53 protein-coding genes (1 of these 53 running past the window's edge) are annotated in these 55,676 nt (G+C 72.0%); 30 read left to right on the plus strand and 23 right to left on the minus strand.

What is annotated here, in order from left to right; all coding sequences use genetic code 11:
• Positions 1 to 144 precede the first annotated feature (144 nt).
• The 6 genes from AC0665_RS17010 to solA all read right to left on the minus strand — a co-directional run bounded on the left by AC0665_RS17010 (position 145) and on the right by solA (position 6,524).
• A complete protein-coding gene (locus AC0665_RS17010; protein ID WP_478705260.1) occupies positions 145 to 1,425 on the minus strand; it encodes an NAD(P)/FAD-dependent oxidoreductase in 1,281 nt (426 codons plus the stop codon).
• A 216-nt stretch (positions 1,426 to 1,641) separates the two neighbouring features.
• Positions 1,642 to 2,409 carry an amino acid ABC transporter ATP-binding protein gene (locus AC0665_RS17015; protein ID WP_468406071.1) on the minus strand — a complete coding sequence of 256 codons (768 nt, stop codon included), beginning with the start codon at positions 2,407 to 2,409 and terminating at the stop codon, positions 1,642 to 1,644.
• Complete coding sequence (locus AC0665_RS17020; protein WP_468406069.1) at positions 2,406 to 3,365, minus strand: amino acid ABC transporter permease; 960 nt, start codon at positions 3,363 to 3,365, stop codon at positions 2,406 to 2,408. Before AC0665_RS17020 ends, AC0665_RS17015 begins: the two co-directional genes overlap by 4 nt.
• Before the next feature lies 1 nt (position 3,366).
• On the minus strand, positions 3,367 to 4,323 hold the full coding sequence (locus tag AC0665_RS17025) for an ABC transporter substrate-binding protein (RefSeq protein ID WP_468406067.1): 957 nt from the start codon (positions 4,321 to 4,323) through the stop codon (positions 3,367 to 3,369).
• 264 nt (positions 4,324 to 4,587) lie between these two features.
• A complete protein-coding gene (locus AC0665_RS17030) occupies positions 4,588 to 5,268 on the minus strand; it encodes a haloacid dehalogenase type II (RefSeq protein WP_478610160.1) in 681 nt (226 codons plus the stop codon).
• 119 nt (positions 5,269 to 5,387) lie between these two features.
• A complete protein-coding gene (gene solA, locus AC0665_RS17035) occupies positions 5,388 to 6,524 on the minus strand; it encodes an N-methyl-L-tryptophan oxidase (RefSeq protein ID WP_478610159.1) in 1,137 nt (378 codons plus the stop codon).
• Between the two features lie 281 nt (positions 6,525 to 6,805).
• On the opposite strand from solA, the gene AC0665_RS17040 reads away from it, so the two are divergent.
• On the plus strand, positions 6,806 to 8,428 hold the full coding sequence (locus AC0665_RS17040; protein WP_478705261.1) for a PucR family transcriptional regulator: 1,623 nt from the start codon (positions 6,806 to 6,808) through the stop codon (positions 8,426 to 8,428).
• Positions 8,429 to 8,701: 273 nt separating this feature from the next.
• Here AC0665_RS17040 and AC0665_RS17045 read toward each other — a convergent pair whose 3' ends face one another.
• Together AC0665_RS17045 and AC0665_RS17050 are read right to left on the minus strand one after the other, a co-directional pair.
• Positions 8,702 to 9,277 (minus strand): DUF6193 family natural product biosynthesis protein, encoded by a 576-nt coding sequence (locus AC0665_RS17045; protein WP_478705486.1) that lies wholly within the window; start codon positions 9,275 to 9,277, stop codon positions 8,702 to 8,704.
• Positions 9,250 to 12,438, minus strand: coding sequence for an FG-GAP-like repeat-containing protein (locus AC0665_RS17050; protein WP_478705262.1), 3,189 nt, complete (start codon positions 12,436 to 12,438; stop codon positions 9,250 to 9,252). Before AC0665_RS17050 ends, AC0665_RS17045 begins: the two co-directional genes overlap by 28 nt.
• A gap of 335 nt (positions 12,439 to 12,773) precedes the next feature.
• Here AC0665_RS17050 and AC0665_RS17055 point away from each other — a divergent pair, with 335 nt between their 5' ends.
• Positions 12,774 to 14,123: a cytochrome P450 gene (locus AC0665_RS17055; protein ID WP_478705263.1), complete on the plus strand. Its 1,350-nt coding sequence runs from the start codon at positions 12,774 to 12,776 to the stop codon at positions 14,121 to 14,123.
• A gap of 196 nt (positions 14,124 to 14,319) precedes the next feature.
• On the opposite strand, the gene AC0665_RS17060 is transcribed toward AC0665_RS17055, so the two are convergent.
• Positions 14,320 to 15,498, minus strand: a complete 1,179-nt coding sequence (locus AC0665_RS17060) for an acyl-CoA dehydrogenase family protein (RefSeq protein ID WP_478610154.1) — start codon at positions 15,496 to 15,498, stop codon at positions 14,320 to 14,322.
• Positions 15,499 to 15,574: 76 nt separating this feature from the next.
• The gene (locus AC0665_RS17065) at positions 15,575 to 15,949 is read right to left on the minus strand and encodes a four-helix bundle copper-binding protein (RefSeq protein ID WP_366052405.1); all 375 of its coding nucleotides are present in this window, start codon (positions 15,947 to 15,949) and stop codon (positions 15,575 to 15,577) included.
• Positions 15,950 to 16,080: 131 nt separating this feature from the next.
• Here AC0665_RS17065 and AC0665_RS17070 point away from each other — a divergent pair, with 131 nt between their 5' ends.
• The 9 genes from AC0665_RS17070 (at position 16,081) to AC0665_RS17110 (ending at position 24,581) form a co-directional block, all read left to right on the plus strand.
• Positions 16,081 to 16,440, plus strand: coding sequence for a DUF6479 family protein (locus AC0665_RS17070; RefSeq protein WP_468638421.1), 360 nt, complete (start codon positions 16,081 to 16,083; stop codon positions 16,438 to 16,440).
• 163 nt (positions 16,441 to 16,603) lie between these two features.
• Positions 16,604 to 17,110 carry a SigE family RNA polymerase sigma factor gene (locus AC0665_RS17075; protein WP_366052403.1) on the plus strand — a complete coding sequence of 169 codons (507 nt, stop codon included), beginning with the start codon at positions 16,604 to 16,606 and terminating at the stop codon, positions 17,108 to 17,110.
• A gap of 11 nt (positions 17,111 to 17,121) precedes the next feature.
• Positions 17,122 to 17,637: a cellulase gene (locus AC0665_RS17080; RefSeq protein WP_468638420.1), complete on the plus strand. Its 516-nt coding sequence runs from the start codon at positions 17,122 to 17,124 to the stop codon at positions 17,635 to 17,637.
• A gap of 139 nt (positions 17,638 to 17,776) precedes the next feature.
• Entirely contained in the window at positions 17,777 to 19,051 is a 1,275-nt protein-coding gene (locus tag AC0665_RS17085) for a bifunctional glycosyltransferase family 2/GtrA family protein (protein ID WP_478610153.1), read from the plus strand.
• On the plus strand, positions 19,048 to 20,313 hold the full coding sequence (locus AC0665_RS17090) for a hypothetical protein (protein WP_478705264.1): 1,266 nt from the start codon (positions 19,048 to 19,050) through the stop codon (positions 20,311 to 20,313). Before AC0665_RS17085 ends, AC0665_RS17090 begins: the two co-directional genes overlap by 4 nt.
• A 128-nt stretch (positions 20,314 to 20,441) precedes the next feature.
• A complete protein-coding gene (locus tag AC0665_RS17095; protein ID WP_478705265.1) occupies positions 20,442 to 22,103 on the plus strand; it encodes a purine-cytosine permease family protein in 1,662 nt (553 codons plus the stop codon).
• Between the two features lie 158 nt (positions 22,104 to 22,261).
• The gene (locus tag AC0665_RS17100) at positions 22,262 to 22,717 is read left to right on the plus strand and encodes a hypothetical protein (protein WP_468638412.1); all 456 of its coding nucleotides are present in this window, start codon (positions 22,262 to 22,264) and stop codon (positions 22,715 to 22,717) included.
• 124 nt (positions 22,718 to 22,841) lie between these two features.
• Positions 22,842 to 23,327, plus strand: coding sequence for a cation:proton antiporter regulatory subunit (locus AC0665_RS17105; RefSeq protein ID WP_366052398.1), 486 nt, complete (start codon positions 22,842 to 22,844; stop codon positions 23,325 to 23,327).
• Positions 23,328 to 23,333: 6 nt separating this feature from the next.
• Complete coding sequence (locus AC0665_RS17110) at positions 23,334 to 24,581, plus strand: cation:proton antiporter (protein WP_478610150.1); 1,248 nt, start codon at positions 23,334 to 23,336, stop codon at positions 24,579 to 24,581.
• A gap of 44 nt (positions 24,582 to 24,625) precedes the next feature.
• On the opposite strand, the gene AC0665_RS17115 is transcribed toward AC0665_RS17110, so the two are convergent.
• Both AC0665_RS17115 and AC0665_RS17120 read right to left on the minus strand, forming a co-directional pair.
• Positions 24,626 to 25,207, minus strand: coding sequence for an Rv1733c family protein (locus AC0665_RS17115; protein WP_468406039.1), 582 nt, complete (start codon positions 25,205 to 25,207; stop codon positions 24,626 to 24,628).
• Between the two features lie 74 nt (positions 25,208 to 25,281).
• Positions 25,282 to 26,382, minus strand: a complete 1,101-nt coding sequence (locus AC0665_RS17120) for a winged helix DNA-binding domain-containing protein (RefSeq protein WP_478705266.1) — start codon at positions 26,380 to 26,382, stop codon at positions 25,282 to 25,284.
• A gap of 322 nt (positions 26,383 to 26,704) precedes the next feature.
• Between AC0665_RS17120 and AC0665_RS17125 the strand changes: the two genes are divergently transcribed.
• Together AC0665_RS17125 and AC0665_RS17130 are read left to right on the plus strand one after the other, a co-directional pair.
• Positions 26,705 to 27,934: an acyl-CoA dehydrogenase family protein gene (locus tag AC0665_RS17125; protein WP_468406037.1), complete on the plus strand. Its 1,230-nt coding sequence runs from the start codon at positions 26,705 to 26,707 to the stop codon at positions 27,932 to 27,934.
• A gap of 159 nt (positions 27,935 to 28,093) precedes the next feature.
• Positions 28,094 to 28,606: a DUF6174 domain-containing protein gene (locus AC0665_RS17130; protein ID WP_478705267.1), complete on the plus strand. Its 513-nt coding sequence runs from the start codon at positions 28,094 to 28,096 to the stop codon at positions 28,604 to 28,606.
• A 94-nt stretch (positions 28,607 to 28,700) separates the two neighbouring features.
• Here AC0665_RS17130 and AC0665_RS17135 read toward each other — a convergent pair whose 3' ends face one another.
• The 3 genes from AC0665_RS17135 to AC0665_RS17145 form a co-directional block, all read right to left on the minus strand.
• On the minus strand, positions 28,701 to 29,291 hold the full coding sequence (locus AC0665_RS17135; protein WP_478610146.1) for a hemerythrin domain-containing protein: 591 nt from the start codon (positions 29,289 to 29,291) through the stop codon (positions 28,701 to 28,703).
• Between the two features lie 11 nt (positions 29,292 to 29,302).
• Positions 29,303 to 30,502: a hypothetical protein gene (locus AC0665_RS17140; protein ID WP_478705268.1), complete on the minus strand. Its 1,200-nt coding sequence runs from the start codon at positions 30,500 to 30,502 to the stop codon at positions 29,303 to 29,305.
• A 134-nt stretch (positions 30,503 to 30,636) separates the two neighbouring features.
• Entirely contained in the window at positions 30,637 to 31,875 is a 1,239-nt protein-coding gene (locus AC0665_RS17145; protein WP_468406029.1) for a PP2C family protein-serine/threonine phosphatase, read from the minus strand.
• A 185-nt stretch (positions 31,876 to 32,060) separates the two neighbouring features.
• On the opposite strand from AC0665_RS17145, the gene AC0665_RS17150 reads away from it, so the two are divergent.
• Complete coding sequence (locus AC0665_RS17150; RefSeq protein ID WP_468406393.1) at positions 32,061 to 32,411, plus strand: hypothetical protein; 351 nt, start codon at positions 32,061 to 32,063, stop codon at positions 32,409 to 32,411.
• A gap of 17 nt (positions 32,412 to 32,428) precedes the next feature.
• Here AC0665_RS17150 and AC0665_RS17155 read toward each other — a convergent pair whose 3' ends face one another.
• A complete protein-coding gene (locus AC0665_RS17155) occupies positions 32,429 to 33,523 on the minus strand; it encodes a carboxylate-amine ligase (protein WP_468406027.1) in 1,095 nt (364 codons plus the stop codon).
• 274 nt (positions 33,524 to 33,797) lie between these two features.
• Here AC0665_RS17155 and AC0665_RS17160 point away from each other — a divergent pair, with 274 nt between their 5' ends.
• The 3 genes from AC0665_RS17160 to AC0665_RS17170 are packed head-to-tail and all read left to right on the plus strand — an operon-like array spanning position 33,798 to position 36,700.
• Positions 33,798 to 34,556: a hemerythrin domain-containing protein gene (locus AC0665_RS17160; RefSeq protein ID WP_478705269.1), complete on the plus strand. Its 759-nt coding sequence runs from the start codon at positions 33,798 to 33,800 to the stop codon at positions 34,554 to 34,556.
• A 15-nt stretch (positions 34,557 to 34,571) separates the two neighbouring features.
• A complete protein-coding gene (gene ctaD / locus AC0665_RS17165) occupies positions 34,572 to 36,323 on the plus strand; it encodes an aa3-type cytochrome oxidase subunit I (protein ID WP_468406023.1) in 1,752 nt (583 codons plus the stop codon).
• Positions 36,320 to 36,700 carry a hypothetical protein gene (locus tag AC0665_RS17170; protein WP_478610142.1) on the plus strand — a complete coding sequence of 127 codons (381 nt, stop codon included), beginning with the start codon at positions 36,320 to 36,322 and terminating at the stop codon, positions 36,698 to 36,700. The genes ctaD and AC0665_RS17170 overlap by 4 nt, the downstream gene beginning before the upstream one ends.
• An 8-nt stretch (positions 36,701 to 36,708) precedes the next feature.
• Here the strand turns inward: AC0665_RS17170 and AC0665_RS17175 are convergent, their stop codons facing one another.
• Together AC0665_RS17175 and AC0665_RS17180 are read right to left on the minus strand one after the other, a co-directional pair.
• The gene (locus tag AC0665_RS17175; RefSeq protein WP_478705270.1) at positions 36,709 to 37,242 is read right to left on the minus strand and encodes a hypothetical protein; all 534 of its coding nucleotides are present in this window, start codon (positions 37,240 to 37,242) and stop codon (positions 36,709 to 36,711) included.
• Between the two features lie 51 nt (positions 37,243 to 37,293).
• Entirely contained in the window at positions 37,294 to 37,977 is a 684-nt protein-coding gene (locus tag AC0665_RS17180) for a hypothetical protein (protein WP_478610141.1), read from the minus strand.
• A gap of 282 nt (positions 37,978 to 38,259) precedes the next feature.
• Between AC0665_RS17180 and dhaK the strand changes: the two genes are divergently transcribed.
• From dhaK to AC0665_RS17195, 3 genes are read left to right on the plus strand one after another with little or no spacing between them, the layout of a single operon-like run.
• Positions 38,260 to 39,252 (plus strand): dihydroxyacetone kinase subunit DhaK, encoded by a 993-nt coding sequence (gene dhaK, locus AC0665_RS17185; protein ID WP_468638392.1) that lies wholly within the window; start codon positions 38,260 to 38,262, stop codon positions 39,250 to 39,252.
• Between the two features lie 49 nt (positions 39,253 to 39,301).
• Positions 39,302 to 39,901, plus strand: a complete 600-nt coding sequence (gene dhaL, locus AC0665_RS17190) for a dihydroxyacetone kinase subunit DhaL (protein WP_478508968.1) — start codon at positions 39,302 to 39,304, stop codon at positions 39,899 to 39,901.
• Positions 39,894 to 40,304: a PTS-dependent dihydroxyacetone kinase phosphotransferase subunit DhaM gene (locus tag AC0665_RS17195; RefSeq protein ID WP_468406011.1), complete on the plus strand. Its 411-nt coding sequence runs from the start codon at positions 39,894 to 39,896 to the stop codon at positions 40,302 to 40,304. The genes dhaL and AC0665_RS17195 overlap by 8 nt, the downstream gene beginning before the upstream one ends.
• A 112-nt stretch (positions 40,305 to 40,416) precedes the next feature.
• On the opposite strand, the gene AC0665_RS17200 is transcribed toward AC0665_RS17195, so the two are convergent.
• The gene (locus tag AC0665_RS17200) at positions 40,417 to 41,115 is read right to left on the minus strand and encodes a glycoside hydrolase family 75 protein (RefSeq protein WP_478610140.1); all 699 of its coding nucleotides are present in this window, start codon (positions 41,113 to 41,115) and stop codon (positions 40,417 to 40,419) included.
• A gap of 422 nt (positions 41,116 to 41,537) precedes the next feature.
• Here AC0665_RS17200 and AC0665_RS17205 point away from each other — a divergent pair, with 422 nt between their 5' ends.
• Together AC0665_RS17205 and AC0665_RS17210 are read left to right on the plus strand one after the other, a co-directional pair.
• Positions 41,538 to 42,524, plus strand: coding sequence for a fibronectin type III domain-containing protein (locus tag AC0665_RS17205; protein ID WP_478610139.1), 987 nt, complete (start codon positions 41,538 to 41,540; stop codon positions 42,522 to 42,524).
• Between the two features lie 170 nt (positions 42,525 to 42,694).
• Positions 42,695 to 43,237, plus strand: a complete 543-nt coding sequence (locus AC0665_RS17210; protein WP_478610138.1) for a hypothetical protein — start codon at positions 42,695 to 42,697, stop codon at positions 43,235 to 43,237.
• A 124-nt stretch (positions 43,238 to 43,361) separates the two neighbouring features.
• Here AC0665_RS17210 and AC0665_RS17215 read toward each other — a convergent pair whose 3' ends face one another.
• The 3 genes from AC0665_RS17215 to AC0665_RS17225 all read right to left on the minus strand — a co-directional run bounded on the left by AC0665_RS17215 (position 43,362) and on the right by AC0665_RS17225 (position 46,858).
• Positions 43,362 to 43,949, minus strand: coding sequence for a PadR family transcriptional regulator (locus AC0665_RS17215; protein ID WP_468406003.1), 588 nt, complete (start codon positions 43,947 to 43,949; stop codon positions 43,362 to 43,364).
• 29 nt (positions 43,950 to 43,978) lie between these two features.
• Positions 43,979 to 45,994, minus strand: coding sequence for an FAD-dependent oxidoreductase (locus AC0665_RS17220; RefSeq protein WP_478705271.1), 2,016 nt, complete (start codon positions 45,992 to 45,994; stop codon positions 43,979 to 43,981).
• A gap of 495 nt (positions 45,995 to 46,489) precedes the next feature.
• Positions 46,490 to 46,858 carry a hypothetical protein gene (locus AC0665_RS17225; protein WP_468406391.1) on the minus strand — a complete coding sequence of 123 codons (369 nt, stop codon included), beginning with the start codon at positions 46,856 to 46,858 and terminating at the stop codon, positions 46,490 to 46,492.
• 264 nt (positions 46,859 to 47,122) lie between these two features.
• Between AC0665_RS17225 and AC0665_RS17230 the strand changes: the two genes are divergently transcribed.
• On the plus strand, positions 47,123 to 49,216 hold the full coding sequence (locus tag AC0665_RS17230; protein ID WP_478610136.1) for a SpoIIE family protein phosphatase: 2,094 nt from the start codon (positions 47,123 to 47,125) through the stop codon (positions 49,214 to 49,216).
• Positions 49,217 to 49,222: 6 nt separating this feature from the next.
• Here the strand turns inward: AC0665_RS17230 and AC0665_RS17235 are convergent, their stop codons facing one another.
• Positions 49,223 to 50,026 (minus strand): putative protein N(5)-glutamine methyltransferase, encoded by an 804-nt coding sequence (locus AC0665_RS17235; RefSeq protein ID WP_478610135.1) that lies wholly within the window; start codon positions 50,024 to 50,026, stop codon positions 49,223 to 49,225.
• A 312-nt stretch (positions 50,027 to 50,338) separates the two neighbouring features.
• On the opposite strand from AC0665_RS17235, the gene AC0665_RS17240 reads away from it, so the two are divergent.
• The 7 genes from AC0665_RS17240 to AC0665_RS17270 form a co-directional block, all read left to right on the plus strand.
• Complete coding sequence (locus AC0665_RS17240) at positions 50,339 to 50,737, plus strand: MarR family winged helix-turn-helix transcriptional regulator (protein WP_478705487.1); 399 nt, start codon at positions 50,339 to 50,341, stop codon at positions 50,735 to 50,737.
• Positions 50,738 to 50,823: 86 nt separating this feature from the next.
• Positions 50,824 to 51,429, plus strand: coding sequence for a sulfite oxidase-like oxidoreductase (locus AC0665_RS17245; protein WP_478610133.1), 606 nt, complete (start codon positions 50,824 to 50,826; stop codon positions 51,427 to 51,429).
• On the plus strand, positions 51,422 to 52,177 hold the full coding sequence (locus tag AC0665_RS17250) for a ferredoxin reductase (protein WP_478610132.1): 756 nt from the start codon (positions 51,422 to 51,424) through the stop codon (positions 52,175 to 52,177). The genes AC0665_RS17245 and AC0665_RS17250 overlap by 8 nt, the downstream gene beginning before the upstream one ends.
• A 212-nt stretch (positions 52,178 to 52,389) precedes the next feature.
• The gene (locus tag AC0665_RS17255; RefSeq protein WP_478705272.1) at positions 52,390 to 52,974 is read left to right on the plus strand and encodes an Rv1733c family protein; all 585 of its coding nucleotides are present in this window, start codon (positions 52,390 to 52,392) and stop codon (positions 52,972 to 52,974) included.
• 243 nt (positions 52,975 to 53,217) lie between these two features.
• Positions 53,218 to 54,186: an acetylxylan esterase gene (locus tag AC0665_RS17260; protein WP_468405985.1), complete on the plus strand. Its 969-nt coding sequence runs from the start codon at positions 53,218 to 53,220 to the stop codon at positions 54,184 to 54,186.
• Between the two features lie 115 nt (positions 54,187 to 54,301).
• Positions 54,302 to 55,468, plus strand: a complete 1,167-nt coding sequence (locus AC0665_RS17265) for a serine hydrolase domain-containing protein (protein ID WP_478705273.1) — start codon at positions 54,302 to 54,304, stop codon at positions 55,466 to 55,468.
• A gap of 130 nt (positions 55,469 to 55,598) precedes the next feature.
• A protein-coding gene (locus tag AC0665_RS17270) for a GntR family transcriptional regulator (protein WP_478610130.1) crosses the window boundary here: on the plus strand, positions 55,599 to 55,676 show its start. It continues 732 nt past the right edge of the window; 78 of the gene's 810 nt are visible here — the first part of the coding sequence; the start codon lies at positions 55,599 to 55,601; its stop codon lies beyond the right edge, outside the window.

Here is a 55,676-nt window from a genome sequence, read left to right on the forward strand (position 1 = left end):
TCGCCGGTGGCCGGGTTGTCGACCGGCAGGGTCCGGCCGGACTCCGCGTCCTGCCAGCCACCACCGATGAACAGCTGCTTGGGAACATCACGGACGACAGTCATCTGGGTATCTCCTTGGGCGGGTAGGGGTTCTGCCGACCGGTCAGCGGATGCGGTCCAGCGTCTTGTAGTAGGCGCCGGCGAAGGGCAGGAACCAGGCGGTGCCGTTGTAGAGGGGGATGCGGGGCGGGGCGATGTCGCGCACGGGGCTGACCTCGGGGTGGCCGTCCATCACCTCGGCCATGACCTGGCCCATGTGTGTGGCCATCTGCACGCCGTGGCCCGCGTAGCCCATGGAGTAGTAGACGCCGTCCTCGGTCTGCCCGGCGTGCACGATGCGGTCCATGGCGAAGCCGACGGAGCCGCCCCACACGTACTCGATCTTCGTCCTGGAGAGCTGGGGGAAGATTTCGCACATCTCACGGAACAGCACGGCCCCGCTCTTCTTGTCCGAGGTGGGGTCGGACGGGGCGAAGCGGGCTCGGCCGCCGAACAGCAGCCGGTTGTCCGGGGTGAGCCGGAAGTAGTGGCAGACCTTGTTGGAGTCGACGATGAGGCGGCCCTTGGGGATGATGTCCCGGGCGAGTTCCTCGCCGAGCGGCTCGGTGACGATGATGAAACTGCCCACGCAGACCTGCTGGCGGCGCAGCCACGGGAAGTTCTTGTCGGTGTAGGCGTCGGTGGCCATCATGACCTGCCCGGCACGGATGACACCGCGCTCGGTGCTGACCTCGAACCGGCCGGCGGCGGTACGCCGCACCCTGATGGCCGCGTTGCGCTCGTGGATCTCCACACCGGTGCGCTCGCACGCCTCGGCCATACCGCGCACGAAGCGGCCCACATGCAGTGCGGCGCTGAACGGGTCGAGCAGGCCGCCGTGGTAGGCGTCGGAACCGATCTCGGAACGCAGCTCGGCCTTGCCGATCAGAGTGGTCTCGTGCCCGAAGTACTTGGCCAAGGCGCGCTGCTGGGCCTTCTTGCTCTCGAAGTGGGCGGGGCGGGATGCGACGCCCAGGCGTCCGACGCGACGGAACTGGCAGTCGATGGACTCCTCGTTCACGAGCCGCTCGACGGTGTCCACGGCCTCGCCGTAGGAGTTGTAGATCTCGCGGGCCCGTTCGAGTCCGTACCGGCGGATGGCCTGCTGCACGCCGATGGTGAAGCCCAGGTTGGCCATGCCGCCGTTGCGGGCGGAGGCGCCGGAGCCGATCTGGCCCTTCTCGACCAGGGTGACGCGGGCACCCTTGCGGGCGGAGTGCAGGGCGGTGGACAGACCCGTCAGGCCGGCGCCGACGACCACCAGGTCGGTGTCCTCGGTCAGCGGCTTGCCGGACCGGTCGGGAAACGCCCCAGCGGTTTCTATCCAGTAGGGAATCGTCTTCATGTCGGGTCCTTAGCGGGGAGTTTCGAGTGGGGCGGCCGGGCGCCATCAAGGGCCCGGCCGACGGCGCTGTCAGCGCTGTGACGGTCGGATCGACGTCGAACTGGAGGGCGTGAAGGCCGGGACCGGGGCAGGGTGCGGACGGTCACGTCAGCCGCACTGGGCCGGCGTCTTGTCCGGACGTGCTGCCGGGGCCGCTACCGCGTGTTCCAGCCGCTTCTACAAGACCCTTTCGAGGAACGCCTGGGTTCGCTTCTCGCGCGGGTTGCCCAGGACTTCTCGGGCGTCGCCGCGTTCGACGGCGATGCCGCCGTCCATGAAGAGCACCTCGTCGGCGACCTCGCGGGCGAAGCCCATTTCGTGGGTGACGAGCAGCATGGTCATGCCGTTGCCGGCGAGGTCGCGCATGACGGCGAGTACTTCGCCCACGCGTTCGGGGTCCAGTGCGCTGGTGGGTTCGTCGAACAGCATGATGGTGGGTTCCATCGCGAGGGCGCGGGCGATGGCCACGCGTTGCTGCTGGCCGCCGGAGAGCTGGGCGGGGTACTTGTGGCCGCACCCCTCCAGGCCGACCCTGGCCAGCAGCTCTCGCGCCTTCTCCCGGCTGGCTGTGCGGTCCTTCTTGTGCACCAGTACCGGTCCGGACATGACGTTGCTCTCGGCGGTCATGTTGGGGAACAGGTTGAACTGCTGGAAGACCATGCCGATGCGGGCGCGCTGTTCGGCGAGCCGCTTGGGGCGGACGGCGTGGTAGGCGTTGTCCTTCTCGACGTAGCCGAAGTCCTCGCCGTTGACCTTCAGGACTCCGCGGTCGACGGTCTCCAGGCCGTTGATACAGCGCAGCAGTGTCGATTTGCCGGATCCGCTGGGCCCGATGATGCAGGAGATCTCCCCGGCCGCGACGGTCAGGTCGATGTCACGCAGGACCTGGTGACGTCCGAAGCTCTTGCACAGCTTGCGTGCGACGATCGTTCCGTCGGCGTTCACAGCAGGGACTCCCTCGTGGTGGGAACGGGCTGGCCCGCCCCCGGCTCGGCCGAGGTGGCGGCCGGGGTCAGCCGCGTCCTGGTCGAGCGGGAGAAACGGCGCTCGATCATGGACTGCGGCACGCTCAGCACCAGCGTCATGATCAGATACCAGAGGCTGGCCACGATCAGCAGCGGAATCGTCTGGTAGTTGCGGGCGTAGATCGACTGTGCGCTGTTCAGCAGGTCGGCGACGCCGAGCACGCTCACCAGCGAGGTCTCCTTGAGCATGCCGATCACCTGGTTGCCCGTCGCGGGGATGACCGCCGGCATGGTCTGCGGGATGATCACATGGCGGAGCTTGGTGAACCCCGACATGCCCAGCGACTCCGCGGCCTCGTGCTGTCCGCGACTGACCGAGGCGAACCCGCCACGGATGATCTCGGACATGTAGGCGGCCTGGTTCAGCGTCAGCCCCACCACGGCCGCGGTCATCGGCGTCATGATCGCGTTCACGTTGACCGGCGTGGAGATGTCGGTGAACGGGATGCCGATGGAGATGTTCGGGTACAGCGCGGCGATGTTGAACCAGAAGATCAGCTGCACCAGCACCGGGGTGCCGCGGAAGAAGGCGATGTAGAGCTGGGCCAGCCCGGAGACGGGTCGCTGGTGCGACATGCGCATCACGGCCAGCACCAGCCCCAGCAGCGTGCCCAGGGCCATGCTCGCCACGGTGAGGAGCAGCGTGATCAGCAGGCCGTTGAGGATGGTCTCGGTGGTGAAGTAGCTGAACACCACCGGCCAGCGATAGTTCTCGTTCGTCACCACGGTCCACACCAGAGCGGCGACGATCGCGATCGCGACGGCCCAGGCGACATAGTCGCGCGGACGTTTCGGTGTGATCCGCTTCTTTTCTTCGGCCAGCAGTTGTGACACCGGTCGGCTCCTGGTCTTCGTACCGATCAGATCCGTGGACATGTCAGTCCTGCGGGACGGCCATGGCCGCGGTCTTGACCCCGAGGTCCTTGAAACCCCAGCGGCCCAGCGCCTCGGCGTACTTGGGGTCGTCGATGATCGACTGGATGGCGGCCTTGACCGCGGGGGTCAGCGACGAGTCCTTCTTCAGGGCGATCGTCGTGGGCTTGGTGGATACCAGGGGCTTGAGGACGTCGAACGTCTTGGGCTGCTGCGTGGCCGCCCACTCGAGCGCGATGAAGTCGTTCATCACCGCGTCGATCCGCTTGGAGACCAGCTGGGTGAGGGCGTCGTTCACGCTGGGCAGGGTCACCGCCTTGATCGCCGGCTTGCCCTTGCTCGTACAGTCCTGCTTGGACAGCTGGGGCAGCCACTGCAGCTCCGCGGTCGTGCCGGAGGCGACAGCCACGCGGTGCCCGCACAGCGTGTGGGTGGTCAGCTTCTGCGGATTGCCGTAAGGAACGGACACCCCGGTCCCGGAGTTCACGTAGTCGACCATGTCCAGCACCTTCAGCCGGTCCTTCGTGGCGCCCATGGTGGAGACGGTGAAGTCGTACCGGTTGGCCTGCAGGCCGGTGATGATGGTGTCGAACTTGACGTTGTTGATCTGCAGCTTCAGGCCGAGCTTGGCGGCGATCAGCCGGGACATGTCCGGGTTGAACCCGATCGGGGTCTTGTTGTCCGACGCCAGGAACGAGGTGGGCGGGTAGGCCAGGTCCATGGCCACCGAGAGCGTGCCCTTGGACTTCACCGCCGCGGGCAGCAGCTTCACCGCCTTCGCATCCGGCTTCACACCCACCGAGATGTCGTCGGTGTGCTCGGCCGACGAACCGGAACCCCCGCCCTGCGTCGTGCTCTTCGACCCTGCGTTCTGCGCGGTGCCGCTCGCCCCGCACGCGGTGAGCGCGAGGGCCAGGGCGGTCGTGACGATCGGGATGCCCAAGTGCCTGTTGACGTGCATGGCAGCGGCCACTGCGCCTGCGGTGCGGAGTACGGTTCTGCGGCCTGTCCGGTTGCTTTCCATGGCGGTGCCTCCTGGGGAACGCGGGGGATACGGGGAATACAGGGGATACGGGGAATCCGTGATGCGGGGACGACGTGTGGATCGGACGGCAGGGGGACGTCGTCGGTTGGCGCCCGGAAACGCGCAGGGCTCATGGGCGGTCACGCGAGACCGGGCGCCTGTCGGGAAGACGGTGCTGCGTGAGCGGGTGTGCGTCGGGCCTCAGATGCCCAGCATCTGGTTGAGCTCGTCCAGGGACTTGACGGTCACGTAGTCGTAGCCGTGGGTCACCGGGTCGTAGCCGCGGTCCAGGAGGACGAGGTTGCGGAAGCCCATGTCGTGCATCGGCATCAGGTCGTAGCGGGTGTGCGAGGAGACGTGCACGAAGTCCTCGGGGGACGCGTCGAGCTGGTCGAGCATGTACTCGAACGCCGCGTACCGGGGCTTGTAGAAGCCGGCCTGTTCCGCCGTCAACACCGCGTGGAAGTCCGCGCCGAGCCGGGGCACGCTCTCCGTCAGGAACGTGTCGTCGGCGTTGGAGAGGATCACCAGCTTGTAGTGCTCGCCCATCTTCTTCAGCGGCTCGGGCACGTCGGGGTGCGCGCCCCAGCTGCGGACGCCGTCGGCGAACCGCTTGCCGGCGTCCGGGTCCGCCGTGAGGCCCCACTTGCGGCAGACCCGCTCGAAGGAGTCCTGGAGCACTTCCTCGTAGGCGTAGTAGTCGCCGCGCACCTGGTCGTAGCGGTAGCCGCGGAACTCGCGGACGAACTGGTCCCACTGCTCGGCGGGAACCTGGTCACCGACGAGCTCGCGGGTGATGGGGGTGATCGGGAACTCGATCAACGTGCCGTAACAGTCGAACGAGACGTACTTCGGGCGGAACTGGAACGAGGGAATAGGCATGGAAGAGCTCCGATTTCTGCGCTGTCAAAGACTGCAGGGAATGCAGACTCCGCTTTTTCAGTACTTTTCCGGCATGTTCGAGATGCACTCGCCCAAGGGCAGGGCGTGACGACGGAAGGTCAGGCGGTCTGGGCCCCGGCCGGTGCGAGGAAGCCGACGGGATGGCCGGTCGTTCCGTCGAGGGCCAGGTCGGCGGCGATCTCGCCCATGGCAGGCGAGAGTTTGAAGCCGCTGCCGGAGAATCCGGCCATGACGATGATGTCGTCCTCGCCGGGGAGGTGACCGACGAGGGGGTTTCCGGAGTCGGTGTAGCCCTCCATGTAGACCGACAGCCGGATGGGGTCGGGGTTCAGATCGGGCATCAGTTCGGCGATGAGCTCGCGGAAGGTGGCGAGTTCCTCCGGGCGGACCGTACGGTCGAGCCGCTCCGGGTCGGGCACCGGCAGATACCGCGCGAAGGACAGGCCGAGCTTGACGGAGACGCCGTCCGGCGACGGGAGTCCGTAGCAGTCGTGGGGTGTGCTGCGGACGAAGGCGGGGGCACCGCCCGCGAACCAGTCGTGGCGGGTGGGGATGTGCCACGAGCTGATCAGCCGGCGGATGTCGACCCTCCGCGGCAGGTCCGGGAGCAGGGTGTTGATCCAGGGGCCCGCGGTCACCACAGCGGTGTCCACATGGTCCGTGCCCTGGTCGGTGACGATGTGCACGCCGCCGCCCGCCGCGGGCGCGATCTCCCGCACCGTGGTGTAGCGGCGCAGCCGGGCGCCCAGTTGCTCCGCGCGGGTGGCGGCGGCCTGGATCGACGCCTCGGGCCGGATGATGGCGCCCCTGCGGTCGAGAACGGCGGTGTGTCCGTCCGGGAGGCGGTGTTGCGGGTAGCGGCGCGCGAGTTCCTCCCGGTCCAGCACGTCGTGGTCCAGCCCGTGGGCGGCGCTCTCGGACAGGAGCAGACGCATCGACGCTGACACGGCCTCACCCATCACCAGGCATCCGCTGCGGCGTCGCAGCGGGAAGCCGGACTCGCGCTGGAGCAGGTCCCACATCCGGTCCGCGAGCCGCAGCAGCGGGATGTACCCGGGGTCGCCGAGGTGCACGGCGCGGAAGATGCGGGTCTCGCCCCCGGCCGCGCCGCGGTCGTGACCCGGCGCGTACCGGTCGTAGCCGATGACCTCGGCTCCGCGGGCGGCCAGTCGCCACATGGCCTGGCTGCCCATGCTGCCGGCACCGATCACGGCGACGCGCTTCGAGGTGCGCATGAGTCGCTCCTTTCGCCGGGGGGTGGCCTGGGTGGCAGTTGCGCCCCAGCACGGTGGAGACACCGGGCGGATCCTTCCGCTTCAGGTCCCGCTGGGGATGGCGTTCACTTTCGACCCGGGAGAACGCACAGGTCAACCCACACCGTGTTCCACGTCGCCGCCTTCTCGAGACGGTCTGTCACGCCCGGCGTCCAAGGTTTGGAAAGTGCCCTCGACCCTCTTGTCACCACGAGGGGCCGGTGCGAGGGTGCTTCCCGACCCGTCGGAAGAAAGCACCCCCTATGCCGCCCAGACACCGCGTAAACGGGCACTTCCCCTCCATCGAGGAGGTTCTGCGCCTGCCCGTGCTGACCGAGGGGATGCCCCGAGTGCTGGCCGGGGAGTCACAGCTGAGCCGTGCGGTGCGGTGGGTGCATGTCACCGAACTGCTCAATCCGGCCGACTTCCTGGAGGGCGGTGAGCTGGTGCTGACGACCGGCATGCCGTATCCGGAGGACGCCTCCCAGCTGCGGGACTACGTCGACCAGCTCGCCGACGTCGGGGCGGCCGGTCTGATCGTGGAGCTCGGCCACCGCTACCGGAAGGTCCCCGACGAGCTGGTGGCGGCCTGCCGTGCGCGTGAGGTGCCGTTGATCGAGCTGGCCCGCGGCGTCCGGTTCATCGACGTCACGCAGACGGTGCACGCGCTCATCCTCGACGCCCAGGGAGCGCTGCTGCGCCGCGGGAGGGACGTCCAGGACATCTTCACCGCTCTGACGCTGCGGGGCGCGAGCCCGGAAGAGCTGGTGCACACCACGGCGGAGCTCACCGGGGCACCCGTGGTGCTGGAGGACCTCACCCACCGGGTCCTGATGTGCGAGCTGCTCGGCCGGCCGTACGAGCCGGTCGTCTCGGCCTGGTCCCGCCGCTCGCGGGCGGCGCCGACCCTGGAGAAGATCACGCCGAGCGGTCCGGAGGGGTGGCTGATCGCTCCGGTGCAGGACCATCACGGTCCGTGGGGGCGGCTGATCCTGCTGGACAGCCGGCTGGACCCGGAGCCGGACCCGGAGCACGTCCTCGTCCTGGAGAGGGCGGCGGTCGCGCTGACCCTGGCACGGCTGGCCGGGCCGGCCTGGTGGGAACGCCGGGCCCACCGCTCCGTGCTGCGGGACCTGTGCGAACGGCGCTTCCGCTCCCCCGCGGACGCCCGCGCCCGCGCCGAGGCGCTGGGGCTGCCGGCGTTCGGGCACCGGCTGTTCGCCGTCGTCATCCGCCATGCCTGTCGCGACGGGGAGGGTGAACAGCTCGACGAGCGGATCGCGAAGGCCCTCACGCAGACCGGCGTCCGCGCCCTGGTCGGCGAGACGGCCCCGGGCCGGATCGGTGTGCTCCTCGCCCTCGCGCAGGCCAGTGCCTGGCAGCCGGTCGCCGAGCGGATCGGCCGGCTCGCCCGTGAGGAACTGGGCCGGGAGGCGGTCGTCGCCGTCGGTCCGGGCGTGACCGATCTGTCCGGGATCGCCCGGTCCTGGCAGGAGGCCGAGCAGACGGCCGAGGCCATCACCCCGGCCTCCGCGGAGCGGTGGTTCTACGTCCCGGCCGATGTAGAGCTGCCGGAGCTCCTGAGCGTCCTGCGCGAGGACACCCGCCTCCAGCGCTACGCGGAACGACAGCTGACCCGGCTCATCGAGCACGACGACCGCAACGGCGGCGACCTGCTGCCCGCGCTGCGCGCCTACCTGACGGCGGCCGGGAACAAGTCGGTCGCGGCGAAGCTGGCCGGCATGTCGCGTCAGGCGTACTACCAGCGGCTGCACACCATCGAGCGGCTCCTCGGCTGCGACCTGGAATCAGGCCTCCAGCGCACGTCCCTGCACGTCGCCGTGCTGGTCCTGGACGGGCGGGAAGCCACGCCGTCCGGCGCGTGAGGGGCCGGCGCGGCGCCGCGCCCGTGGACTTGCTGCGCTGGTGGCGGTTCCTGGCCGGGTGGGGTCGGCATGGGACCGGGTTACGCGGCGGTCCGATCTGGAACGACACCACCTCGGCATCGCCTCCCTGGATCTGCCACCGGAGGTGGTCACCACCTGGAAGGAACGCCGGCGCACGCGGATCCAGCGGCGCAGACGCCAGGACGGCAGCGTGGAGGAGACAGTGGTCGAGCGGGCCGGCCGGGCCCTGCTGATGATGGCGGTGCGGGCGTTCTACCTCGACATCACACGCTGGGTTCGCTCGGCGGTTCCTTGTTGGGGAGGAGTTCCACCTCGCGGACCCGTACCCGGAAGGGGCCGCCCTCCGGCGGTACGAAGAACTCCGACTTCCACTCCTTGAGGACCGGCGAGAGACCGACTCGTCTGGGTTCCGGCGACCTCGGAAAGGCCGCGTGAAAGGTGCACCATTCCCATGGAATCCACGACCAGCCCCACTGCGGCTTGCGCGCTGTCCGTCTCGGCGATCCGCGGGCTGGTTCGGCTCGGCCCCTCGACGTAGTACCGGCCGTCTCCCAGGGTGCCGATGTAGGGGATGTCCCAGGTGTGGCGGCTTTCCGTGCACCTGCTGAAGCGCAGCTCCCACATACCTGCCCAGGGGTAGAGGGCCGGCGAAGCGGCGGCTCTGCATGCGCCACCAGGTCGGATGCGCCAACACGACCTCAGTGACCAAGGCTGCGGGCACAGCCTCTCTGCGTGACTCCCGGCTGGCCCGGGCCGTCCTGTCCGGGCCGAGCCGGGAGTCAGGAGAGCGACATCGTCCCCTACATGACGGCGTCGTACCCCTGCCAGCCCGTCGCGATCTTCGTGCGGCCGCCGAACGACCCCTTGCCGTCACCGCTGTTGCGGTACAGGTTGCCACCGGTGTCGCGGGAGAGGAGGTCCGTCCTGCCGTCGCCGGTGATGTCGCCGACCGCGACGACGGCGTTGTAGGAAGCGCCCCAGTCCGAGAACACCTTCACGCGCGCCTTGAACGTGCCGCTGCCGGTGCCCGCGTACCGGTACAGGTTGTTCGACTTGTCCTGGGCGAGCAGGTCGCCGATGCCGTCGCCGTCGAGGTCACCGGCCCCGACGACCTTCTTGTACGACTTCCAGTCGTCGTACAGCTTCACGCGCGTCGACAACGTGCCCGTGGCGGTGCCCTTGTACAGGTAGACCGTGCCGGTCGAGGCGTTGCGGGCGATCAGGTCGGGGCGGCCGTCACCGCTGACGTCTCCGGGCGTGGTCAGCACGTCGTACTGGGTCCAGCCGGAGGCGGAGAGGGTGGTGTACGGCGTCGAGGGCGTCACCGCAGCTCCGCACGCCGGGCGGTAGGCGCGCAGGGCACCGCTGCTCGGCCGGACCAGGACGTCGTTGCAGCGGTCGCCGCTGAGGTCGCCGAACGGCACGAACCTGGAGGTGGTGGGCCAGCCGGCACCGGAGACCTTGCCGGACAGCGTGCCCGACCCGGTGCCGCGCTGGATGGTGAGGGCGCCCGCGGCGTTGAGGGTGAGGACGTCGCCGACGCCGTCCTTGCCGGCGTGGTCGCGGGGCGCCGCGGCCCCGGCCGTCACCGCGACGCTGCCGGAGAGGCTGAGGGCGGCGCCCTGACCGTCGGCGGGCTGGGCGGTGAGCGTCCAGGTATAGGTGCCGTTGGTGACCAGGCGGCCCGTGGCGTCCTTGCCGTCCCAGGCGGCCTTCAGCAGACCGCGGGCCTCGGAGCCGGACAGGGTCCGTACCGTGGCACCGGACGCCTTGTTGCGGACGGTCACCTTCCAGTCGGCGGCGGGCTTCGACAGCCACCAGCTGCCGGACCAGCTCGCCGCCCCTGACGTGACCGTGGAGTCGATGGCCGCCAGCGCGGACGTGGGAACGCCGGCCGGTACGAGGTGGACGCGCTGCTCGCGGTCGGCATAGGCGACGCCGCCGCCGAAACGGTCCACCGTCCAGTTCAGGCCGGCCCTGAGCTGGTCCTGGCCGATGTCGGTCCAGTCGGCCAGCTTGCGGCTGGGCAGTTCCGTGTGATCGCCGCTCGACGGAAGTCCGTTGTGCAGGTCGATGAGTTTCAGCCCGCTGCCCGACTGGGAGCCGCCGACGCGCTCGACGAGGTAACCGTCGCCGAGGAGGACCCGGCCCGCCGGGGCGGTGGCGGTCCGCTTGGCCGTACGGTCGTAGACGCCCGAGCCCTGCACGTCGCCCCAGTAGTCCACACAGGTCCAGTACACCCAGCGGCCGACGGCCTGGAGGTCGGAGGGCGTGCAGCCGTTGCGGGTGGTAAAGGACTCCACAGCCGTACCTGACGGGAGTTTGGTGGCCGTGACCTTCCCTCCCGTGGCCGCGCCGCTCCACAGCGTGTCGCCCCAGACCGCGGCGGCGACCCGGTCCCGCTTCTGCAGCACCTTGCCGGCGGCACCGTCGGCGAACTCCCCGATGTACTGCGTGCCGGAGGAGGCGCCGTCGACGACCGCGTACCGCCCGGAGAGGCCCTTGAGCTGCGGTGTGGAGTCGCCTGTGTCGAGGGTCGGGCCCCAGTCCTTGGCGCCGTTGGCGCGCAGCATGGTCAGACCGGATTCGGTGGCGTTGCGGCGGCCGTGGCGGCCGGTGCCGTCGGCGAACATCGGCAGGCAGTGGCCGGCACCGGCGTCGCAGTCGCCTTCCCGCCCGCCGACCAGGCCGTCCACGGTCGCCCTGGTGACGCTCGGGGTGCCGCTCGTCGTGAACCAGGTGCTGCGGTAGGCGCCGATGATGGTGCCCGGTTCGTACAGCGTGCTGTTGCCGGCCGTGGTGAGGATGCCGCTGCCGAGCGAGAGGCCGTGGACCTGGGCCTGCATCGGCTGCACGGCGGTCAGACGCTTGCGCATGACCGTTCCGTCGCCGGCCCGGTAGACCTGGTACACGCCCCAGTCGAGATCACCCTGCTCGACGTTCTGCGCGGCGCCCGCCACCAGGACCGAGCCGTCCGGTGCCTGGACGAGTCCGTGCGCGGCCGGGTCCATGACCTTGGTCATGTCGGTGTCCGTGGCACGGGAGGAGAGGGCCCACAGCGGCTGGCCCCGGTACTTGTTGTCGCCGGGCGCCACCGGTTCGAGGCCGAGGAGCTTGTCGCCGACGATCCCGTACGCGGCCTGGTAGGTCAGGGAGCTCGTGTCGAAGGTACGGGGCAGGGTGGACGTCTTGTCCCGGTCGTACAGGTCCGCCTTGCCGCGCCCGGCGCGCAGCCGCAGGATCGAGTGGGTGCCAAGCCGGAAGCCGGTCACCTCCCAGTCGTCCCCGCCCTCGACCCGGTCGGGCAGATGGCCGAACACGCCGAGGGAGAGCTCGATGAGGCCCCAGTACCGCTGGGTCCCCTCACCGTCGGCGAGGTCGTAGCGGACGATGACGGACCGCGCGTCGCCGTCCTCGACCACCACGTCGGACGCCCCGTCAGGCAGACCCTGCACGGGGGTCCGTACGACGTCGCCCCCGTCTCGCACGCGCGCCAGCTGGTAGGCGTTCGGGGTGCCGCCGATGCCGCTGGTGCTGGTGAGAACGGTGTCGCCGAAGGTGCCGCGGTAGGTCTGGCCCTCCGGCACTGGCACCAAGGCGGTGCCGCCCGAGGTTCCCGCGCCCCGGAGCAGCGTGACCCGCGCGTCCTCCTCGGAGTAGAGGGCGACCGTGTCGGAACCGTCCCCGTAGTAGCCCGGCTGGAAGGACGCGGCCTCACGGAAGTAACCGCTGTCGATGTCGTACCGCACCGGGACGTCCAGCCGCTGCTCCAGCGCGGTCGTGGTGCCGGTGGCGTACTCGGTCCACAGGAGCCGGTCGTCGCCCTCCTGGGCCCAAAGGAATCCGCTGGTCCCCGCATTGAGGATCTGCGTGGCCCGGGGAACGGCGCGTGGCGCGGCGGGCAGCACGAACTCACCGGCCGCCGGCGTCGGTTGTGGCGCGGCTGCCGCCGAGTACGGCAGGGCCGCCAGCGGGAGGCTGAGCGTCATCGCCGTCACCAGGACGGCCGCCGTACGCGCCGCCCCCCGGTCAGGCTGACGCGAACCAAGCGCCGGTCTGTGACTGTGTCGGCCGAGTCGGGCCACCGTTCCTCCTGGAAGGCAAGAAGAAGGCATGGCGGGACGACGGCAACGCCCTGGCATGTCCCCCGACCCCCCGGCCGCGCCCCCCACGCGAGTGGGCGAAGCCTAACAGCATGTCCATGACCGGACGGCGCTGCACCGGCTCGTCCCACGTGGTGCAGGACACGTTCATGACAGGATTGCATCGGGGAACGTTCAGGGAAGCCATAAGGGCGCACATGGATTCCGTGAAGGGATGACCCGTGACGTCCGCTGCGCTGCTCCCCATACCTCGGGCCGCAGGATCGCTGCCGTTCATCGGCCATGCTCTGAAAATGCGCGACAACCTCGGCTTCATCGACTCGCTGCGCGACACACGTGAGCCGCTCGTCGAGATCGTCTTGCAACCCGGAACGCGTACCGTTGTGGTCCAGGACCCGGCACTGATCCACCAGATGCTCAAGGCCCTGGCACCCACTCTCGACAAGGGTCGGCTCTACGACAAGTTGGGCCAGCTGCTGGGCGACAGCGTCGTCACCGCCACTGGCCGGCCTCACGTACGCAAACGCCGCCAGCTGCAACCGGCTTTTGCCCACACCGAGATCAGACGGTACGTCGACATCATGCGCGACGAGGTCACCGCCACGGTTGCCGACTGGGAGTTCGGGCGGCCCCTCGACGTGCGCGAGGCGATGGTCGGGCTGAGCCTCGACATGCTGGCCGCGACGATTTTCGCGGGCAGCCTCGACGACGCCGTCTTCCGCCGGCTGCGCAGCGACCTGTCGGTGGTGATGAACGGCGTCGGTGTGCGCCTCATGCTGCCCGACTGGGCCGAGCGCCTGCCGTTGCCCTTCAACCGCCGCTTCGACCGGGCCCGGGCCGGCGTTCGCGCGACCGTCAATACTGCCGTCGACGAGCTGAAGGCTTCCGGGCACGCCACCGGGGACATGCTCTCCATGCTGCTGCGCGCCATCGACGAGGAGACCGGCGCGCCGCTGACCGGGCATCAGATCTGCTCGGAGATTCTCACCCTGGCCGTGGCGGGCACCGAGACCACCGCCTCGGTGCTGTCCTGGGCCCTGTACGAACTCGCCCGACACCCCGGCATCGAGGCCCGAATCCTGTCCGAGCTGGACGAGGTCCTCGGCGGACGGCCGGTCACCCTGGACGACGTGCCCCACCTGCCGTACCTGAACCGGGTGATCACCGAGACGCTGCGGTTGCACCACCCCGGTTGGCTGGTCACCCGCCGAACCACCGAGGAGACCCGGCTTGGCCGGTGGACACTGCCCGCCGGGACCGAACTGGCCTACTGCCAGCACGCCCTGCACCGCGACCCCGAGCGTTTCCCCGACCCGCTCACCTTCGACCCGGACCGGTGGAACGACCCCGCGCAGGAGCTTCCGCCGGGCGCGTTCCTGCCCTTCGGGGACGGCAAGCACAGGTGCATGGGGGAGCGTTTCGCCCGCACCGAGATGGTCACGGCCATCGCCACGATGCTGCGCTCGGTACGGCTGGAACTCGCCGAGGGCAAGGCCATCCGCCAAGTCGCCCGGCTCACCATACGGCCGCGCGCCCTCCGAATGACCGTCCACCCCCGAAGCCGTCGCTGAGCTGGAGCCGGCCTTTAGAATTCAGTGCTGTCCTCGTCCTCATCACCTGGGCGCCGACCTCGACGAGCTGGCCGCGCACCGGTCGGGCAGTCCGGCCAGCCCTCCCCCACTCCTCGCGCAGTGTCGCGGCCAGCCAGTAGGCGGGGGATGTCCGACCGCACTCGAGGGCACCACAGCACTGCCGCCGCAGCCTCCGTCAGCGCCGCACCCTCGGCATCCCCAGCCCGAGCCACGCGATGATCTCCCGCTGGATCTCGTTGTTGCCGCCGCCGAAGGTGAAGATCACGGCCGAGCGGTAGCCGCGTTCCAGTTCGCCGTGCAGGACCGCGCCGGTCGAGCCCTCCTTCAGTGCGCCCGCGATCGCGACGATCTCCATGAGCCAGGCGTAGGCGTCGCGGCGGGCCTCGGAGCCGTAGACCTTGACGGCCGAGGCGTCCTGCGGGGTGAGGGTGCCGTCCTGGACCGCGCCGACCATCTGCCAGTTGAGCAGTTTCAGCGCCTCCAGCCGGACGTGGGTCCGGGCCAGGAGGCGGCGCACCCAGGGCAGGTCGGCGACGCGCCGGCCGTCGGCGAGCTTGGTCCGCGCCGACCAGCGCCGCACGTCGTGCAGGGCGCGGACGGCCATGGTGCCGTGGGCGGCCAGGGTCACGCGTTCGTGGTTGAGCTGGTTGGTGATCAGCCGCCAGCCCTGGTTCTCGGCGCCGACCCGGTGGGAGACGGGGACGCGGATGTTCTCGTAGTGGCTGGCGGTGGTGTCGTGCGAGGCCAGGGTGTTGATCAGGGTGCAGGAGTAGCCGGGGTCGGAGGTCGGCACCAGGAGCATGGTGATGCCCTTGTGCGGCGGGGCGTCCGGGGCGGTGCGCACGGCCAGCCAGACCCAGTCGGCGGTGTCGCCGTTGGTCGTCCAGATCTTCTGGCCGTCGACGACGTACTCTCCCCCCTCCCGGACGGCCCGGGTGCGCAGGGATGCCAGGTCGGTGCCCGCGCCTGGCTCGCTGTAGCCGATGGCGAAGTCGATCTCGCCGGAGAGGATCTTCGGCAGGAAGTACGCCTTCTGCTCGTCGGTGCCGTACTGCATGATCGTCGGCCCGACGGTGTTCAGCGCCATGAGCGGCAGCGGGACGCCGGCCTGGGCGGCCTCGTCGAAGAAGATGAACTGCTCCATGGCCGTCAGACCGCGCCCGCCGTACTCCTTCGGCCAGCCCACACCGAGCCAGCCGTCCGCTCCGAGCCGCCGGACGGTCCGGCGGTAGAACCGCTTGCGGGCGGCCGGGTCGCTGTACCGGGCGTACTCCTGGTCCGGGACCAGTCCGGCGAAGTAGGACCGCAGTTCTGTGCGCAGCCGCTGCTGCTCGGGCGTGTAGTCGAGGTGCACGGTGCCTCCAGGCTCCCCAGGCCGGTCCTGTCGGCGCACACCGTAGAACGTGTTTCAGAAATAGGGAATGGCGTTGTCAGTTCAGGGTGGCGAGGAAGTCCGTGCACGCGCGGGCGCACGCACGGCAGGCCGCTGCCGAGTCCTCCGCTCCCGGCTGCCGGTCGAAGACGTGGGCGGCCTCCAGGCACACGGTCCGGCACCACTCCACCTGCATCCGGATGGTGTTCTCGTCCACCTGGTTCTGCTCGGACAGCACACGGCAGGTCGCGTCACAGACCTCCGCGCACATGATGCCCTTGCGCCGTACGAGTTCCTGATTCTCGGTGCCGTCGGGATCCACGAGGCTCGCGCGCAGCGCGCACGCCCGCGCGCACTCGGTGCAGGCCTGCGCACAGGCGAAACGGTCCTCCAGGAACCGGAACAGCTCCTGCTGGGATGTCGTCGAAGTCACACCGCGCGGGTAGCCCCGGTCGACGCCGGTCAAACCCGGCGTTCCCCGCCGGGAACCGTCCGGGGGCCGGGCTCACCGCCGCCCGTCGAGGGGGCCGGGTTCACGGCGATGACGGAGGGTACTCGCGTGCCATGACTGACGCATGGATGGAGATGGCCGCGGGTGGGGACGCCCCCGGCTTCGGGTTCGTCGTGATGGGTCTGCTGATCGTGGCCCTGCTGCTGGGCGCCTTCATCCTGGGCCTGCGGCACAAGCGCAGGCGCCCGCCGCGGCCGGACGAGCAGCCGAGGCTCCCGGAGGGCGGCCCGGTGCGGGAGACGCGGGAACGCCGCGAGCCCGACGAGATGCCGAGAAGTGAGGAGCGTCTGACGCCGCACGAGCTGAAGACGCACGGCAATCAGGGCGACCGCACCAGCGCCTCGCAGGCGCGTCCGCGCTGGAACGAGGGCGGCAGCGGCGGTTTCGGCAGCGGGGGCCCTGGCGCCCGCTGAGCCACAGCCCAGAAGAAGGGCCCGTGCCTGTGCACGGGCCCTTTCGCATGCCCGGGGCCCGCACCGCCGGGTGAGGTGGATCACAGGTTTCGAGTGCATCGAACGGTGGGGTCCAGAGTCTTTCGAGAGGTGTAGGGGGCCACTGAGACGCAGGACGGTGAGGATGGAGCAGGTGGGGGCGGACGGCTTCGACGAGTTCGCGGCCGCCCGTTGGTCGGCGCTGCTCCATGTCGCGCGTCTGCTCACGGGAGGCGACCGGCAGCGTGCCGAGGATCTGGTGCAGGAGGCCTTGGTCAAGCTCTGGTTCGCCTGGCCGAAGGTCGCCGAGCAGGCACCGGAGGCGTATGTCCGCACGGTGCTGGTGCGGCTGGCGGCGCGCTCGGCGCGGCGGCGCTGGTGGGGAGAGCGCCCGGTGGAGCAGTTGCCCGACCGGGCCGAGTCGGGGGACATGTCGTCCGCCGTCGCGGAGCGTTCGCGGCTGGAGGCGGCCCTGGCCCTGCTGTCGCCGAAGCAGCGGGCCGCGGTGGTGCTGCGCTACTACGAGGACCTGCCCGAGGCCCAGGTCGCCCAGGCCCTGGGCTGCCCGGTGGGCACCGCCAGGTCCCACGCGTCACGCGGAGTGGCTCGGCTCCGCCAGATCCTGTCCGACGCCGTCAGGCCCGTGGGGTGAAAGGAGAACCGATGGACGACTTCGAGCGGGACCTGTCCCGGCTGATGCGCGACACACAGCGGCACACCCCCTACGAGCCCGCGCACCGGCAGCGACTGCACGCGGGCATCCGGGCCCGCCGCCGGGCACGGCTGCTGTGGAAGGCGGGCGGCTCCGCCGTGGCGGTGGCCGGGCTCAGTGTCGGGCTGGCCCTGCTGCCCGGCATGCTCACCCGCTCCCAGCCCGCCGATCCGCGGCCGGCGACGCACCCGACGACCTCGCCGGACAGCACACCGACGCCCGGGCCCACCGCACCGAGTCCGACGCCGACCGAGCAGCCCGGGACATCCCCGCCCGCGACCACGTCCGGCGGCATCACCCCGTCCGGGACGACGAGCGCGCCGACCGCCATCCCACCGACCGCCACGGCCTCCGAGAGCCGCACCGGTGCGACGGCGCCCGCGCCTTCGTCCTCCCCGGACCCGACGACGGCCCCTCCGTCGGCTCCGGAATCCGAGGTGCCCTCCGCGTCGGCCTCCATCGAGTAGCCGCCTGAGCGGCCCTGTCCGTCACGGGGCGCCTCGCCCCGACCCCCCTTTCACCGCACCACCCGCCACGGGCGCCTTCGGCATGCCCGGAACCGGCGTCCCGGCCTGCCCGGCGCCAGAAAGAGACCGTGAGACAGCCATGCGAACCGTACGGCGGTCGGCCCTGATCGACCGCCCGGCACCCGACCCGTCCGCGCTGCCCCGCCGGGCTCCCCTGCCCGCGCACCACCCGGACCCCGTCCTCGACGTGGTCGTTCCCGTGCACAACGAGGAGAACGACCTGGAGACCTGTGTCCGGCGGCTGCACGCGCACCTCGGCGAGACCTTCCCCTACGCCTTCCGGATCACCATCGCCGACAACGCCAGCACCGACCGCACCCCGCGGATCGCCGCGCGGCTGGCCGCCGACCTGTCCGGCACGCGATGGATCCGGCTCGCGGAGAAGGGCCGGGGCCGCGCGCTGCACACCGCCTGGTCGCGTTCCGACGCGCCCGTCCTGGCGTACCTGGACGTGGACCTGTCCACCGACCTCGCCGCGCTGCTGCCTCTGGTCGCGCCGCTGATCTCGGGCCACTCGGACATCGCCATCGGCACCCGGCTGGCCCGTGGTGCGCGGGTGGTGCGCGGACCGAAGCGGGAGATCATCTCCCGCTGCTACAACGGGCTGCTGCGCGGCACCCTCGCCGTGGGCTTCTCCGACGCGCAGTGCGGATTCAAGGCGGTGCGGCGGGACGTCGCCGAGCGGCTGCTGCCGCTGGTGGAGGACCGCGCGTGGTTCTTCGACACCGAGTTGCTGGTCATCGCCGAGCGGGCGGGACTGCGGATCCACGAGGTGCCGGTGGACTGGGTGGACGACCCCGACAGCCGGGTCCACATCCTCTCCACGGCGCTCGCGGACCTGCGCGGCATGGCCAGGCTCGGCCGGGCCCTGGCCCACGGACGGCTGCCGCTGACCGCGCTGCGCCGCAGGGGTGGCGACCTCTACGGGGAACTGCCCCCGGGTCTGGCCCGGCAGGCGGTGCGGTTCGCCGCCGTCGGTGTCGCCAGCACCCTGTGCCACCTGCTGCTGTTCACCGCGCTCAGACCTGCGACGGGTGCCCAGGCCGCCAACGCCCTCGCCCTGCTCGCCAGCGCGATCGCCAACACGGCGGCCAACCGGCGGCTCACCTTCGGGGTCCGGGGCCGCGGCGGCGCACTGCGCCACCACCTCAAGGGCCTCGCCGCCTTCCTGGTCGGGCTGGTGCTCACCAGCGGCTCGCTCGCCGTCCTGCACCACACCGCGCCCGCATCCGGCCACCGGGTCGAGCTCGTGACCCTGGTCGCCGCCAACCTGGCCGCGACGCTGCTGCGCTTCCTCCTCCTGCGGGCCTGGGTGTTCCCCGCCCGTCGCACGACAGGACCCGGCGCCCCATGAGCACCGCACAGCTGCGCCGCCCGCCCTCCGGCCTCGGCCGCCCGGCCGAAGCCGGCCGCCCCGCGCGGGAGTTGCCGCCACGACTGCGCGCGGCGGCCGTGCGCCACGGGTCCGTGCTGCTGACGTACGGCGTGCTGAAGCTGGCCGGGTTCGCCGTCTTCATGTACCTGCTGGACTCCGCGGGCGACTTCCGGAAGAAGAACCCGCGCTTCGGCGGCGGCGAGCACCCGTGGGACGTCCTGGCCAGCTGGGACGGCTGGTGGTACCAGCAGATCGCCGCGCACGGGTACGACCCCGCCCTGAGGCCGGTCCCGGGGGCGACCGGCCTGATCACGCTGGAGGGCAACTCGGCGGCGTTCTTCCCGCTGTACCCGACGCTGATGCGGCTGGTCTCGGAGTGCACCGGACTCGGTCTGTACGGGGCCGGCCTGACGGTCTCCGTCCTCGCCTCGTTCGCCGCCGCCCTCGGCGTGTACGCGGTCACGCGATGTCTCGGCGGCCACCGGGCCGGTCTGGTCGCGGCCGGGCTGTGGGCGGTCTGGCCCGGCTCGGGCACGGAGTGGTCGGGCTACTCGGAGTCCCTCTACACGGCGCTGGCCGCATGGGCCTGTCACGCCGTCATGACCCGCCGCTGGCTCACCGCCGGTGTGCTGACCTGCACGGCGGGGCTCTGCCGGCCCACCGCCGTCGCGCTGGTCGCCGCCCTCGCGGTGGCCGCGGCGCTGTCCCTGCGCCGGCGGGAGGACGGGGTCCGCCGCCCCCTGGTCGCGGTGGCGGTCGCGCCGCTGGGTCTGTTCGGCTACCTCGCCTGGGTCAACTACCGCATGGGCGACATCAACGGCTACTCCAAGCTCCAGGACGGCGCGTGGGCCCACAAGTTCGACTGGGGAGTCCACACGTTCCACGTGCTGACATCCGTCCCGGTGGGCCACTTCGACTACCTCTTCGCGATGCCCTTCGAGGACGTCATCGGTGTCTGCGTGGTGCTGCTGGTGCCGGTGCTGACCGTGCTGCTGGTCCGTCTGCGACCGCCCGCCGTGCTCGTCGTCTACACGGTGCTGTCCTACGTCATGGTGATGGCCACCCAGCAGTACTTCGGCAACGTCTCGCGCTATCTGCTCCCGCTCTTCCCGCTGTTCGTCCCCCTCGCTGTCGCGATGCGGCGCCTGCGCCGGCCGTCCCTGGCCGCGGTCCTCGGCACGGCCGCGCTGGCGTCGGGGTCGTACGCGGGATACGTGCTGTTCGTGCTGGGAGTGCCGTAGGCGGCCGGCGTCGGCGCCCGGTGAGGTGGCTCCGAAACATTCCCTTCACGCAGGAAGTATTGAGGGGTAACAGCCACTGCCTACCGTGCCTGCCTTGTCGACCCCAACCCGCAGCAAGGAGGCGTGGCATGAGCACCGAGCCACGACTGGCCGAAGTCGCCGAGCCGGAACCCGCACCGCAGGCAGCGCCGGGCACGGACCAGGCCGTCAAGGAGACCCTCGAGGACTACACGCTCCGCTTCGCGCCACGCAGTTACCGGCGCTGGACTCCGATGGTGGTGGCGACGACCGCGCTCGGCGGCATCGCCTACATGGCCGACTTCTCCATCGGGGCGGGCATCGGCCTGGCCCATGGCACCGGCAACGCGCTGCTCGCGATCGCCGTCGCCGCCGTCGTCATCTTCGTGACCGGATTTCCGCTGGCCTACTACGGAGCCCGGTACAACATCGACCTGGACCTGATCACCCGGGGCTCCGGTTTCGGCTACTTCGGCTCGGTGCTGACCAGCGTCATCTTCGCCAGCTTCACCTTCATCTTCTTCGCCCTCGAGGGCTCGATCATGGCCCAGGGCCTGAAGCTGGGCCTCGGACTGCCGCTCTGGCTCGGCTACCTGGTCTCCACGCTGATGGTGATCCCCCTGGTGATCTACGGCATGACGGCCCTGAGCAAGCTCCAGGTGTGGACCACCCCGATCTGGCTGCTGCTGATGGTCGGCCCGCTGGTCTACCTGGTCGCCACCGACCCCGGCACCGTCGACCGCTTCCTCGCCTACGCCGGCACCGACGGGGACGGCGGCGTCAACACCGCCTCGGTCCTGCTGGGCGCGGGCGTGTGCCTGTCGCTGATCGCGCAGATCGGCGAGCAGATCGACTACCTGCGCTTCATGCCGCCCAAGACCGAGGCGAACAAGCGCAGTTGGTGGACGGCCGTGGTGATGGCCGGTCCGGGCTGGGTGGTGCTGGGCGCGCTGAAGCAGGCGATCGGCGTGTTCCTCGCGGTGTACATCATCGCCGAGGTGGGTGCCTCCGCCGCGCCCGAGCCGATCCAGCAGTTCAAGGGCGCCTTCGACGCGATGATGCCGTCCTGGCTCGTCGTCCCGCTGGCCGTGGTGCTGGTCGTCATCAGCCAGATCAAGATCAACGTGACGAACGCGTACTCCGGCTCCCTCGCCTGGACCAACTCCTTCACCCGGGTCACCCGGCGCTACCCGGGCCGGATGGTCTTCGTCCTGGTCAACCTGGGCTTCGCGCTCGCGCTGATGGAGGCCGACATGTTCAGCTTCCTCAACGGCATCCTGGGCTTCTACTCGAACTGTGCGATCGCCTGGGTCGTCACGGTGGCCACCGACATCGGCGTCAACAAGTACCTGCTGAAGCTGTCCCCGCACGCCCCGGAGTTCCGCCGCGGCATGCTCTACGCCGTCAACCCGGTCGGGGTCGTCTCCTTCGTCGCCGCCTCGGGCCTGTCCATCGCGATGTACTTCCACGCCCTCGGCGACACGCTCCAGCCGTACTCCCCCGTCGCCGCGGCCGTCATCGCCTTCGTCCTCACGCCGCTGATGGCCGTGGTCACCAAGGGCAGGTACTACCTGCGCCGCACCGACGACGGCATCGCCGAGCCCCTTCTCGACGAGGACGGCAACCCCAGCGCCGCCGCCTACGAGTGCCATGTGTGCCGGCAGCGGTTCGAGCGGCCGGACGTGGCGGCCTGCCGGACGCACGACGCGGTCGTCTGCTCGCTGTGCCTGAGCACCGACAAGGTCGGCGACCACGTGCTGCCGACGGTGTGACCTCCGCGGCGGGGACACGGCCGGCGCCCCCGCCGCACGGCACGTTCCAAGTCGGTCTCGGACCCGCTGTGCGGGGCGGCGGCCTCGGGGGCCGCGCGGCATACTGATCTCGCGCCAGCGCAGTGATCGGCCGACGGTCGGAAAGGGGATGACGGGACGTGACCACCGAAGAGCCGGACGGGCGGGGAACTCCCCACGGACCGCACGGCGTTCCCCCGCTCCCCGACGACGTGTGGCTGAGGTTCCTCACCGACAGCGAGTCCGCCATACGCCGCTCCGCCCCCAGGGAGCCCTCCGCCGAGGAGCGGGCCGCGGGGCGTCGGCTCCAGCCCCCGCACGCCGTCGGTGACCTGTGGCAGCCGCAGGACCTGTGGGTCCGTGTGGCGTGGCGCGACCTGGACCGCCGGGCGAAGGCCCGGCGCGCGGGACGGGTCGTCGCCACCGCCGCCGCCGTCGCCGTGGCCCTGGGAGCCTGGTCCCAGCTGTCCACCGGTGCGGGCACGGGGCACCGGCCCGGCGAGAGCACGGTGAGGCAGGTCGAGGGCGCGACCGCCCGGCTGCCCACCGCCACCCCCCTTCCGTCGGCGTCCTCCCTCGCGCAGCCCTCCCGATAGCCCACGCAGGACGGGTACCGTTCCGGCCCGCCGCCTAGGATGAGCCGCACAGGCCGGATCTGGGCGCTCGTCCGGGCGCGGCCCCCCACAGGCAGGAACGCGCAGCCGACCGAAGGGGCAGGACATGAGCGCGCCACGCCTCAGCAGCACCCCGTTGCCGGGCATAGGAGTCCGCTACGACCTGACGACGCGGGAGAGCCGCCGCCTGTCGGTGGTCGCGCACCGCGACGGGCACCGGACCATCAGCGCCTACCGCGAGGACGACCCGGACGCCTGCGACCTCTCGGTGCGCCTGACGTCGGAGGAGGCGACCACCCTCATCGACGCCCTGATGCCCGCGCACCACACACCCAACCTGCTGTCCACCACCGACCTGGGGCTCGTCGCCGAACGGATCGAACTGCCGGCCTCCGCGCACTGGAGCGGGCGGCGGCTGGGCGAGTCCCGGATCCGCACCGACACCGGCGCGTCCGTGGTGGCGGTGCTGCGCCGGGCGGCCGCGATCCCCTCCCCCACCCCGGACTTCCGGCTCGCGGGCGGCGACGTCCTGATCGTCATCGGGACCCGCGAGGGCGTGGAGGCGGCCGCCGCGATACTCGGGCGGGAGTGACCCGCCATGCACGACTCCGCGGTCTTCCTGATCGAGTTCGGCTGTCTCATCCTCGGGCTCGGGCTGCTCGGCCGCTTCGCCGGGCGCTTCCGCTTCTCCCCGATCCCCCTCTATCTGCTGGCCGGGCTCGCCTTCGGCAAGGGCGGGCTGCTGCCCCTGGGCGCCAGCGAGGACTTCGTCGCGGTCGGCGCCGAGATCGGGGTCATCCTCCTGCTGCTCATGCTGGGGCTGGAGTACACGGCCACCGACCTCGTCTCCCACCTCAGGACCCACTACCCCGCCGGGCTGCTGGACGCCGTCCTCAACGCCCTGCCGGGCGCCGGCCTGGCGCTGCTGCTGGGCTGGGGCCCGGTCGCGGCGGTCGTCCTGGCCGGTGTCACCTGGGTCTCCTCCTCCGGTGTCATCGCCAAGACCCTCGGTGACCTGGGGCGGCTGGGCAATCGCGAGACCCCGGCCGTCCTGAGCATCCTGGTCCTCGAAGACCTCTCCATGGCGGTGTACCTGCCCATCGTCACGGCCCTGCTGGCCGGGGTGGGCCTGGCCGCGGGCGGGGTCACCCTGGCCATCGCCGTGGGGGTGCTGACCCTGGTGCTGGTCCTGGCGGTGCGCTTCGGCCGTCACGTCTCCCGCTTCGTCTCCAGTGACGACCCGGAGAAGCTGCTGCTCGTGGTCCTCGGCGTGACGCTCGTGGTCGCCGGGGTCGCCCAGCAGTTGCAGGTGTCGGCGGCGGTGGGCGCCTTCCTGGTGGGCATCGCCCTGTCGGGTGAGGTCGCCGAGGGCGCGACCAGTCTGCTGGCGCCGCTGCGGGATCTGTTCGCCGCTGTGTTCTTCGTCTTCTTCGGTCTGCACACCGACCCGGCCAGCGTGCCGCCCGTGCTGCTGCCCGCCCTCGCCCTGGCGGCCGTCACCACCGCCACGAAGATCGCCACGGGCTACTGGGCCGCGCGCCGTGCCGGGATCGGCCCCAAGGGCCGCTGGCGCGCCGGTGGCACGCTCGTCGCCCGCGGCGAGTTCTCGATCGTCATCGCCGGACTCGCCGTCACCTCGGGCATCGAGCCCTCGCTCGGGCCCCTGGCCACGGCGTACGTCCTCGTCCTGGTTCTCCTGGGCCCTCTGACCGCCCGCTGGACCGAGCCGCTGGCCACCTGGCTGACCGGACGGCGGCGGGCGGCCGCGTCACGGGGGACGCCGCCACCGGGACCGCCGGGCGCGCACGAAGCCCTCGGCGACCAGGACACGGTGGGCCGCGCCTGAGCGGGCCGCCCCCGCGAGGGACGGGGCCGAGTCGGCCGTCGTCTTCAGCCCGTCTTCCAGCCCCTGCGCGTGTCGATCCGCTCCCATTCCGCGTCCCACTGGGCCATGCGCCGCCGGTCCAGGGCCAGCCGGGTCAGCCACATGGCTCCCAGGACCGTCCCGCCCGCGAAGACCCCGGCGAGCGCGCCGCCCATGGCGGTGTGCAACCAGGCCTCCCCGCCGGACACCGGCGGTGTCGTGAGGTCACCGCTCCGGTTCACCCACACGGACACGGTGCTCCCGGCGGGGGCCCCGGGCGCCACCCGGGCCTCCTCCCGATGGGTCGAGCCGTCGGGCGCGGTCCACCGCACCTTGCCCCACACACGGTGGTCGCTCGCCGCGCGGGCCGGGGGCGGGCCGGGCGCCTCCTCGGCCACCACCGCCGTCACCTGGCGGGTCTCGGCCCGCTGCCGTTCGACTGCCTGCTGGACCGTGCCCGCCGCCAGCAGCCCGGCGGCCGCCCCGCCCAGCAGGGCGAGCACCCAGCCGACGAGCACGACCCAGGCCTCGACGAGGTCGACGCGCCGTCTGAGCACGTTGCGTCGCCACCGCCACCACCGCACGGTCACACGCGCTGAACGTTCCATGGCCGACACCCCCTCGTGAGCACCGGCAGCACCCTTCCAGTGTGCGCCTGAGAGCGGCTGAAGCGCGCTGTGCGTCAGGCGTCAGACGCCGCGATCGCCACCCGGTCGCTCTCGCCGCCGGAGAGGAAGGAGGCCATCGCCCGCCCTTCGTCGGCGACGGCGTCCCGGTCGGCCCGGGACAGGCCGCGCAGCGGGGTGACGTGCACGGTGTCCGTCTCCACGGTCCAGGTCGCGGCGACCCTGCCGTCGACCAGCACGACGCGCTCACCGGCGACGGACAGGAGCCGGTGCTCGTCGTCGATGACGCGGCTGCGGTCGTGGTAGCCGAGGATCGCGTTGTCGAAGGCCGGCAGGAACCGCACCGGGGCGGGGGTGTCGGGGTCGGGGCGCGGCGCGCCGGGCAGGTCGAGCAGTTCACGGCCGCGTTCGTCGCGGAAGGCGACCAGTTCCTCGCGCAGGGCAGAGACCGCGGCGGGCAGTCCCGCGAGGCCGCACCAGGCGCGCAGGTCGGCCGAGGCGGCGGGGCCGAAGGCCGCCAGGTAGCGCCGGACCAGCGCCTGACCCACGGGATCGGCGCCGTCCGGCGAAGGCGGGTCGATGTCGCGTCCCAGCCAGGAGGACATCAGCGCGTAGCGCGCACCGGCCTTGGTGAGCCACAGGCCGCGCGGCGGCAGCTGCACCGTCGGCAGGAGGGCGGCGACCAGCATCTCGCCCAGCGGCCGCGGCCCCGCCGCGGGCCAGCGGCCGGCCACGGCTCGCGCGAGCTCGGACATCGACCGGGGTTCGCCGTCGGCCATGATCTCCCGGCCCGCCGCGGCGAGTTCATCGTGATCGACACCGTCGAGCTCGCGGCGGTACACCCCGACGACCCGCTGGCGCAGCATGGCGTCGTGGCGGGCGCGCCAGGCGACGGCGTCGTCGGCGGTGACGAGGTGGACCGTGCGGCGCATGAGGTGCGTGCGTACCACGCGCCGCCCGGTCAGCAGGTCCGACAGCCGCGCCGGGTCGAACGCCCGCAGCCGCGACCACAGTCCGAGGAACGGCTCCTGCGGTTCCTGCGCCTGGAGTCCGCCCAGGTGCGCGACGGCGTCGAGGACCGGCGAAGCGGCGCGGTCGAGGAGCAACTGCCGGGCGAGGGTGGCGCGGTTGAGCGCGCGGGCGTCGAGCACGGTCATCGGGGCACCTCGGTCTTCGAGTGGTGTGCCGGCCCGTGGTCCAGGGTGTCCGGGCGGCCGGCGCGTTCACGGTCGCACGGGTTGCGGTCAGGTCGTGGCCGCAGGTGTCTCGGTGTCGGTCTCCGGACCCTGGTCAGGCCTCCCCGTGTCCCTGGTGTCAGCAGGCCGCACCGACTGTTCCCTACTTTCCCTATAGAATTACTAGGAAAGTATTGACGACGCCTCACGCCCCTGCGCAGGATGATGCGCGTGGCCCACCCGTGCTGTTCGCCCGCACCACCCAACACCCGCCTGCGCACACGAGCTTGAGGAGACCCCCGCGATGGGCGTTGCCCCGGCGCCGTCCGGCCCCGCCCCGGAGTCCGGCCAGTCCGGGCCCGGCCACAGCCACTGGCTGCGCGTGGCCCGTGAGACGGCGGACGACCTGGCCACGGACGCGGTGGCCCGGGACCAGGCGGGCAAGCCCCCGTTCGACGAGGTGTCCCGGCTGCGCGAGTCGGGGCTGCTGACGCTCCTCGTCCCCGCCGGACTCGGGGGCGGCGGCGCGGACTGGTCCGAGGCGTACGCCGTGGTCCGGGAGATCGCGGCGGCCGACGGCGCCATCGGCCAGCTCCTCGGCTGTCACTACTTCACGTCCTGGAGCGCCGGGTTCCTCGCCGGCCCCGCCCTCGCCTCCCGGCTGGAGCGCGGGTCGGCGGCGCAACAGTGGTGCTGGGGCGGCGGCCTGGCCCGTCAGGAACCGGCGCTCACGCTCCTCAAGGACACCCGGGGGTACGTGCTGAACGGCCGGCAGAGCTATGCCGCCGGCGTTCTGGTCGCCGACCGTCTCGTCGTCCGGGCCGTCCGGGCCGACACCGGCGAGCCGCTCGCGCTCGTGGTCGATCCCGCCCTGCCGGGTGTGGTGGTCGACGGCGACGCCGACCCCTTCGGCCAGCGGCTCGCGGCCGGGGCGAGCGCCGAGTTCGACGCCGTGCCGGTCGCCACCGGTGACGTACTGGGGTCGCTGTCGGCGGACGAGGACGTCCTGTCGCCCCTGACGGCCCTGCTGTCGCCCGTCGGCCGCCTGCTGTCGGTGCAACTGCGCCTCGGCATGGCGGAGGGCGTGCTCGCCGAGGCCCGCGAGTACAGCCGGACCGGCCACTCCCACTGGCACCCGGACTGGCCGGACGGCTCTCCCCAGGACCCGCAGGTGCTGACGGCGTACGGGGAGCTGACCGTGCTCACCCGCTCGGCGTCCGCACTCGCGGACCAGGCACAACAGGCCGTGCGGGACGGACTGTCGCGCGGCGAGGGCCTCACCTATGAGGAGTACGCCGAGATCTCCGTCCTGGTGGCCATGGCCGAAGCGGCCGCCTCCAGAGCCGCGCAGGAGTCCACGTCCCGCGCCCTGGACATCATCGGCGCCCGCTCCGCGTCCGCGCGGCTCGGCTTCGACCGATTCTGGCGCAACGCCCGGACCCACACTCTCTACGAGCCCGTGGGCCACCGGCTCCGCGACGTCGGGGACTACTTCCTCAACGGCGCGCACCCTCCGTTCGTCCTTCCCGTCTGACCGGAGCGCGCGGACCCGCGAAGCGGCTCGAGGCACGCCAGGATCCCGGTGCGGCAGGTGCGACAGCCGGTCGTGGGGTGCCCGGGGACCGCCGGACCGCCGAACGTTTCCAGGGCGCCCCGCGTCATAGCGGTGACCGTCGTCGAAGGGACCGCCGCCATGCCCCGTACCGTCCGTGCCGTCGCCGCTTGCGTGCCGATCGCAGGACTCCTCTGCGCGGTCGCCGCCTGCGGCGCCGGGACCTCCGCCTCCGCCGGGGCCGGGAGCACGCCGGGCCGCGATCCAGGCGCCTGGCAGGAGCCCGCCTCCTACGCCTACACGCTCCGGTCCAGCGAAGGAGAGCGCAGCCTGCTCGGCACCTTCCGGGTCTCGGTCCGTGACGGCGCCGTGGTGAAGGCGGTGGGCCTCGACGAGGAGGGGCGCCTGGCCGTCGAGCAGGCCCCCGCAGCCGTGCCCACGCTGCGCGGGCTCCTCACGGAGCTGGAGCAGGCACGGCAGGACGGCGCGGACACGGCCGAGGCCGCCTACGCGGCCGACGGGCACCCGGTACGGATCGTCCTGGACTGGGAGGAGAACGCGGTCGACGACGAGGCCCGCTACGTCGTCAGCGCCTACGAGCCGGCGGACGGCCCCCGCGCCGGGGACCCCACCGCCCCCGCGCCCGGATCGTGACACCGGCCGGCTCCTGACGGCCGGGCCGGTCGTCGACGCCGGCAGGTGAGCGTCCACGCAGGTACGGACGCCCGCCTGCCGCGGTGAGCGGAGCTCAGTGCTTGCCCATCGCCTTGCGGACGGCGTCCTTCGTGCGGTCCATCAGGGCCGCCACGGGACCGAGCGCCATGTTGGCCGCGGCGGACTCGACACCCGGGTGCGGGCGGGTGGGCGCCATGGCCTCGGCGGCCTTCACGGCCTTGGCCATGCTCGCGAGGCCTTCGGCGTCGGTGCTGCGGCGGATGTGTGTGAACTCGTAGCGCTCCTCCGCCCGGGCGTGTTCCTGCACGTCCTTGCGCAGCTTCATCAGCTGGAGCATGAACTTCGGGTCGTCGGTGTCCAGGTCGTCCAGGGTCGCGAGGGTTTCCTTGGCCGCCTTCTCCTCGGCGAGCCGGTCCTCCACCACCTGTTCGCCGCCGGGCAGGGACCGCCGGGCGAAGGGGTGGACGACCTCCTCCTCGGCGGTCTCGTGCACGGCCAGCAGCCGCACCAGACGGCGGAAGGCCTCCCGGCGTTCGTCACCCGTGCTCTGCTCGACCTCGTCGAAGAGGTTGCGGATGTCGCCGTGCTGGCGCATGAGGAGCGCGACCACGTCGGTGTCCGCGGCTCCGTCGTCGCCGGCCTGGGGGGTGTGCGTCTCGGACATGGTCGGCCGCCTCACTTCTCGCGCATCGCGGGGTCGGGGTGCTCGCCCTCGGACTGCACGCGGTACTCGCGGCCGAACATCTCGTCGTGCTGGACCATCACCCGCTCGCTCGGCGGCTCCTCACCGCCGTGGATCCGCTCCTGCATCTTCTCGAACCGCTCGTGCGCCTCACGCACATAACCGGCGCCCAGTGTGGTCAGGTCCATCTGGGTGTCCAGCAGCTCGCGCACGTACTGCTTGTTGGGCTCGAAGGTGAGGACGTTCGGCAGCTCCGGGGCGAGCACCTCCTGCGGCTCCCTGCCGTCGTGGCGGCGCATCATGTCACAGGCGGTGTGCAGGTGTTCGAGCTCCATGTTGAGGTGCAGCTCCCAGACCGCCTTGACCTTGGGGTCGCTCTCCTGCTGCATGAACGAGTAGTACAGGTAGCACTCGTTGTACTCGTGGTTGACGAGCTGCTCCCACCAGGTCTCCCCGGGGTCGACCAGCGACTCGTAGTGGGTGACGTGCTCCTCCTCGATCAGCCCGATCTCCTGGTAGAGCTGCCGGGCGATCGGCTCCATGTAGGTGGGGCCCGTGTTCATGTAGAAGTTCATGGTCTGCTGCTCCGCCGCCATGATCGTCAGCGCGTGGAGCTTGGACAGCGGGTTCGTGCCGCTCTTGTCGTACGGGTCGCGGACGTTGTCGTACGGGTCGCGGTGGTGGTACTTCGTCGGCCGGCCCGGCATCACCTCGGTGAGATCGTCGACGATCGACTCCGCCTTGCGGTGCTCGATCATCTCGTAGAGGTTGGCGTACCGGTACAGATGGTCGAAGTCCTCCAGCACGCCGAACTGATAGGCCTGCTTCAGATACGGATCGGGCTCCATCCGCGCCACCCAGGCCGTGAGGTCCACCGCGACCTGCTCGTAGGCGATCGTGGTCTCCAGGACCGAGGACACGCCGGGGAGCAGCCAGTTGACGACCTTCTGCTGCTGCGCCTCGATGTAACGGGTCTGGGCGAGTTGCCGCTTCACCTCCGGGTCGACGGTGTTGCGGGCGAGCTGGTGGCTGAAGAGGATGGCCTCCACCTCGATGCCGTTCATCGCGATGATGCGGCAGCGGGTGTAGGGGTCACAGCGGTCGGGGTCGATGGGCTGCACGTTCAGTTCACGCCAGGTGCGGACCTGGCGGTCGAGTGGGATGCCCCGCTGTTCCAATGGGCTGAAGCTCATGGACGGTCTCCTGGGGGATGAAGGGACTCGCGCGCCGACGGAGTGCCCCGCCAGGGCCGGCGAGAACGGGTTCGACTCCCCCACTCTTCCGGGGCGGTCGGTTTCCGGCCACCGTGAGCACCCCAATGGGGGGCTCACAGACCGGTCAGCCGGGCGGCGGTGTCGGCCGGTTCCAGGTGGGGGCCGATCCACTCGCACAGCAGGACGGTGGCGTCGTCCTGGAGGCGGCCGTGGTGGTAGTCGAGGACGGCCTGGATGAGGCGGCGCAGTGTCTCGGGGACCGGCAGGCCGTCGGCGTGGTGGCGGATGAGGAAGTCGGTGAAGCGCGCCAGGCCGAACTCCCGGTCACCGGAGCGGCGGGCCTCGGTGATGCCGTCGGTGTAGAGAACGATCCGGTCCCCGGGCTGGAGGTGCTCCTCGCACACGACGCTGCGCAGACCGAGTTCGGTGCCCATCGGGTGGGCGGGCGGGCAGGCGAGGTGGCTGGTCCAGCGGTTGTCGCGGATGACGATCGGCGGATGGTGGCCGCGGTTGACCCAGCGCAGCACGCCGGTGCGGGTGTCGAGCGTGGCGAGGACGCCGGTGACGTAGCGCCGGTGGTCGTACTGTTCGAGGAGGGCGGCTTCGACGGCGTAGGCCTTGTCGACGAGGCCCGCGCCCTGACGGCGGGCCTGGCGGCAGGCGCCCAGGGCGAGGGCCCCGGACAGCCCGGCGGCCGTGTCGTGTCCCATCGCGTCGAAGATCGTCAGATGGACGAGAGGCCCGTCGACGGCGTACTCGAAGACGTCACCGCTGATGTCGTAGGCGGGTTCCAGGGCCGCGGAGATCGTCACCCTCCCGTCCGCGTAGGTGCGCGGCGGCAGGAGGTTCCACTGCATCTCGGCGGCCACGCTCATCGGCCGTGCGCGCACCAGCTTGGCCAGCGCGTCGCTGGTGCCCCGCTTGCTGACGATGATCAGCGAGATGAGCGCCGCCAGCGCCCTCATGTCCGCGTGGGCCCCGGCGTCGTCGTGGGCGCTGCTCACCCGCAGCATCCCGATGCGCTCCGTGCCGTCCAGCAGCGGCACCCACCACGGGAACCCGTCGTCGCCGGGGGGTGCGGCGGGCAGGACGTGGCCGTACTGGTAGGCCCGCCCGGCGACGGTCCCCTCGACGTGCAGTTCCCTCTCGTGCCCCCGGGCCGCCGCGTCGTCACCGGGGAGCAGACGCAGGGTGCGGCGCTGCAGATCGGCCACGTAGATCAGCACCTGGCTCAGGGAGGCCGCGCGTGCGCACTCGGTCGCCTTGGCCGGAAGCAGCTCGACGGGCATGAGGTGGCTGGCGTCCAGCAGGTCGGCGAGCATCCGCCGGCCGCCCTCACCGCTGCGCTCCATCAGCGTCCACCCCCGATCGCCGCACGGGACCCGCCCCGCGACGGCGTGCCGGAGACCGGCGCGCGGCCCGGGCACCGGGGGCCGTGCGGAAGGCGTCGGCTCCGTGAGGCTTCGAAGGGCCGCCTTCGGGTACTTCCACGGCGGAACGCCCCGCCGACGAAGGAAACGGAGGCACGGAGACCGTGTTGCTCTCCCATTCGCTCGATCATGGAGTCCTCGTCATCACGGTCCACGAGGACCCCGGTATCGGCGGGCGTGCCACTCTCCTCACGAGGATCAGCGATCTCGTGCAGGCCTACCGGCCGGCGCCGGTGGTCGTCCTCCTCGACGAGCCGGCCGCACGGGACGCCGTGGTCAGCGTGGTGCTGCGCGTGCACCGTCTGTGCAGCCGGCTGGGCACACTGATGTCGGTGGCCACGCACAGCGCGCCCACCCGGCGTGCGCTCGAATCGGACGCCGACACCACCGGCACCCGGCTGGTCGTCCACGCCCGTGCGGACACCGCTGTCGCCGCCGCGTTCGCCGCGGCGGCCTGAGGGGCGGTCGCACGGCGTCACGGCATCGTGCTCTGGCCGCTGATCAGCTCGGTGACCGCGCGCAGACCGCCCTGGGCGAGGGCGGCGCGCTGCCGGTCGGCACCGGTGCCGTCCTGGAGCAGCCGGTGGATCAGGGACGTGACCTGCCGGGTGTCCCCGGAGGCGTCGAGTGCGGGAGCCACGTGCCGCAGGAACTCGTAGAGCACGTCCCCGGCGCGGTGGGCCATGCCGTCCGGGGCGATGAGGGTGTCGCCCAGCCCGTGCCGGGCGGCGTGCCACATGGCGGCCTGGAGCAGTTCGGGCGCGCAGTCGGGCACGGGGGCGTCGGCGGCCGCCTCCCCCATGGCGGTCTCCACCAGCGCGCGGATGATCGCGGCGAGCATGACCGCCTCGTCCGCCCGGAGCTGGACGTCCAGGCAGCGCACCTCGACGGTGGGATAGGCCTCCGACAGACGGGCCTGCCAGTAGAGCTGACCGGCGTCGGAGATCAGGCCGGCCTCCCGCAGCCGTTCCACGCGCCGGTCGTAGTCGGCCGCGTCCCGGAAGTGCGGGGGCATGCCACTGACCGGCCATCTGCTGAAGATCACCGTGCGCCAGCTCGCGAAGCCGGTGTCGTGACCGTCCCAGAGCGGGGAGTTCGCCGCCATGGCCGTCAGTGTCGGCAGCCGGGAGCGGATCCGGTTCAGGACCTGTACGCCCGCTTCCCGGTCCGGCACGCCGACATGCACATGGGTGCCGTTGACCAGTTGCTCCGCCACCAGTTGCGGCGCCTGCGTGACCATGGCCCGGTAGCGCGCCTGGTCGGTGACGGCGATGGGGCGGCCGTGGCGCAGCGGAGGTGTCCCGCACACCCCGATGCGGCAGCCGTGCTCCTCGGCAGCCACGCCGACGGCGTGCCGCAGACGCAGCAGATGACCGCCGACCTCCTCCAGGGTGGCGCAGACCGGGGTGGCCACCTCCACCTGCGCCTGGAGCAGCTCGTACTGCACCTCCTGGTCGGTCACCAGGTGTCCCACGCCCGCCGCGGCGCGCACCTTGTCCGCCTGAGGTACCGGCAGGCCCGTGACCGGGTCGAGCAGCAGGTACTCCTCTTCCACGCCGATCGTCGTCATCGACCACCCTCTGTTCCGCCCGGCGCCCGGGCCGGATCCAGGCGCGCGGCAGGCACGCCTCACGCAGCGATGGTCACCTCTCGGGGCACGCTCGTGGAGGACCGAGTGCCGCGATCGCGGCCAGACAAAACATGACACAGAACCAGAAACCGCTTGCCCGGGAAAAGCCTGCGGGCCGTTGCTGGCACGGGCCGGGCAGGGGTACTCGCAGCACGGCTGTCGTGGGGCCGCCGTCACGGTGACGGGCCCTCGCCGGGTCGCGGAAGGAGCGGTCATGTCCGGGACGATCGAAGAGCAGACGGTGGAGCAACTGGGCGGTTCTGGCAGCGTCCTCGCACGTCAGCGCCGTGATCACGCGGAGATGGACCGGCTCATGGAGAGGTACCGGACCCTGCCGGACGGCGAGCGGCGCGAGGGGGTCCTCCGGGAGGTCGTCCAGCTCGTCTTCAGTCACGCGTTCGCGGAGGAGACGGTGCTGTGGCCGGTCGTGCGGCACTCGGTACCGGACGGTGAGGAGCTGACCTCGCGCGTCGAGGAGGAACATCAGCAGATCAACGACCTCGTCGCCGGCATCGAGCGTCTGGCGCCCGGCAGCCCGGAGCGGGAGGAGAAGGTGGGGCGGGTCTTCGCCCTGATCCGGCAGGACATCCGCGACGAGGAGGACCTGCTGCTGCCCCGGCTGCAGGAGAGCCTGGACACCGCCCGACTGCGCCGGCTCGGCACCGCGTGGGAGACGGTACGCAGGAGCGCGCCCACACCCCCACCCGATCGTCCCGCGTCGCCCGCCCGGCAACGCCCTGCTGGGCATACCGCTCAGCCTCTACGACCGGCTGCGCGACGGGCTCGGCCTGAACGTCCCCTCGGCCGCGGCGAAGAGGATCCTGACCGGACTCACCGGTCTCCTCGTGTCCGCCGCCGTGGCGGCGGTCCTGCGCAGGCGGCATTGAACCCACCGCCCGGTCGAATGGATCATTCCGCCATTCGGCGTAGAAACCCCCGGTCGCAGACAACAGGGACGAACCAGAAGCAATAGGTTCCTCCCGGCCGGATGACCGTCCGCGCCCCGTTGCTGCCGATCGAGGAACTGATGGCGACACACACTGAACCGGTTGCGCCGGTACCCGCGGTGGAACGCCGCGGCAGAGGAAAGGTGATCGTCTCCTGGCTGACGACCACCGACCACAAGAAGATCGGGCACCTGTACCTGATCACGTCGTTCGGGTTCTTCCTGGTCGCCGGGGCCCTGGCGATGCTCATCCGGGCGGAGCTGGCCCGGCCCGGGCTCCAGATCGTCTCCAACGAGCAGTACAACCAGGCGTTCACCATGCACGGCACGATCATGCTGCTGCTGTTCGCGACACCCACCTTCGCCGGGTTCGCCAACGCCGTCATGCCGCTCCAGATCGGCTCGCCCGACGTGGCCTTCCCGCGGCTGAACATGTTGTCGTACTGGCTGTTCCTCTTCGGCGGCCTGATCGTGCTCGGCAGCTTCCTCACCCCGCAGGGCGCCGCCGACTTCGGCTGGACCGCGTACACCCCGCTCAGCGGTGGGGAGCGCACCGCCCACATCGGCGGTGACCTGTGGGTCATGGGGCTGGCACTGTCCGGCTTCGGCACCATCCTCGGCTCGGTCAACTTCGTCACGACCATCATCTGCATGCGCGCCCCGGGCATGACCATGTTCCGAATGCCGATCTTCACCTGGAACGTGCTGCTCACCTCGGTGCTGGTGCTGCTGGCCTTCCCGGTGCTGGCCGCCGCGCTGCTGGTGCTGGAGGCGGACCGGCGTTTCGGCGCCCAGGTGTTCAACCCGGAGAACGGGGGCGCGGTGCTGTGGCAGCACCTGTTCTGGTTCTTCGGACACCCGGAGGTGTACATCCTGGCGCTGCCGTTCTTCGGCGTGATCACCGAGATCATCCCCGTCTTCGCCCGGAAGCCGATCTTCGGCTACACGGGCCTGATCGGTGCCACCATCTCCATCGCCGGCCTCTCGGTGACGGTGTGGGCGCACCACATGTTCGCGACCGGCGCGGTGCTGCTGCCGTTCTTCTCCTTCATGACCTATCTGATCGCCGTGCCGACGGGCGTGAAGTTCTTCAACTGGATCGGCACGATGTGGCGGGGCTCGCTGTCGTTCGAACCACCCATGCTGTGGGCGCTCGGCTTCCTGGTCACCTTCCTCTTCGGCGGCCTGACCGGTGTCATTCTGGGGTCCCCGCCGCTGGACTGGCACGTCACCGACAGCTACTTCGTGATCGCCCACTTCCACTACGTGCTCTTCGGCACCATCGTGTTCGCCATGTTCGGCGGGTTCAGCTTCTGGTGGCCGAAGATGACCGGCACGATGCTCGACGACCGGCTGGAGAAGATCCACTTCTGGACGCTGTTCGTCGGCTTCCACACCACCTTCCTGGTGCAGCACTGGCTCGGCGCCGAGGGCATGCCCCGCCGCTACGCCGACTACCTGGCCGCTGACGGTTTCACCGCCCTCAACACCATCTCCTCGATCGGCGCGTTCCTCCTGGGCCTGTCCACGCTGCCCTTCCTCTACAACGTGTGGCGGACCGCCCAGCGGGGCGAGAAGGTCGAGGTCGACGACCCCTGGGGCTTCGGCCGCTCCCTGGAGTGGGCCACCTCCTGCCCGCCGCCCCGCCACAACTTCCTCACCATGCCCAAGATCCGCTCCGAGTCGCCCGCCTTCGACCTGCGCCACCCTGACGTGGCGAGCCTGGACGAGGCGGCGAACACCGGGCAGCGCGACGTGGTCGACGTCGAGGGACACAAGGGCGAACGGCGGTGAGACGCGGCAGGCGCACGGTGCCGGACGGCGCGTCGCGCAGTGTGCTGGCCGACGAGACGGAGGGCTACCTTCTCGCCCACGCCCACCGCGTCCAGGCCCGGCGCGAGGCGGAGGAGCTCTGCGCGCGGCTGCCGTGGCTGACCACGGGCCAGGCCGAGGAACTCACCGTCCACTACGTCCGCCGGCGCCTGGACGTCACCCGGCAGCTGATGCTCTCCACCGTGCGGCGGGCCGAGGAACTGCGGGGGGAGTACGAGAGCCGCTACGCCGAGCTGCGGAGCGCCCTGCTGCGCCGCCACGCGGCCGGTGCCTGCGCGGTGCTGGCCTGTGCCGCGGGGGCGGGTTCGCTCGCGGCGGCGGGTGTGCTCACCCGCTGACGCATCACTCAGCGGCCGTGACCCTCATGGCGAGGAAGGGGCCCGGCGCCGGAGTGGCGGCCCGGGCGGCGGGCGGCGTGGCGCATACCGGGCCCGGGGCCGTTCCGGGCGGCCAGGACATCGGCCACGGCACCGGTGACGAAGCCGTAGACGGCCTTGTGCAGCAGGTCGACGGCGAGTTCCGAGCGGGGCCAGGTCGTGGGCGGGGCGCCTACTCCGGTGGCGTTCTCCAGGATCTGGTCGTTGGTGAGACGTACGACGGTGAACTTGGCGGACGCGACCGGGCCGCGCAGACCCGACTGGGCCATGACCGAGCGGAGGACGCCCAGCAGGGCGGCCTGGCCGAAGTGCATGGCCCAGTTGACCGCCAGGAGCTGGGCACCGGGGTGTTCAGGCAGGCCGGTGAGGCGCTGGAGGACCCGGGCGGGGACATGGGAGTCGGGGCGGCCGGTCACCAGCTGCTCGACCTTCTCGCCCAGGGTCATCACCACGCCCCCGGCGGTGCCGGCGACCAGACCCTGCCACAGTGCGCGCCCGATCATGTGGCTCCGGGTACCCGGTGACGCCCGCCTCATCCGCCCGGGCCCGTCGCCTCAGTGACCATGGGGCGGCTCGAAGCAGCCGGTCTCCGGATACAGGCCGTTGGTCCGCACGTCGAAGTCGGACTTCTGCACGAACGCCGACACGCAGGCGTCGTCATGGACCCGCAGGGCGACGCGCGTGCCCTCGGGCGTGACGTAACCGTCGTCCTTCCAGCGCGGGGACATGCCCGTGACGGTGAGCGTGCCGCCGAGGCGATTTCCGTCCTTCGTGACGTGCTCGTCCTCGTAGCCGAGCCGGAGCAGGGCCGTGCGTACGGTCGCCGGGTCCCACGTCCGCCGCTCCCAGAGCCGCTCCAGCACCGGCCGGATCCGGGCGGCCTCCCGCTCGGCGTCCCGCGCGTGGGCCGGAGCCATGCCGCTCTCGCGGCGGTAGGCGTTGTTCTCCTGGTGGTGCGGGGCACCGTCGCCGGCCCCGGGTTCCCCGTACGGCGAGGCCCCCGGGCCCTGAGCCGAAGGCGTGGCGGACCGGCTGGGGGCGGTTTCGGGGGCGGATGGGCTCGGGCCGTTTTCCGAGGCGGACGGGATCGAAGCCGCTTCGGAGGCGGACCGGCCCGGGGCGGCTTCCGCCGACGGGTCCGGGGCGTGCGGGTCGCCGCAGGCGGTCAGAGCGGCCGCGAGGACGAGTGCCGTGACCAGGCCGAGCGGCGCGCGACGAGCCGGCGTTGAGGTGGACATGCGGTCCACTCTCCCACCACGGCGACCCGCGTCCGACGGGGCGCGCGCCCTTCTCGAGCGGCACGGCACCCGGCGCAGCCGTGAGCGGGCCATCTTCCCCCCTCTCCGCACCACGCGGCACGCCGGCGTCGGCCTGACGCCCCGTCACCGATGTGCATCGCGGCGGTGTCGGTGCCGCCCCACCCCGCCGCCGTCCACCAAGGTCGACAACTGGCCTCGCCCCTCCCCGACTGCGAAAATGAAGGCCAGAGGCACATGGAGCAGTCTCACCTGGAGGTACCCGTGAAGATGTTGATCAACGTCCCGGAGACCGTGGTCGCGGACGCGCTGCGCGGCCTGGCGGCTGCCCACCCGGAGCTGGCCGTGGACGTGGAGAACCGGGTGATCGTGCGGCGGGACGCTCCTGTCGCGGGGCAGGTGGGGCTGGTCTCGGGCGGTGGCTCGGGACATGAGCCGTTGCACGGGGGTTTCGTGGGCCCCGGCATGCTGTCGGCGGCCTGTCCGGGTGAGGTGTTCACCTCCCCGGTGCCCGACCAGATGCTGCGCGCGGCCGCCGCCGTGGACAGCGGGGCCGGTGTGCTGTTCATCGTGAAGAACTACACCGGTGACGTGCTCAACTTCGACATGGCCGCCGAGATGGCCGAGGACGAGGGCATCCAGGTCGCGAAGGTGCTGGTCAACGATGACGTGGCGGTGACCGACAGTCTGTACACGGCGGGACGGCGCGGTACGGGCGCCACCCTGTTCGTGGAGAAGATCGCGGGTGCCGCCGCCGCCGAGGGCATGCCGCTGGAGCGGGTCGAGGCGATCGCCCGGCAGGTGAACGAGAACTCCCGCAGCTTCGGTGTCGCGCTGAGCGCGTGCAGCACCCCGGCCAAGGGCAGCCCCACCTTCGATCTGCCGCCCGGTGAGCTGGAGTTGGGCATCGGCATCCACGGTGAGCCCGGCCGGGAGCGGCGGGCGATGATGACCTCCGGCGAGATCGCCGAGGCCGCCGTCGAGGCGGTGGTCGAGGACCTCCAGCCGCGCAATCCCGTGCTGGTCCTCGTCAACGGCATGGGAGCGACACCGCTGCTGGAGCTGTACGGCTTCAACGCCGAGGTGCACCGGGTGCTCGCCCAGCGCGGCGTCCCCGTGGCCCGCGTCCTCGTGGGCAACTACGTCACCTCGCTGGACATGGCGGGCGCCTCGCTCACCCTGTGCCAGGTCGACGAGGAGCTGCTGCGGCTGTACGACGCGCCGGTGAAGACGCCGGGCCTGCGCTGGGGCGTGTGACACGCAGGGAGCAGAGGATCACCACGTACCTACCAGGCAAGGAGACCCAGTGCTCGACGCCGATTTCTTCCGCCGTTGGATGGCGGCGACCGCAGCGTCCGTCGACCGTGAGGCGGAACGGCTCACCGCTCTCGACTCCCCCATCGGCGACGCCGATCACGGCAGCAACCTCCAGCGCGGGTTCACGGCCGTCGTGACCGTCCTGGAGAAGGAGGCGCCGGGCACGCCCGGCGGAGTCCTGACGCTGGCCGGACGCCAGCTGATCTCGACCGTCGGCGGCGCCTCGGGGCCCCTGTACGGGACGCTGCTGCGCCGGACCGGCAAGGCGCTGGGCGATGCCGACGAGGTCAGCGCCGAGCAGCTGGCGGAGGCGCTGCGGGCGGGGGTGGACGCGGTCATGACGCTGGGCGGTGCCGCCCCGGGTGACAAGACCATGATCGACGCGCTGGTGCCCGCGGTGGACGCGCTCGGTGACTCGTTCGCGGCGGCCCGCACCGCCGCGGAGGAGGGTGCCGTCGCGACGACACCCTTGCAGGCGCGCAAGGGCCGGGCGAGTTATGTGGGCGAGCGCAGCATCGGCCACCAGGACCCCGGCGCCACGTCGGCGGCACTGCTGATCGCCGGACTCGCGGAGGCCGCCGGTGAGTGACGAGCCGCTGGTGGGGATCGTGCTGGTGTCGCACAGCGCGCAGGTCGCCGCGTCGGTCGCCGAGCTGGCGAAGGGGCTCGCGGGCGGTGGCCCGGCGGTGCCCGTGGCCCCGGCGGGCGGCACCGAGGGCGGCGGGCTCGGTACGAGCTCCGAGCTGATCGCCGCGGCGGCCGCGTCCGTCGACCGCGGTGCCGGAGTGGCCGTCCTGACCGACCTGGGCAGCGCGGTGCTCACCGTGAAGGCACTGCTCGCGGAGGGCGACGAACTCCCCGAGCGGACACGGCTGGTGGACGCCCCCTTCGTGGAGGGAGCCGTGGCGGCGGTGGTCACGGCGTCCACCGGCGCGGATCTGGCGGCGGTTGAGGCGGCTGCCACGGAGGCGTACACCTACCGGAAGGTGTGATCGGGGCCTGCGGCCGGGCACGCCCGAGGCGGTGTGCCCGGCCGCAGGCCGCGCCCATGACGCGTCGTCAGCCGTCCAGTCCCTGCCGGCCGTTCAGTCCCTGTTCAGCCGTTCAGTCCTTGTTCGCCCGGGCCGCGTCGAGGAACCGCCTCGCCGCCCGCTCCCCCGCGGTCTCGGCCGCCGCGCGGTCCTCGATGGGCGAGACCTTGGTGTTCTTGAAGACGATGTAGGTGACGCCGGAGGGCACGCCGCCGCCGTGCGGGTCGGGGCGGATGCCGAGGGCCTCGGCGGCGGCGTACGACGCCTCGCCGATGATGCCCTGGGGGCCCGTGTCGCCGACCACCGCGTACCGCACCCGGCCCTGGTGGACGATGGCCGCCACCGAGCCACCGCCGATGCCGTGGTCCCGGTAGTCCCAGATGCGGCTGGGCGCGGGCAGCACGATGAAGGGCAGGCGTTCGGCGCTCAGGGGGCGGCCGTCGGACTGGGCGTAGGCCGTGCTCGCGGCGAAGTAGGGGTCCGTGCGGCGGTTGCAGCGGGGACCGGGGCGTCCGTCGCAGTCGATGTCCATGTCCGCCTTCCAGAACACGGCGTCACGGGTGCCGCAGACGGGGATGTCGGCAGGTGCGCCGCTGTCGCTGCGGTAGCGGCCCCGGGAGACAGGGGTGCAGCTCCGCACCTGGGCCAGCAGGTCGGCGGCGCTCACGGCACTCTCGCGCAAGATCGCGGGCCGGTCAGGGGCGGCGGGGAGGGTGGTCGGGGCGAGCAGGGCGGCGCTGGCCGCGGCCAGCGTGAGCGACTGGACACGCACGATACGGGAGCCTCTCCTCGGGGACCTGACGGGCACTCAGCCCAAAATGGCCCCGGGGCCATCGCCCGGCCACCGCTGGGGGGCCGGACGGTGCATCTCGGCAACCTCCGGCAGGGGCCGGGGGCCTGAGTCCGTGTGAGACTCCGGCCACCCCGGCCACCCGCGCCGGCGCGGGATCTGCGACGACAGCGGTCCGCGCGACAGGCCCGAACTCCAGGCTGTCCGGCAGGAGTTCGAGCGTGGTTACGTCAGAGCATACGTAACACCCCCGGGTGGTCGTCCACGGCGGGGGCGTCACCGCCCCGGACGCCGTACCCCGTCTGCCCCGCCCCGCCGGCCGGACGCCCTCTTGATGTGACCGCGCCAGCGGCGGCATATTGGTCCGGACCATTCCTGTGCGGGCCACCCCGGGAGGCAGTGCCGTGCGAGGCCGTTCCGCTTCCTCATCCCTCCTCCGTCACCTGGCGCTCTGCGGGACTCTGACGCTCGTCGCCGCCTGCGGCTGGGCCGGAGCGCGGGAGGAGAACGACGCGGGTGCGCCCGGCGCACCCACGGGCGTCACAGCCGCGGCGGGCAGCGCGACGAGCATGCACGTCATGTGGAACACGATCGACCGGGCCGACGCCTACGAGGTGTATCGCGGCACCACGAAGGTCGAAGAGGTGCCGGGTTCGCAGCACATGGTGGATGTCACCAGGCTGCGCCCCGCCACGCGGTACGTCTTCTCCGTACGGGCACGGGACGCCGACGGGCGGCTCGGACCGCCGAGCCGCCAGGTCCGGGCGAAGACCCCGGCGGCGGTCGCGGAGGACCGCTCCGCACCCACCCGCCCGTCGGCTCCCCGCGGCCGGGCGGCCGGAAGCCGGGCGGTCCAGCTGTCCTGGTCCGCCTCCACGGACGACCGGGGCGTGGTGTCGTACGACGTCCACCAGGGAGCCACGAAGATCCACAGCGTGGGCGGGGGCCAGACGGCCGCCGTCCTCACGGGGCTGCGGCCCGGCACCCCGTACGCGTTCACCGTCCGGGCCAGGGACGCGGCCGGCAACGTCTCCCCCGCCAGTGCCGCCGTCCGGCTCACCACCCCGGGCGCCGACGACGGACGTGCCACCGCCCCCACCGGCTTCCGGGCGACGAGCCACCGCGAGGGCGGGGCGTACCACCTCGATCTGAGCTGGGTGCCGCCGCGCGTGGACGGTGATATCGCCGAGTACGAGATCCAGCTGGACGGCAGGACCGCCACCTCCCTCGTGTACGGCGACGAGGCCCCGCGCGGACGGGCCGCCTACAGCTTCTACGCCGGGCGGAAGGCCGGTGTCACGCACCGGGTCCGGATCCGCGCGGTGCTCCCGGACGGCACCTGGGGAGGCTTCTCGGCGGAGCGGGCGGTGACGACGGGCGCGGGGCGCTGACGCACCCGCCCGGCACCGGCCGGGAACGACGGCCCGTCACCTGCACGGGGGCGCTCGGAGTGCGGCGGGGGCCGGGAGCGCTTTGGCTGGCCCTGAGGCAGCACGGGCGTTCCCCGACCCTCGGCGGCGCAAGGATGTACCGCCAACCGTGCCGCCGGAGGGCAGTCCACATGCGCAACTCATCGCCAGTTCTCCGCTCCGGCCTGACCGTGGCAGCCGCTGCCGCGCTGCCCCTCGCCCTGGCCTCGGTGCCCGCCGCCGCGGGCCCGGGCATCTCCGTGAGCACCACGGGGTCCACGGTGTCGGTCACGACCAGCTCGTGCACCCAGATCAACGGCAGTTGGGGCACCGCCTCGCTCCTCACCAGCAGCCAGGGCAGCTTCGCCCAGGGCCGCCAGGTGACCCTGTCGGGGACGTCGACCAGTCAGTCCGCCGCCTGGTCGAGCGTGTCCTCGGGGACCTACACCGTCATCGTCGTCTGCTCGGACGGCACCACCGCGGGCACCCAGTCCGTCGTGGTCTCCACCGCGCCCTCCCCCTCGCGGTCGGCCTCCCCCTCCGTCTCGCCGTCGCGCGGCGTCATGGGCGGGGTCGGCGGCAGCTCGACGGACTACGGCACCGTCACGCTGGTGGCGGGCGGCACCCTGGTCGGCGCCGGCGTCCTCGGGACGGCCTGGTACCTGCGCCGGCGCAACAAGCCGTACCGGCTCTGATCCGGTACGAACGGCGGCCCGCTCTCCCGAAGCGCTCCGGGCGGGCGGGCCGCCGTCATGCCGTGGCCCGGACGGGCGGTCGCTCGGCCGGTGACCGCGTCGGGGAGTCGGAGGGGAGGGTCGATCAGGTGGCCCCGTCGGGGAGTGGGGAGAAGTCGGTCGGTCGGGTGGCCTCGTCGGGGAGTTCGGCGAAGTCCGTCAGCGCACGCCTGAGCCACTGGGTCCAGAAGGTCTCCAGGTCGATGCCCGCCCGCAGCACCAGGTGCCGCAGCCGGACCTCGGCACCGTCCCGCCCGGGCGGGAAGTCGCGCCTCTCGATCTCCTCGTACTCCGCCAACTGCTGCTCGTGCAGCTCCAGATGGCGGCGCAGATCAGCCTCCAGGCCCGCCGTGCCGACCACGGCCGCCGCCCTGAGCCGCAGCAACAGCGCGTCGCGGTGCGGCTTGGGGTCCTGGGAGGCGGAGGTCCAGCGGGCCAGTTCGGCGCGGCCCGCGGGCAGGACCTCGTAGCTCTTCTTCTGCCCGCGGGCCGGCTGCTCGGACGGCAGGGCCCGGATGAGGCCGTCGGACTCCAGCTTTCCCAGCTCGCGATAGATCTGCTGGTGCGTCGCCGACCAGAAGTAGCCGATCGACCGGTCGAACCGGCGGGTCAGCTCCAGCCCCGACGACGGCTTCTCGAGCAGGGCGGTGAGGATCGCGTGCGGGAGTGACATGGACCTCATCCTAGGGACGCGTCACCCCACTACAGGGCGGCCGCCAGCTCGGTGCCCTGCTTGATGGCGCGCTTGGCGTCCAGCTCGGCCGCGACGTCGGCACCGCCGATGAGATGCGTGCTGCGCCCGGTGGCGAGCAGCTCCTCGTAGAGACCCCGGCGCGGCTCCTGGCCCGTGCACAGCACGATCGTGTCGACCTGAAGGACCGTGCTCTCCTCGCCGACGGTGATGTGCAGGCCGGCGTCGTCGATCCGGTCGTAGCGCACGCCCGGGACCATGGTGACGCCGCGGTGCTTGAGCTCCGTGCGGTGGATCCAGCCGGTGGTCTTGCCCAGACCGGCGCCGACCTTGGACGTCTTGCGCTGGAGCAGGTGGACGGTGCGCGGCGGCGCGGGCCGCTCGGGCGCGGCGAGGCCTCCGGGGCCGCTGTAGTCCATGTCGACGCCCCACTGACGGAAGTACGTCGCCGGGTCCTCGTGGGCCTTGTCGCCGCCGTCGGTGAGGAACTCGGCGACGTCGAAGCCGATGCCGCCCGCGCCGAGGATGGCGACCCGGTCTCCGACGGGGGCGCCGTCGCGCAGGACGTCGAGGTAGCCGACCACGCTCGGGTGGTCGACGCCGGGGATCTCGGGAGTGCGCGGGATGACGCCGGTGGCGACGACGACCTCGTCGTAGCCGTCGACGTCCGCGGCCGTGACGAGGGTGTTGAGCCGGATGTCGACGCCGTGCCAGTCGAGCTGGGTGCGGAAGTAGCGCAGCATCTCGTCGAACTCCTGCTTGCCGGGGACCTTGCGGGCGACGTTGAGCTGGCCGCCGATCTCGCTCGCCGCGTCGAACAGCGTCACCTCGTGCCCGCGCTCGGCGGCGGAGACCGCGCAGGCGAGACCGGCCGGGCCCGCGCCGACGACCGCGACGCGCTTGCGCAGCCGGGTCGGGGAGAGCACCAGCTCGGTCTCGTGGCAGGCACGGGGGTTGACCAGGCAGGAGGTGATCAGGCCGCTGAAGGTGTGGTCGAGGCAGGCCTGGTTGCAGCCGATGCAGGTGTTGATCGCCTCGGGCCGGCCGGCGGCGGCCTTGGTGACGAAGTCCGGGTCGGCGAGCATCGGGCGGGCCATCGACACCATGTCGGCGGCGCCCTCGGCGAGCAGTTCCTCGGCGAGTTCGGGGGTGTTGATGCGGTTGGTGGTGACGAGCGGGACGGACACCTCGCCCATGAGCCGCTTGGTCACCCAGGTGTACGCGCCGCGCGGCACGGAGGTCGCGATGGTGGGGATGCGGGCCTCGTGCCAGCCGATGCCGGTGTTGATGATGGTCGCCCCCGCGGCCTCGACGGCCTTGGCGAGGGTGATGACCTCGTCCAGCGTCGAGCCGCCCGGGACGAGGTCGAGCATGGAGAGGCGGTAGATGACGATGAAGTCCTCGCCGACCGCCTCGCGCACCCGGCGCACGATCTCCAGCGGGAAGCGGGTGCGGTTCTCGTAGGAGCCGCCCCACGCGTCGGTGCGGTGGTTGGTCTGCAGGGCGATGAACTCGTTGATGAGGTAGCCCTCGGAGCCCATGATCTCGACGCCGTCGTACCCGGCCTGCCGGGCGAGGCGGGCGGCGCGGGCGTAGTCGTCGATCGTCCGCTCGATGTCGGCGTCGGTGAGCTCACGGGGCGGGAAGGGGCTGATCGGCGCCTGGACCGGGCTCGGCGCGACGAGGTCCTTGTGGTAGGCGTAGCGGCCGAAGTGCAGGATCTGCATCGCGATCCGCCCGCCCTCGCGGTGCACGGCGTCGGTGATGACCCGGTGCTGCTCGGCCTCCGCCTCGGTGGTGAGCTTCGCGCCGCCCTCGTAGGGCCGGCCCTCGTCGTTGGGGGCGATGCCGCCGGTGACGATGAGGCCCACTCCCCCGCGGGCGCGGGCGGCGTAGAAGGCCGCCATGCGCGCGAAGCCGCCCTCCGCCTCCTCCAGGCCGACGTGCATGGAGCCCATCAGGACCCGGTTGGGCAGGGTGGTGAAGCCCAGGTCGAGGGGGGTCAGCAGGTGCGGGTAACGGCTCATCGGGCCCTCCGTGCGCGGTGTGGTGCCTGTAGTTGTAGAGGACTACCGACGGTTTGTGCAACTAGTTGCACAACGACGTGAGGGAGGGCACAGGAGGGCCATGACCAGGGATCACGAGGGTGGACCGAGGGTGGACAGCATCCTGTTCGGCGACGAGACGGCCTGGTCCTTCACGCCCGCCGCCGGGAGCCCGTCGACGGCCGGCCGCGCGGCGGGATCGCGGCGCTGCACGGGGCGTCACGGCACTCCGCGGCCGGGCCGGGGCTGCGGGTGCGGGCAGGGGCGGCGGACCCCCTACGAACCTCGGCAAGCTCCGCGCGGGCGAGGGCAACTCCGCCACGGCGGCTTCGACCTGACCTGCGGAGGGCGGCACCGCTGCGAAGGGCGGCACCGCGTGGACGAACCCGGCCCGTCAGTGGAGCGAGGACGGCTCGCCGGTGGACGGCGTGTACCGGCGTGCACCGCGGGTGGGTCCGCGCGGCGCACGCGCGGTGGTCACCGGCTCTGCAGACGTACGTGCAGCTCCTTCTCCTGGTCGCCGGAGACCGTGCTCAGATCGTGCACGTCGAACAGCGAGTCCAGCGTCGTGCGGAACCGCTCGATCGCCCAGTAGCCGCCGTGCAGGTCGGCCTCGACGGAGGACGACAGATGAACCGGCCGGGCGCCCTCGTGCTCGTCGGCGACGTCGAAGGTGCCGAGCCATACGGTCGGACGGGTCTCGTGCAGTTCCTCGGGCACGTCGTCGGCGCACCGGTCGGACTCGAAGCAGGAGCACAGCGCGTCGAACACGGTCCGGGCGTCGTGCTTGCTGCACCCGCTGATCTCCACCGAGACGGTGTGCGGGTGCGGTCGCTCCTGGTCCATCGCCATCGTGATCGCTCCTCTCCTGGCCACCCCATGCCGTGTCCGCCCCTCCCCCAGCAAAGCACCACCTTCCGGCGAGCACTACCGGCGGCGCACGCCCCGCGGCCCCCTCACCGCGGTGCCGGATCCGTACGGCGGCCCGCGCCGGGTTGGGAGATGGTGGAAGGTGACGGAAGGGGCCTCGGAGAAACGGCTCCGCGCGGTGGAACATGGGGTGTCGGCACACGACGGCGTGCCGCGAGGACGGCGAAGGCGGGGCGTGGGATGAGTGCAGCCGGGTCTCCCGAGTCCGAGAGCCGCGGTCCGGTACGCGGGTCGGCACGCCCGAGCGGCCTGCTCGACGTACTGCGGGTGGCCTCGGTGGTCCTGGACGCCGAGGGCCGCATCGTGCTGTGGAGCCCGCAGGCCGAGGAACTGTTCGGGTACGAGGCCCACGAGGCGCTCGGGCAGTACGCCGCCCGGATCATGGTCCACGAGCAGCACGTCGATCTCGTGGTCAAGCTGTTCGCCGACGTCATGGGCACCGGGCAGAGCTGGGCGGGGGCCTTCCCGATCCGCCGCAAGGACGGCGGCACCCGGCTGGTGGAGTTCCGCAACATGCGGCTGCTGGACGACCGGGGCGACGTCTACGCGCTGGGGCTGTGCGCCGACCAGAGCACCGTGCACCGGCTGGAGCGGGAGGTGGCGCTGTCGACGCGGATGATCGCGCAGTCCCCGATCGGCCTGGCCGTCCTCGACACGGGGCTGCGGTACGTCTCGGTCAACAAGGCGCTGGAGGAGATCAACGGCGTCCCGGCCGAGGAGCACCTGGGCCGCGCGGTCCGCGATGTGGTGCCGGGGATGGACGTCGACGCCCTGGAGGCCGCCACCCGGCGGGTGCTCGAGACGGGCACGCCGGTGGTCGACCAGTCCACGATCGGCCGCACCCCGGCGGACCCGCACCAGGACCACGCCTTCTCGATCTCGCTGTACCGGCTGGAGAACGCCTTCGGGACCGTGCTGGGCGTGGCCGTGTCGATCGTCGACGTCACCGAGCAGTACCGGGCGGGCATCGAGGCCGAGGGCGCGCGGCGGCGCCTGGCCCTCATCGCCGATGCCTCGGGACGGATCGGCACCACGCTGGACCTCGACCGCACGGCCCGTGAGCTGGCCGAGGTGGCCGTGCCCGAGCTGGCCGACATCGCGGCCGTCGACCTGCTGGACGCGGTGGTGCAGGGCCGCCGCACCACCTTGGGTCCCACCGAGTCGGCCGTGATCAGGGCGCTGGCGGTCCAGGGGTACGACTCCGCCGAGGCGCTGGAGGCGGCCGATCCTCCCGGCCAGGTCGCCCGGTACGCCCCCGACCGCCTCGTCACCCGATGCGTGCGCACCGCGAGCCCGGTGATGCTGCCGGAGGTCAAGGACGAGGACCTGGATCACATCGCCCGCTCCTCGGAGGCGGCCGAGCTGCTGGGCCGGGCCGGGGTGCACTCCTACCTGGCGGTGCCGCTGATCGCGCGCGGCGAGGTGCTGGGCGCCCTGGACCTCAAACGCACCCGCAACCCGCTGCCGTTCACCGAGGACGACCTGCTGCTGGCGCGGGAGCTGGCCGCCCGGGCCGCCGTGCAGATCGACAACGCCCGCTGGTACCAGAGCGCCCGCGAGACCGCGCTCACGCTCCAGCGCAGCCTGCTGCCCAGTCATCCGCCCGTGACGGGCGGCCTGGAGGTCGCCTCCCGGTACCAGCCGGCCGGGGCGACGAGCGAGGTCGGCGGTGACTGGTTCGACGTGATCCCGCTGGACGGCGGCGAGACGGCGCTCGTCGTGGGCGATGTGATGGGCAGCGGCATCCCCGCCGCGGCCGCCATGGGGCGGCTGCGCACGGCGACCAACACCCTCGCCTCCCTCGGCCTCGATCCGCATGTGCTCCTGGAGCACCTCGACAGGATCACCGCCGGCCTGGAGCAGTCCATCGCCACCTGTGTCTACGCCGTCCACGACCCGCATGTGCGGCAGTGCCGGATCGCCAACGCGGGGCATCTGCCGCCGGTGCGCGTGCGGGCCGGCCGGCCGCCGGAGCTGCTCGACCTGCCGACCGGTGTGCCGCTCGGCGTGGGCGGTGTCGCGTTCTCCACCACCACCGTCGACCTCGAGCCCGGCGACCGGCTGGTGTTCTACACCGACGGCCTCGTCGAGACCCGGCGCGACCCGCTCGACGCACGGCTCGACACGCTGCTGTCCCTGCTCGATGGGCCGGACCGGCCGCTGGAGGAAGTCTGCGACCTGTTGCTGCGCACGCTGCACGAGCCGGACAACTTCGACGACGTGGCCCTGCTCATCGCCCGGGTGACCACCCCCGACAGCGAGTCGCGAGGGTGAGCGGCCCTAACGCCTGACCCCGATCACGACGTGGGCGTACCACTCGTCCGACACGGCCAGGTGGGTCGTGAGGCCGTTACGCGCGAAGGCGTCGACCGCCGCCGGGGCCTGGTGCCGGCTCGTCTCCACCAGGACGCAGCCGCCGGGGGCGAGCCAGTGGGGCGCCCCGGCCGCGACCCGGCGCAGGACGTCGAGGCCGTCCGTGCCGCCGTCGAGGGCGACCAGCGGCTCGTGGTCGCGGGCCTCCAGGGGCAGCAGCCCGATCTCGTCGCTGGGCACGTAGGGCACGTTCGCCGCGAGGATGCCGACGCGGCCCCGCAGCGCGGCGGGCAGCGCCTCGAACAGATCGCCCTGGTGGACCCGGCCACCGGCCGCGGCGATGTTGCCCCGGGCGCACCGCACGGCGGCCGGGTCGATGTCGGCGGCGTGCAGTTCGACGCGGCCGAGCGCGGCGGCGAGCGCCGCTCCCACGGCACCCGAACCGCAGCACAGGTCCACGACGACGGTGGCGTCGGGTGCGCGCTCCAGGGCCTGCTCCACCAGGAACTCGGTGCGCCGGCGCGGCACGAAGACGCCGGGGGCCACGTGGATGCGCAGGCCCCGGAACTCGGCCCAGCCGACGACGAGTTCGAGCGGCAGGCCCGCGGCACGGCGCTCGACCATGGCGGCGGCCTCGGCCGGGGTGCGGGCGGTGGTGAGGATCACTTGGGCCTCGTCCTCGGCGAAGACGCACCCCGCGGCGCGCAGGGCGGCCACGACGGAGTCACGGGAGGACGGGGAGGACGGGGGGACGGCGGAAACGGACGGCATGAAGCCAAGAGCCTTTCGGGATCCGAAGGGCGCTCAGGCGATCGCCTAGGACCGGCGATCCGCGCGACATCGAGAGGAGAGCACCCGAGCTGACACAGCGGTAATGGGTCTCACCTCCTCGGCTTCCGACGACGGGGTCCCTCCCCGGCCGGACGGCAACCCTACCCGACGGGGCGGCGGCCCGGCAGGGCGATCGGGCCGTCCCCTCCGGCCGACTGGTTGGGTCATGCAACCATGGAGGGGAGCCGCACAGCAGCCGGTGAGGGAGGTCCCGTGCACACCGCCGACGCCGTGGAGACCATCCAGCGGGAGATGACGATCTTCGCCCGCCGCGCCCGAGCCGCGGCGGGCCGGATGCACCCCGAGCTGTCGCTGGTGTCGTACACGCTGCTGGGGCATCTGGAGGAGGTCGGCGGGTGCCGGGCCACCGACCTGGCGGCCCACTACGCCCTGGACAAGTCCACCGTGAGCCGCCAGGTGGCCGGGCTGGAGCGCGCCGGTCTCATCGAGCGCCGCCCCGACGCGCAGGACCACCGCGTCCAGGTGCTGCACCTGACCGGGGCGGGGCGGCACATCCTGGCGCAGGTCACGGAGAGCCGCCGGGCCGCCTTCCGGGAACGCCTCGCCGACTGGCCGGCGGAGGACCTGGACCGGTTCGCGGCCTACCTCGTGCGCTACAACGCCTCGCCCGGTCCCGGCCGGCAGGACTGAACACCCCGCACGTACGGTTGACCACGCACACCACTGAGCACACCGGTCCGGCGAGCGCCGCCGGCCCGGCCCGGAGGCACCACCGCATGCACATCACCCGAGGTTTCACCGGGCGTCCACGCGTCGCCGATCCCGGTCTGCCGCCCGGCCAGTACGACGCCGGCGACGACTGGCCCGTGCTGTCCGCCGAGGTCACTCCCCAGCTGGCACCGGCCGACTGGACCTTCCGCGTCGACGGGCTGGTGTCCGAGCCCCGCACCTGGGACTGGGAGGAGGCGCACCGGCTGCCGCCGTCGGCGTACGAGGGCGCCATCCACTGCGTGACCGGCTGGTCCAAGTTCGGGGTGCGGTTCGCCGGAGTCTCGCTGGACGCGTTCCTCGATGTGGTCCGGCCCCTGGGGTCGGCCACCCATGCCGTCGCCTACTCGCACACCGGCTACACCGCCGACCTGCCGCTCGCCGACCTGACCGGCGGGCGTGCCTGGATCGCCTGGGAGTACGACGGGAGTCCCCTCGCCCCGGAACACGGCGGTCCGGCCCGGCTGCTGGTGCCGCACCTGTACTTCTGGAAGAGCGCCAAGTGGATCGCGGGCCTGCGGATCCTCGACCACGACGAACCGGGTTTCTGGGAGCGGAACGGCTATCACGAGCGGGGCAACCCCTGGGAGGAGCAGAGGTACTCCGGTGACTGAGACCTTCGTGCCTCCCACGCGGTTCGCCGTGCCCGGGCGCATCGAGGTGAGCGAGCAGGCCGCCTCCGAGTGGCGGACCGCCACGCTCACCGAGATCCGCCGCGAGACCCCGCGCGCCGCCACCTTCCGGCTCGCCGTGCCCGGCTGGCCGGGGCATCTGCCCGGCCAGCACCTCATGGTGCGGCTGACCGCCGAGGACGGTTACGCGGCCCAGCGCCATTACTCGATCGCGTCCGCGCCGGACGACTCCGGGCATGTCGAGCTGACCCTGGACCACGTCGAGGGGGGCGAGGTGTCGGGCTGGTTCCACACCGTCGCCCGGCCCGGCGACCGGGTCGAGGTGCGGGGCCCGGTGAGCGGCTTCTTCGCCTGGCCGGGCGATCGGCCCGCCCTGCTCATCGGCGCGGGCTCCGGCGTCGTCCCGCTGATGTCGATGGTCCGGCACCACCGGGCCCGGAACCTGACCGTGCCCCTGCGGCTGGTGGTGTCGGCGCGCAGTCCCGAGGAGCTCATCTACGCCCGGGAGTTCGGCGCGGAGACGACGCCCGTGTTCACCCGGAGCGCGCCGGAGGGCTCGCCGGTGGGACGTATGGCGGCCGCACATGTGGTTCCGCTCCTGGCCGAGCAGCCTGCCGGTGGGTGGGAGGCCTACGTGTGCGGCTCCAACTCCTTCGCGGAGCACGCCTCCCGGCTGCTCGTGACGGCCGGTCAGCCGGTGGAGCGGATCCGCATCGAGCGTTTCGGCTGACGCGCTGTTTCGCCGCGGTCGCGCCGGGCACCCGGCCGCGGGTCCCGGCACGCCGATCCCGCTGTTCGTTCTGCCCCGACGCGGTCGGCGGGCCCCGGAAAGGGGTACCCCGTCCCTGAGGGGCACGCGCAGGCGCGGCGTGAGGCGGGGGGAGCGGCGGCGCTCCGCGACCGGTCCGGCACTCCGGCCGCGGTGACGGCGAGGAGGTGGGCATGCGAACCCGGGTGCGCGGCTGGCGTTGGCGGCGCAGTCCGCTGCGGCGCCGGTCGGATGTCGTGGAGGCGTGGACGGTGCTGCTGGTCGCCGTCCTCATCGCCGTGGGCGCGCCCCTGGCCGGTGTGGTGGCCGCCGCGTGGGCCCATGACGAGGCCCGGTCGGTGTCGGTGGAGCAGCGGGCCGCGCGGCATCGGGTCCGGGCCGAGGTGGTCGGCCGGAAGGGCGACTCGTTGCCGTCGGTGCAGGCCGGCGGGCAGCACGTGTACCGGGCGACCGTGCGCTGGACGGAGCCGGGCGGGGGGACGCGCACCGCGACGGCCCGGGTCCCGGCGGACACGGGGCGGGGCGAGACCGTGGACGTCTGGTTCGACCGGCGGGGGCGGACCGTGATGCCGCCGGTGGACGAGACGGCGGTCTGGCAGCACACCCTCACCCTCGGTACGTGTGCCGCGGGCGGTGCGGTGCTCGTGGTGCTCTTCGGCCATTTCCTGGTCCGCCGGGTGGCGCTGCGCCGCCGGCTGGCGGAGTGGGACCGGGCGTGGGCCCGCACGGAACCGGAGTGGACCCACCGCCGCGCCTGAGCCCCGCCGTCGTGGAAACACGCCGCCCACACGGGCAAGGTGACCCGACCACTCGAGCACGAGCGGCTCTGCGGCTCCTCACCGCTGATCGCACTCCCAGGCCCATGACCAGGCATCATCCGCTCCGGGTGGACGCCGCCCCACGAGCGAACTCCGACAAACCCTGGCCAGTCCTCCGACCACCGCCGTAGTGTGATCATCCGCAACGCCCCCGTAGCTGCTTCTCACCAAAGGCGGTCCTACATGGCCCTGTTCGACCTTCCTCTCGACGAACTGCGCGCGTACCGCAGCACGGCCACCGAGCCCGAGGACTTCGACGCGTTCTGGTCCCAGACCCTCCAGGAGGCCCGTGGGCACGACCTGGACGCCCGGTTCGAGCCGGTCGACACGGGCCTGTCCACCGTGCAGGTGTTTGACGTGACGTACGCGGGCTTCGGCGGTCATCCGGTCAAGGGCTGGCTGATCCTGCCGGCCGGGGCGGAGGGCCCGCTGCCTCTGGTCGTGGAGTTCGTCGGCTACGGCGGGGGGCGAGGGCTCCCCCACGAGCACCTGCTGTGGGCGTCCTCGGGCCGGGCGCACTTCGTGATGGACACCCGCGGGCAGGGCAGCGTGTGGGGCGGGGGCGGTGGCACGGCCGATCCGGTGGGCGGTGCGCCCGCCTACCCCGGTTTCATGACGCGCGGCATCGACGCCCCGGAGAACTACTACTACCGCCGGGTCTACACGGACGCGGTGCGGGCGGTGGAGGCGGCCCGCTCGCACCCGCTCACCGACCCGGCGCGCACGGTGGCCATCGGTACCAGCCAGGGCGGCGGCATCACGATCGCGGTCGGCGGCCTGGTCCCGGACCTGGCGGGCATCGCCCCGGACGTGCCGTTCCTGTGCGACTTCCCGCGCGCGACGACGATCACGGACCGGCAGCCGTACCGGGAGATCGGCCTCTACCTCAAGACGCACCGCGGCCGCACCGAGGACGCGCTGCGCACGCTGTCGTACTTCGACGGTGTCCACTTCGCCGCCCGCGGCCGGGCCCCCGCGCTCTTCTCGACCGCGCTGGAGGACCAGACCTGCCCGCCCTCGACCGTCTTCGCGGCCTTCAACGCATGGAACCACGAGGACCGGACGATCGAGGTCTACGACTTCAACGACCACGAGGGCGGCGGCCCCTACCAGCAGGCGGCCAAGCTCCGCTGGATGCGCTCGTACATCTGAGATCCAGCCGTTCGCCCCCGGCGGGCTTCCTCCCGGTCCGACCAGTCGGTACGTTCATCGCGCCCGGGCCGCGACGCGGCGGTCCGGGCCAGGGGACGGTCGACGGAGGGGGCTCATGTCCGGGAACGAGACACAGGTGCACGGTCACTGCGACGCGCGGTTCGCGCCGGTACGCGCCGCGTTCGAGGAGAACTTCCGGGAGCGGGGCGAACTGGGCGCCGCGGTGGCCGTCACCGTGGGCGGCGAGACCGTGGTGGATCTGTGGGGCGGCTGGGCGGACGCCGCGCGCTCGCGCCCCTGGGAACGGGACACGCTGGTCAACGTGTGGTCCACGACCAAGGGGCCGGTGGCGCTGTGCGCGCACCTCCTCGCCGACCGGGGACTGCTGGACCTGGACGCGCCGGTGGCCGTGTACTGGCCCGAGTTCGCGGCGGCGGGCAAGGACAAGGTCCTCGTCCGGCATCTGCTGTCCCACCGCGCCGGTCTGGCCGGCCTGCGCGAGCCGCACTCGCTGGAGCAGCTCTACGACTGGGAGCTGACCACGCAGCGGCTCGCGGCGACCGAGCCGTGGTGGGAGCCGGGCACCCGGTCCGGCTACCACGCGCTGACCTACGGCCATCTCGTCGGCGAGGTGGTACGGAGGGTGTCGGGGCTGCGGCCGGGGGCTTTCCTCGCACGGGAGGTGACGGGGCCGCTGGGCCTCGACTTCCGCGTCGGCCTGCCGGAGCGGGACGCGGACCGGGCGGCCGAGCTCGTCCCGCCGGCGGTCACGACGAGCAGTGAACAGGCCGCCGTCTTCGCCCAGTTGGCGCCCGCGGCGATCGCCGCGCTCACCAACCCGGCGGTGTCGGCGACGGAGGCCAACACCCCCGCGTGGCGGGCCGCGGAGATACCCGCGGCGAACGGGCACGGCACCGCGCGCGCGGTCGCCGCGCTGTACGGCGTCTTCGCGGGGCGCGGATCCCACGCGGGTCGTCGTCTGCTGTCCCGCGAGGCGGCCGAGCGGGTGCGTGAGGGGCAGGGCGGTTGCCGGGACCTGGTGCTCGGCGCCGGTCTCGGCCACGAGACGGAGGTGGGGCTCGGGCTCTGGCTCAGCGGCCCCGGCGGCTCCTACGGCCCCAACCCGCGCGCTTTCGGACACGACGGCTTCGGCGGCTCCTGCGGGCTCGCCGACCCGGAGGCAGGGGTGTCCCTGGGCTATGTGATGAACCGGATGGGGCCTCGAATCGCCGACGACCCGCGGAAAATGGCCCTGGTCGAGGCGCTGTACAGCGCGTTGTGAGGCAGGCGCGGGCGGTCCGGTTTCGGCCGAACCGCCCGGCCACCCTTCCCAACTGGTTTAGACCAATGCTAGATCTGGTGGCGCACCGAGCCCGAACGGCTACCGCACGTCACCCAACAGGAGGGGCGGCATGGCCCGCACCACCCCGCACGACCACCCACCGGCCGAGGGGGAGCCCCTGTACCGGCGGATCGCGACGGAGTTGCTC

The sequence above is a fragment of the Streptomyces sp. NPDC043685 genome (assembly GCF_056436585.1).

What these genes read in the sequence shown, in the direction of transcription:
- AC0665_RS17050 (WP_478705262.1), bottom strand. Translation starts at nt 12,438, where the DNA reads ATGACGCTCAGCCTCCCGCTGGCGGCCCTGCCGTACTCGGCGGCAGCC.
- AC0665_RS17105 (WP_366052398.1), top strand. Translation starts at nt 22,842, where the DNA reads ATGAGCGCGCCACGCCTCAGCAGCACCCCGTTGCCGGGCATAGGAGTC.
- AC0665_RS17010 (WP_478705260.1), bottom strand. Translation starts at nt 1,425, where the DNA reads ATGAAGACGATTCCCTACTGGATAGAAACCGCTGGGGCGTTTCCCGAC.
- AC0665_RS17175 (WP_478705270.1), bottom strand. Translation starts at nt 37,242, where the DNA reads ATGATCGGGCGCGCACTGTGGCAGGGTCTGGTCGCCGGCACCGCCGGG.
- AC0665_RS17160 (WP_478705269.1), top strand. Translation starts at nt 33,798, where the DNA reads ATGTCCGGGACGATCGAAGAGCAGACGGTGGAGCAACTGGGCGGTTCT.
- AC0665_RS17240 (WP_478705487.1), top strand. Translation starts at nt 50,339, where the DNA reads ATGACGATCTTCGCCCGCCGCGCCCGAGCCGCGGCGGGCCGGATGCAC.
- AC0665_RS17145 (WP_468406029.1), bottom strand. Translation starts at nt 31,875, where the DNA reads ATGGAGCGCAGCGGTGAGGGCGGCCGGCGGATGCTCGCCGACCTGCTG.
- AC0665_RS17210 (WP_478610138.1), top strand. Translation starts at nt 42,695, where the DNA reads ATGCGCAACTCATCGCCAGTTCTCCGCTCCGGCCTGACCGTGGCAGCC.
- AC0665_RS17125 (WP_468406037.1), top strand. Translation starts at nt 26,705, where the DNA reads ATGGGCGTTGCCCCGGCGCCGTCCGGCCCCGCCCCGGAGTCCGGCCAG.
- AC0665_RS17080 (WP_468638420.1), top strand. Translation starts at nt 17,122, where the DNA reads ATGGACGACTTCGAGCGGGACCTGTCCCGGCTGATGCGCGACACACAG.
- AC0665_RS17215 (WP_468406003.1), bottom strand. Translation starts at nt 43,949, where the DNA reads ATGTCACTCCCGCACGCGATCCTCACCGCCCTGCTCGAGAAGCCGTCG.
- AC0665_RS17140 (WP_478705268.1), bottom strand. Translation starts at nt 30,502, where the DNA reads ATGAGCTTCAGCCCATTGGAACAGCGGGGCATCCCACTCGACCGCCAG.
- solA (WP_478610159.1), bottom strand. Translation starts at nt 6,524, where the DNA reads ATGCGCACCTCGAAGCGCGTCGCCGTGATCGGTGCCGGCAGCATGGGC.
- AC0665_RS17225 (WP_468406391.1), bottom strand. Translation starts at nt 46,858, where the DNA reads ATGGACCAGGAGCGACCGCACCCGCACACCGTCTCGGTGGAGATCAGC.
- AC0665_RS17075 (WP_366052403.1), top strand. Translation starts at nt 16,604, where the DNA reads ATGGAGCAGGTGGGGGCGGACGGCTTCGACGAGTTCGCGGCCGCCCGT.
- ctaD (WP_468406023.1), top strand. Translation starts at nt 34,572, where the DNA reads ATGACCGTCCGCGCCCCGTTGCTGCCGATCGAGGAACTGATGGCGACA.
- AC0665_RS17095 (WP_478705265.1), top strand. Translation starts at nt 20,442, where the DNA reads ATGAGCACCGAGCCACGACTGGCCGAAGTCGCCGAGCCGGAACCCGCA.
- AC0665_RS17220 (WP_478705271.1), bottom strand. Translation starts at nt 45,994, where the DNA reads ATGAGCCGTTACCCGCACCTGCTGACCCCCCTCGACCTGGGCTTCACC.
- AC0665_RS17115 (WP_468406039.1), bottom strand. Translation starts at nt 25,207, where the DNA reads ATGGAACGTTCAGCGCGTGTGACCGTGCGGTGGTGGCGGTGGCGACGC.
- AC0665_RS17120 (WP_478705266.1), bottom strand. Translation starts at nt 26,382, where the DNA reads ATGACCGTGCTCGACGCCCGCGCGCTCAACCGCGCCACCCTCGCCCGG.
- AC0665_RS17020 (WP_468406069.1), bottom strand. Translation starts at nt 3,365, where the DNA reads ATGTCCACGGATCTGATCGGTACGAAGACCAGGAGCCGACCGGTGTCA.
- AC0665_RS17040 (WP_478705261.1), top strand. Translation starts at nt 6,806, where the DNA reads ATGCCGCCCAGACACCGCGTAAACGGGCACTTCCCCTCCATCGAGGAG.
- AC0665_RS17260 (WP_468405985.1), top strand. Translation starts at nt 53,218, where the DNA reads ATGGCCCTGTTCGACCTTCCTCTCGACGAACTGCGCGCGTACCGCAGC.
- AC0665_RS17155 (WP_468406027.1), bottom strand. Translation starts at nt 33,523, where the DNA reads ATGACGACGATCGGCGTGGAAGAGGAGTACCTGCTGCTCGACCCGGTC.
- AC0665_RS17135 (WP_478610146.1), bottom strand. Translation starts at nt 29,291, where the DNA reads ATGTCCGAGACGCACACCCCCCAGGCCGGCGACGACGGAGCCGCGGAC.
- AC0665_RS17070 (WP_468638421.1), top strand. Translation starts at nt 16,081, where the DNA reads ATGACTGACGCATGGATGGAGATGGCCGCGGGTGGGGACGCCCCCGGC.
- AC0665_RS17235 (WP_478610135.1), bottom strand. Translation starts at nt 50,026, where the DNA reads ATGCCGTCCGTTTCCGCCGTCCCCCCGTCCTCCCCGTCCTCCCGTGAC.
- AC0665_RS17265 (WP_478705273.1), top strand. Translation starts at nt 54,302, where the DNA reads ATGTCCGGGAACGAGACACAGGTGCACGGTCACTGCGACGCGCGGTTC.
- AC0665_RS17025 (WP_468406067.1), bottom strand. Translation starts at nt 4,323, where the DNA reads ATGCACGTCAACAGGCACTTGGGCATCCCGATCGTCACGACCGCCCTG.
- AC0665_RS17180 (WP_478610141.1), bottom strand. Translation starts at nt 37,977, where the DNA reads ATGTCCACCTCAACGCCGGCTCGTCGCGCGCCGCTCGGCCTGGTCACG.
- AC0665_RS17230 (WP_478610136.1), top strand. Translation starts at nt 47,123, where the DNA reads ATGAGTGCAGCCGGGTCTCCCGAGTCCGAGAGCCGCGGTCCGGTACGC.
- AC0665_RS17030 (WP_478610160.1), bottom strand. Translation starts at nt 5,268, where the DNA reads ATGCCTATTCCCTCGTTCCAGTTCCGCCCGAAGTACGTCTCGTTCGAC.
- AC0665_RS17085 (WP_478610153.1), top strand. Translation starts at nt 17,777, where the DNA reads ATGCGAACCGTACGGCGGTCGGCCCTGATCGACCGCCCGGCACCCGAC.
- AC0665_RS17245 (WP_478610133.1), top strand. Translation starts at nt 50,824, where the DNA reads ATGCACATCACCCGAGGTTTCACCGGGCGTCCACGCGTCGCCGATCCC.
- AC0665_RS17090 (WP_478705264.1), top strand. Translation starts at nt 19,048, where the DNA reads ATGAGCACCGCACAGCTGCGCCGCCCGCCCTCCGGCCTCGGCCGCCCG.
- AC0665_RS17110 (WP_478610150.1), top strand. Translation starts at nt 23,334, where the DNA reads ATGCACGACTCCGCGGTCTTCCTGATCGAGTTCGGCTGTCTCATCCTC.
- AC0665_RS17255 (WP_478705272.1), top strand. Translation starts at nt 52,390, where the DNA reads ATGCGAACCCGGGTGCGCGGCTGGCGTTGGCGGCGCAGTCCGCTGCGG.
- AC0665_RS17130 (WP_478705267.1), top strand. Translation starts at nt 28,094, where the DNA reads ATGCCCCGTACCGTCCGTGCCGTCGCCGCTTGCGTGCCGATCGCAGGA.